The organism is Pseudomonas sp. efr-133-TYG-23, from assembly GCF_030209215.1.
GTDB classification, from domain to species: Bacteria; Pseudomonadota; Gammaproteobacteria; order Pseudomonadales; family Pseudomonadaceae; genus Aquipseudomonas; species Aquipseudomonas rhodesiae.
In genome coordinates, this window is sequence record NZ_JARVSL010000001.1 from 1 (window position 1) to 57,671 (window position 57,671).

A 57,671-nucleotide genomic window follows, 5' to 3' on the forward strand; every position below is an offset into this window, starting at 1 on the left:
GTGGGAGGGGGCTTGCCCCCGATGACGGCGCGTCAGTGACAGATGGGCAGGCAGATTGCTCCAGGGGGCAAGCCTTCACATTGGATCTGGTGTTATTTAGACAGGTAGCGCATGCCTTCTTCCAGCCCGCGCAGCGTCAGGGGGTACATCTGGTCTTCCACTAACTCCCGCACAATCCCGGTGGAGGCCGTAAACCCCCAAGTGTCCTTGGGGTATGGGTTTATCCAGATCAGCTTCTTGTACTTGGCCATGAAGCGCTGCATCCATACATACCCGGGCTCTTCGTTCCAGTGCTCGACGCTGCCGCCGGCCTGGGTGATTTCGTACGGCGCCATCGAAGCGTCGCCGATAAAAATCACTTTGTAGTCGGCACCGTACTTGTGCAGTAAGTCCTGGGTGGAGGTGCGCTCCGAGGTGCGGCGCTGGTTGTTTTTCCACACCGACTCGTACACGAAGTTATGGAAGTAGAAGTACTCCAGGTGCTTGAACTCGGTCTTGCACGCGGAGAACAGTTCTTCGCAGATCTTCACATGGGCATCCATCGAGCCGCCGATATCGAACAGCAATAGCAGCTTGATGGTGTTGCGCCGTTCCGGGCGCATCTGAATGTTCAGCAAGCCGGCATCGCGGGCGGTGTGGTCGATGGTGCCGTCGATATCCAACTCTTCCGCCGCCCCTTGGCGCGCGAATTTGCGCAGGCGGCGCAGGGCCACTTTGATGTTGCGCGTGCCCAGTTCCACCTGGTCGTCGAGGTTTTTGTATTCGCGCTGGTCCCAGACTTTGACGGCCTTGCCCTGGCGCTTGCCGGCGTCGCCGACGCGAATGCCTTCCGGGTTATAGCCGCCGGAACCAAACGGGCTGGTGCCGCCGGTGCCGATCCACTTGTTGCCGCCCGCGTGGCGTTCTTTCTGTTCTTCCAGGCGCTTCTTGAATTCCTCGATCAGCTTGTCGAGGCCGCCCAGGGACTGGATCTGCGCACGCTCTTCATCGCTGAGCGAACGCTCGAATTCCTTGCGCAGCCAGTCTTCGGGGATCAGCGCCTGTAGGTGATCATCGAGTTTTTCCAGGCCGTTGAAATACGCGCCGAAGGCCCGGTCGAACTTGTCGAAATGCCGCTCGTCCTTAACCAGGATCGCCCGGGCCAAGTAGTAAAACTCGTCCATGTCGGCGAAGGTCACGCGTTGTTTGAGCGCGTTGATCAGGTCGAGCAGTTCACGTACCGACACCGGCACCTTGGCTGCGCGCATTTCATTGAACAGGTTGAGCAACATCAGCGATTACCGCGACGGCTCATGAACGCCAGACGCTCCAGCAACTGCACGTCCTGCTCGTTCTTCACCAGGGCGCCGGCCAATGGCGGAATGGCCTTGGTCGGATCACGCTCGCGCAGCACCGCCTCGCCGATGTTGTCGGCCATCAGCAGCTTGAGCCAGTCCACCAGTTCGGAAGTGGAGGGTTTTTTCTTCAGGCCGGGGACTTTGCGCACGTCGAAGAACACGTCCAGCGCTTCGCTGACCAGGTCTTTCTTGATGTCGGGGTAGTGCACATCGACGATCTTTTGCAGGGTGGTGCGATCCGGAAAGGCGATGTAGTGGAAGAAGCAGCGGCGCAGGAACGCGTCCGGCAGTTCTTTTTCGTTGTTGGAAGTAATGATGATGATCGGGCGTTTTTTGGCCTTGATGGTCTCGTCGATTTCGTAGACGTAGAACTCCATCTTGTCGAGTTCTTGCAGCAGGTCGTTGGGGAACTCGATGTCGGCCTTGTCGATTTCATCGATCAGCAGAATCACGCGCTCCTCGGACTCGAACGCCTCCCAGAGCTTGCCTTTCTTCAGGTAGTTGCGCACGTCGTGCACCTTGTCCACGCCCAGCTGCGAGTCGCGCAGGCGGCTGACCGCGTCGTACTCGTACAAGCCTTGGTGGGCCTTGGTGGTCGACTTGATGTGCCAGGTAATCAGCTTGGCGCCGAAGGATTCGGCCAGTTGCTCGGCGAGCATGGTCTTGCCGGTGCCCGGCTCGCCCTTGACCAGCAGCGGACGCTCCAGGGTGATGGCAGCGTTGACGGCCAGTTTCAGGTCATCGGTGGCAACGTAGGCCTGGGTGCCTTCGAACTTCATCGGTGTTTCCTCGAATTCATCAATGCCCGGACTATACCGCGCGGCCCCGGCGACTGTGAACGCAGACGGGTTATTCAGTCTCTGAATGGCCGGTCACTCTGCGCGCTCAGTCGGCGCTCGGCTTGGGTTGTTCATAGCGCGCGTTGAACGCCTGGATAAAACCGTTGCGCAAAATCGCCACCACGGCCCAGAACGCGCTGACATCTTGCTGATGCACGCTGCCGCTCAGTTCCACGCGGGTGGCGAACTGGTTTTTGCGCTGGTTCTTCAGCACGGTCTCGCTGGCGCCCACCACGGCCTCCCAGATTGAGCGGAAGATGTTCTTGTCTTTGTTTTCCACGTCCTGCTGCCAGTCGAACACTTCCACATCCCGCAGCAACGGCTTGATGTACCCGGTCAGTTGGCCCTTTTCAGCCTGGGCCTCAATGACCAGATCGCCAGTGCCGGCCTTGAAATCGAACTTGCCGTAGGCCGAGGCAAAGTCGTTCATGCGCTTGAGCTGCAAGTCGCGGGCGCGGAAGCGGAATTCAAAGTCTTCGAAATTGCTCAAGGGGTCGAAGGTGGCACTGGCTTCTAGCGGGGCCTGGCCCAGCAGCAGTGCTTTACCGTCGAAGCGCGCATCGCGCCTGCCTTCGGTGTCGACCACATTGGTCAGGTTATAGAAGCTGGCATTGACCCCGGTGGCGTTGATGTTCACCGCCGGTTTGGAATTGAAGTTATGGAACGCGATCTTGCCGTCTTCGATGCGCACCTCGTTGAGGGTGATCGGCAGCAACTTGCCCAGTTGCTCGCGCCAGTCGGTGCCCTTACCGGTCTGGGACGCCTGCTTGTTGGCGCCGCCGTCGACAAAATTGATTTCCGGCCGCACAAAGTGGCCTTCGGCGACGACCGCATGGTCGTACCACAGCGAATGCCAGCTCACCGCGAACTCGATCAGTGGCGCCTTGACGAACGGCACCGGCACCTTGCCGTCCACCTTGACGATCTGCAAGCCGTTGATGCGGTGGGCGCCGCGCCACAGGGCCAGGTCCACGTCGGCGATTTCGCCGCGGTAGTCGCCCATATTGGCCAGCTTGTCATTCAGGTAATTGCGCACCAGGTAGGGCAGGGCGATGTTAAGGGCGATCAGCACCACCACCAACCCGGCGACGGTCCATAGCGGCCAACTGTAGCGACGTTTCATGGGGCAGTTCTCCTTGCTCGTAAGCAGATGGACTGTCGCGCTGGCCTCAACGTTCCTCCGACTGGACGCCTAGTACGACCCGGCATACCCTTGAAGCCTTTCGCACATCGCCCAATAGGACCCGCCATGAGCCGCATTTTTGCAGATAACGCGCACTCCATCGGTAATACGCCCCTGGTTCAGATCAACCGCATCGCCCCGCGCGGCGTGACCATTCTGGCCAAGATCGAAGGGCGCAACCCCGGTTACTCGGTGAAGTGCCGCATCGGTGCAAACATGATCTGGGACGCCGAAAGCAGCGGCAAACTCAAGCCGGGCATGACCATCGTCGAACCCACCTCCGGCAACACCGGCATCGGCCTGGCGTTCGTCGCCGCCGCCCGTGGCTACAAGTTGCTGCTGACCATGCCGGCCTCCATGAGCCTGGAACGGCGCAAGGTGCTCAAGGCCCTCGGCGCCGAGCTGGTACTGACCGAGCCGGCCAAAGGCATGAAAGGCGCGATCGAGAAGGCCGGCGAGATCGTCGCCAGCGACCCGGCCCAGTACTTTATGCCGGCCCAGTTCGAAAACCCGGCCAACCCCGCGATCCACGAAAAAACCACCGGTCCGGAAATCTGGAACGACACCGACGGCGCCGTGGATGTGCTGGTGGCGGGCGTGGGCACTGGTGGCACCATCACCGGCGTGTCGCGCTATATCAAAAATATCCAAGGCAAGCCGATTCTGTCGGTGGCGGTCGAGCCGATCGGTTCGCCGGTGATCACCCAGACCCTGGCCGGTGACGAGGTCAAGCCCAGCCCGCACAAGATCCAGGGGATCGGCGCCGGGTTCGTGCCGAAAAACCTCGACCTGTCGATGGTCGACCGCGTGGAACTGGTGAGCGACGAGGAATCCAAGGCCATGGCCCTGCGTTTGATGCAGGAAGAGGGGATCTTGTGCGGGATTTCCTGCGGCGCCGCGATGGCGGTGGCGGTGCGCCTGGCACAGAAACCGGAGATGCAGGGCAAGACTATCGTGGTGGTGCTGCCGGATTCCGGTGAGCGTTACCTGTCGAGCATGCTGTTCAGCGATCTGTTCACTGAGCAGGAAAACCAGGCTTGATGCAGGTCAGCTGGTCGGTGCGGGCCTTCTGCATAATGGCGCAACTGTTTATCATGGCCGGCTGTTACGTCTGGCATCCCTCCAAAGGGGTGCTGTCGGCCAGACGCTTATTTCCAGGAGTTGCTGCATGACCTTTTCTCTGACCGCCAAACTGTCGGTGCTGCTGTTGTTTATCGGCAGCACGCTGTACGTGCACCTGCGCGGTAAGGCGCGTTTGCCGATGTTGCGCCAGTTCGTCAACCATTCGGCGCTGTTCGCCCCGTATAACGCCTTGATGTACCTGTTTTCGGCGGTGCCGTCCAAGCCGTACCTGGACCGCAGCAAATTCCCGGAGCTGGATGTGCTCAAGGACAATTGGGAAGTGATCCGCGAAGAGGCCATGCACCTGTTCGACGAGGGTTACATCCGCGCCGCCGAAAAGAACAACGACGCCGGTTTCGGTTCGTTCTTCAAAAAGGGCTGGAAGCGTTTCTACCTCAAGTGGTACGACAAACCGCTGCCGTCGGCCGAGGCGCTGTGCCCGAAGACCGTGGCGCTGGTGAGTAGCATCCCCAACGTCAAGGGCGCGATGTTCGCGCTGTTGCCGGGCGGCAGCCACCTTAACCCGCACCGCGACCCGTTCGCCGGTTCCCTGCGCTATCACTTGGGCTTGTCCACGCCCAATTCCGACGACTGCCGCATCTTCGTCGACGGCCAGGTGTACGCCTGGCGCGACGGTGAAGACGTGATGTTCGACGAAACCTATGTGCATTGGGTCAAGAACGAGACCGAGCAGACCCGCGTGATCCTGTTCTGCGACATCGAGCGGCCCCTGAGCAACCGCCTGATGACCCGTATCAATCGCTGGGTCAGCAAGCAACTGGGCCGCGCCACCGCACCGCAGAACCTCGACGACGAGCGCGTCGGCGGCATCAACCAGGCGTATGCCTGGAGCAAGCGTTTCAGCGATAAGTTCAGTGGCATGGTCAAGCAATGGAAGCGTAAACACCCCAAGGCCTACCGCATTGCGCGGCCGGTGCTGGCGGTGGTTGTCTTGGTACTGCTGTGGAAGTGGTTGTTCGGCTGATCTGAAGCGTTAAACGCGGTCAAAATGTGGGAGGGGGCTTGCTCCCGATAGCGGTGGATCAGTCATGGATGTTTTGACTGACATACCGCCATCGGGGGCAAGCCCCCTCCCACATTTGATCTCCTGTGTTCTTAAGAGGCAATCAGCTGCCGCAGCACATAGTGCAGAATTCCCCCCGACTTGAAGTACTCCACTTCATTCAAGGTATCGATCCGGCACAGCACCTCGACCTTCTCGCTGCTGCCGTCCTCCCGGGTAATCACCAGCGTCAGGTTCATCCGCGGCACGATCTCTACTTCGGTCAGGCCGAGAATATCGATCTTCTCCTTGCCCGTAAGCTTCAGCGCCTTGCGGTTCTGGTCCAGCTTGAACTGCAACGGCAACACGCCCATGCCCACCAGATTGGAGCGGTGGATGCGCTCGAAACTCTCGGCAATCACCGCTTTGACCCCCAGCAGATTGGTGCCCTTGGCCGCCCAGTCGCGGCTGGAGCCGGTGCCGTATTCCTGCCCGGCGATCACTACCAGCGGCGTGCCTGTAGCCTGGTATTTCATCGCGGCGTCGTAGATCGCCATCTTCTCGCCAGTGGGGATATACAGCGTATTGCCACCTTCCTCGCCGCCGAGCATTTCGTTGCGGATGCGGATATTGGCAAAGGTGCCGCGCATCATCACCTCATGGTTGCCCCGACGTGAGCCGTAGGAGTTGAAGTCGCGCGGTTCCACGCCCTGTTCGCGCAGGTAGCGGCCGGCGGGGCTGTCGACTTTGATATTACCGGCGGGGGAGATGTGGTCGGTGGTCACCGAATCCCCCAGCAACGCCAGTACGTTCGCACCTTTGACGTCCTTGATGACCGGCAGCGGCCCGGCAATGTCGTCGAAGAACGGCGGGTGTTGGATGTAGGTCGAGTCTTTCTGCCACACGTAGGTGGCGGCTTGTGGCACCTCAATGGCCTGCCATTGCTCATCCCCGGCAAACACTTCGGCGTACTCCTTGTGGAACATGCCAGTGCTGACCTGGGCCACGGCGTCGGCGATTTCCTGGCTGCTGGGCCAAATGTCCTTGAGGTATACCGGGTTGCCCTGCTGGTCGTTACCCAACGGCTCGCTGCTGATATCGATGCGCACGGTGCCCGCCAGGGCGTAGGCCACCACCAGGGGCGGCGATGCCAGCCAGTTGGTTTTCACCAGCGGATGCACGCGGCCTTCGAAGTTGCGGTTGCCGGACAAAACCGATGCCACGGTGAGGTCGGCTTTCTGGATGGCTTTCTCGATCGGCTCGGGCAAGGGCCCGGAGTTGCCGATGCAGGTGGTGCAGCCATAACCCACCAGATCGAAACCGAGCTTGTCCAGGTATTGCGTGAGCCCCGCGGCCTTGTAGTAGTCGGTGACCACTTTGGAGCCGGGCGCCAGGGAGCTTTTCACCCAGGGTTTGCGCGTCAGGCCTTTTTCCACGGCCTTCTTGGCTACCAGGCCGGCGGCCATCATCACGCTGGGGTTAGAGGTGTTGGTGCAGGAGGTAATCGCAGCGATCACCACGGCGCCGTTTTTCAGGCGATAGGTCTGACCGTCAAAGTCGTAATCGGCTTCCCCCACCAGGTCGGCATTGCCCACGGCGACGCCGCCGCCGCCTTCGCTTTCCAGGCGACCTTCTTCTTTATTGGTGGGTTTGAATTGCAGGTCGAGAAAGTCGCTGAATGCCTGGCCGACATTCGGCAGCGCCACCCGGTCCTGGGGACGCTTCGGCCCGGCCAGGCTGGCTTCGACGCTGCCCATGTCCAGGGCCAGGCTGTCGGTGAACACCGGCTCCTGGCCCGCGTGACGCCACAGGCCTTGGGCCTTGGTGTACGCCTCGACCAGTTTGACGGTTTCTGTCGGACGGCCCGAGAGGCGTAGGTAGTCCAGGGTCACTTCATCGACCGGGAAAAAGCCGCAAGTGGCGCCGTATTCCGGGGCCATGTTGGCGATGGTGGCGCGGTCCGCCAGGGGCAGGTCGGCCAGGCCGTCGCCATAGAACTCGACGAACTTACCCACTACGCCTTTCTTGCGCAGCATCTGGGTCACCGTCAGCACCAGGTCGGTGGCGGTGATGCCTTCCTTGAGTTTGCCGGTGAGCTTGAAGCCGATCACTTCGGGGATCAGCATCGACACCGGCTGGCCGAGCATCGCCGCCTCTGCTTCGATACCACCCACGCCCCAGCCGAGCACGCCCAGGCCGTTGATCATGGTGGTGTGGGAGTCGGTCCCCACCAGAGTGTCGGGGAACGCATAAGTGCGGCCGTCTTCGTCTTTGGTCCACACCGTGCGGCCCAGGTATTCGAGGTTGACCTGATGACAGATACCGGTGCCCGGCGGCACTACGCTGAAATTGTCGAACGCGCTCTGGCCCCAACGCAGGAAGGCATAGCGTTCGCCGTTGCGCTGCATTTCGATGTCGACGTTCTGCTCGAAGGCGTCGGCATTGCCGAACTTGTCGACCATCACCGAGTGGTCGATCACCAAATCGACGGGAGAGAGCGGGTTGATGCGTTGCGGGTCGCCACCGGCCTTGGCCACGGCGGCGCGCATGGCGGCCAGGTCGACCACGGCGGGTACGCCGGTAAAGTCTTGCATCAGCACGCGGGCGGGGCGGTACTGGATCTCGCGGTCGGACTGGCGCTCTTTGAGCCAGGCGGCGATGGCCTTGAGGTCGGCGCCGGTGACCGTTTTGTTGTCTTCCCAGCGCAGCAGGTTCTCCAGCAGCACTTTGAGCGACATCGGCAGCTTATCCAGGTCGCCCAGGCTCTTGGCGGCTTCGGGCAGGCTGAAGTAGTGATAGGTCTTGCTGTCTATTTCGAGGGTTTTAAGGGTTCTCAGGCTATCAAGCGATGACATGACACGACTCCTTATGGTCCGCACGGCCACGGACCTGACGGGACGAACAGAGCTATCACGTTAGCCCTGTTTTGATTAGCAGGCTAATAACTGGACTCTATGGTGAAGTCCAAGGTTCCGAACTCGGCTATCATGCGCGCGTTTTCATGACAGACATTGCGATAGCGCAAGGTCCGTCGAGTCACCAGGAGAGTTGATGAACACCCTTTTTATGCACTGCCGCCCAGGGTTTGAAGGCGAAGTCTGTTCCGAGATCGCGGAACACGCCGCGCGCCTGAACGTGTCCGGCTACGCCAAGGCCAAGACCGGCAGCGCCTGCGCCGAATTTGTCTGCACCGAAGAAGACGGCGCCCAGCGCTTGATGCACGGCCAGCGCTTTGCCGAGCTGATCTTCCCGCGGCAGTGGGCGCGTGGGGTATTTATCGACTTGCCGGAAACCGACCGCATCAGTGTGATCCTTGCCCACCTGCGCGAATTTCCGGTGTGCGGCAGCCTGTGGTTGGAAATGGTCGACACCAACGATGGCAAAGAACTGTCCAACTTCTGCAAGAAGTTCGAAGTACACCTGCGCAAAGCCCTGCTCAATGCCGGCCGGCTGGTGGATGACCCGAGCAAACCGCGCCTGCTGTTGACCTTCAAGAGCGGCCGCGAAGTGTTTATGGGCCTGGCCGAGTCGAACAACTCGGCGATGTGGCCCATGGGCATCCCCCGTCTGAAATTCCCCCGCGAAGCCCCCAGCCGCTCAACCTTGAAGCTGGAAGAGGCCTGGCACCACTTTATCCCCCGCGACCAGTGGGACGAGCGCCTGCATGGCGACATGACCGGCGTCGACCTTGGCGCCGCGCCGGGTGGCTGGACCTGGCAGTTGGTCAACCGTGGCATGCTGGTGACCGCCATCGACAACGGCCCCATGGCCGAGAGCTTGATGGACACCGGCCTGGTGCAGCACCTGATGGCCGACGGTTTCACTTTCGTGCCCAAGCAGCCGGTGGACTGGATGGTCTGCGACATCGTCGAGAAACCCGCGCGTAACGCGGCGCTGCTGGAGACCTGGATCGGCGAAGGGTATTGCCGCGAGGCGGTGGTCAACCTCAAGTTGCCGATGAAACAGCGCTATGCCGAGGTCAAGCGCCTGCTGGAGCGCATCGAGGAAGGCTTCAAGGCGCGTGGCATTCGTGTGGAAATCGGCTGTAAGCAGCTGTACCACGACCGTGAAGAGGTGACCTGCCACCTGCGTCGGCTGGAAAGCGTAAAGAAACCCAAGGCCCGCTGATCCAGCGTTCAAAATGTGGGAGCGGGCTGGCCCGCGAAAGCGGTATAACTGTCGAAATTTATGTTGAATGTGCCCGCGTCATCGCGAGCAAGCTCGCTCCCGCAGGAAATCGAGCTGGTTTTAGGAGTGAAATATGAGTCTTGAATTGCCCGTCGACGCCACCCTCGACGCCACCGGCCTCAACTGCCCGGAACCGGTGATGATGCTGCACCAGCACATCCGCGACTTGCCGGCAGGCGGCTTGCTCAAGGTGATTGCGACCGACCCGTCGACCCGTCGCGATATCCCCAAGTTCTGTGTGTTTCTGGACCACGAACTGGTGGAGCAGCAGGAGCAGGCCGGCACCTACCTGTACTGGATTCGCAAAAAAGCCGATTAACCCCGTAGCTTGTCGGCCCGAATGCGCCGGCGCGCGCTACGCGCCAGGCGCACCAGCAACATCCCCGCCGCACAACTCAGACCCACGATCAACCCTTGCCACAAGCCGCTCGGGCCGCTGGGTTCGCCGAGCCAGTGGGTCAGCCCCAGGGCGTAGCCCACCGGTAATCCCACGCCCCAATAGGCAAACAGGGTCAGCACCATGGTCACCCGCGTATCTTGGTAGCCGCGCAGCGCACCGGCGGCGGTGACTTGGATCGAGTCTGAGAACTGGAACAGCGCCGAGAACACGATCAAGGTGGACGCCAGATGGATCACCACCGGGTCTGGGGTGTAAATGCTTGCGATCTGTTCGCGAAACAGCAGCATCAAACTGCAGGACAGGCACGCATACGCCAGCGCCGTGCCCATGCCGACCCCGGCGGCGAAGCGCGCTTCACGCGGCTCGCTACGCCCCAGGGCCTGGCCGACGCGCACGGTGACCGCCATGCTCAGGGAGTAGGGGATCATAAACACCAGGGAACTGACGTTCAGCGCGATCTGATGCCCCGACACCACCGTGGCGCCCAGGCTGCCGAGCAGCAGGGCGATTACCGCGAAGATGCTCGATTCGGCAAAGATCGCCACGCCAATCGGCAGGCCAATGCCCAGCACGCGTTTGATCACTGCCCATTGCGGCCAATCGAAGCGTTTGAACAACTCGCTGCTCTGGTAGGCGGCGCCCCAGCGCGTCCAGCCGGCCAGGCCGAGCATCATCACCCACATCGCAATGGCCGTGGCCCAGCCGCAGCCTACGCCGCCCATGGCCGGCACGCCAAAATGGCCGTAGATGAAGATGTAGTTCAGCGGAATATTCAGCGCCAGGCCGATCAGGCCCATGACCATGCTTGGCCGGGTGCGGCCCAGGCCGTCGCTGAAACAGCGCAACACGTAATACAACGCCACCGCCGGCATGCCCGCGGCGATGCCGTGCAGGTAACCCATGGATGGCGCGATCAGGTCGGGTTCCACCTTCATGGCATGCAAAATCGGTTCGGCGCACAGCAGCAATAATGCGCCGATGGCCCCGACGACCACCGCCAACCACAATGACTGACGGACCAACGGCCCGATCTCGCTGAACTGACCGGCGCCGTAACGCTGGGCGACTTTCGGCGTGGTGGCCAGCAGTGTGCCGGTCATCAGCAGGTACACCGGAATCCAGATCGAATTACCCAGGCCCACCGCCGCCAGATCCTGGGGGCTGACGCGTCCGGCCATCACCGCGTCGACAAAGCTCATGGCGGTGGTCGCCAGTTGGCCGATCATGATCGGCAGCGCGAGCGTCAACAGATCGCGCACCTCCCGGCTGATGCGGGCGGGGCGGGTGAGGGGAGCGGTGGCAGTGTTCACGTACGGGTGTCCAGTCGAAAGGTGCGCAAGGACGGCGGATTCTACGCCTTGACGCAATGGTCAGGAAAAAAGCTGTGTTAGGGATTTGTAAGCGAGGCCCGCGATCCCTGTACACTGCCTGTCCGCCAAAGGAGCCTGCCATGTTGATTGTTGCCGACGAAAATATCCCGCTGCTCGACGCGTTCTTCCAAGGGTTCGGCGAGATTCGCCGAGTGCCGGGCCGTTCCATCGACCGTGCGACCGTCGAGCAGGCCGACGTGCTGTTGGTGCGCTCGGTGACCAACGTCAACCGCGCCTTGCTTGAGGGCTCGTCGGTGCGTTTTGTCGGCACCTGCACCATCGGCACCGACCATTTGGACCTGGATTACTTCAAGCAGGCCGGTATCCAGTGGGCCAGCGCCCCCGGTTGCAACGCCCGCGGCGTGGTGGACTATGTGCTGGGTAGCCTGCAGACCCTGGCCGAGATCGAAGGGGTGGACCTCACCCGGCGCACCTATGGCGTGGTCGGCGCCGGTGAAGTGGGCGGGCGGTTGGTTCAGGTGCTCAAGGGCCTGGGCTGGAACGTGCTGGTGTGCGACCCGCCGCGCCAGGTCGCCGAAGACGGGGATTACGTCAGCCTGGGGCAGATCATCGAGCAGTGCGATGTGATCAGCTTGCACACGCCGTTGATCAAGTCCGGCAATGCCGCGACCTGGCACTTGTTCGACCGTCAGCGCCTCAACCAGCTCAAGCACGGCGCGTGGCTGATCAATGCCAGCCGCGGTCCGGTGGTGGATAACGCCGCGCTGCGCGAGGTGCTGCTGGAACGCGAAGATCTGCAAGCCGTGCTCGATGTGTGGGAGGGCGAGCCTGAGGTCGATGTGGCACTGGCCGATCTGTGCGTGCTGGCCACGCCGCATATCGCCGGTTACAGCCTGGACGGCAAACAGCGCGGCACGGCGCAGATCTATCAAGCGTTTTGCACCTATCTGGGGCTGGTGCCGAGTATCCAGCTGAGTGATCTACTGCCGCCGCCGTGGTTGGCCGAAGTGCATTTGAACGCCGCGACGGACCCGGCCTGGGCCCTGGCGACTGTGTGCCGCAGCGTGTACGACCCGCGCCGTGACGATGCGGATTTTCGCCGCAGCCTTGTCGGCACCGTGCAAGAGCAACGCCTGGCCTTTGACCGGCTGCGCAAGCACTACCCGGAGCGCCGTGAGATTGAGGGTTTGAAAGTGCGGATCAACGGGGAGTCGGCGGCGCTGGCCAAGTTGGTCACTGCCCTCGGTGCCGAAGCCTTGTAGGAACACCACGCATAAAAAACCCGGCCACCGGGGCCGGGTTTGAAAGAGCGTGGGCGCTTCAGCCTTGCTTGGCAGGCTTGACCAGTCGCTGTTCCAGCGCGCTGCAGGCTTGCTGGATCATCTCTTCGGTAATCTGCACATCGTTGCCATCGGCATCGACATACCAGCACGGCAGCTGCTGCGGCTGGCGGATTACTTCGATTTTGGCATCGCTGCTGTGTTGCAAGGTCATGGCCTGTCTCCTCATCAGGTTGTGTACCTACTCTAAATCCCCCGCGTGACCGAGCTATTACAACTCCTTACAAGATCACCGGTTCGAACGTCCACTCCAACAGAAACCGCCAAGGATTTCCAGCCGGGCGTTAGACCGATAGCCTCTAGTGGCCAGCATCGACGGGCATAATTAACTGGACTCATTGTTATTTGCCCAAGTTCCCCCAATGTTGAACTACAGATTCCTTACCGGTGATGCCTTCCATGCTCTCAGTCCGTCAACGCCGTGCGATTCGCCTGGCCAGCCGCTTCATCGCGCCCTACCGTTGGCAGGCGCTGGGTGCCCTGGTGGCGCTGATCGTCACCGCCGGCATCACCTTGTCTATGGGGCAGGGTATTCGCCTGCTGGTGGATCAGGGTTTCATGACCCAGTCGCCGCACCTGCTCAACCAGTCCATCGGCCTGTTTATGGTGTTGGTGCTGGGCCTGGCGGTCGGCACCTTTGCGCGCTTCTACCTGGTGTCGTGGATCGGCGAGCGGGTGGTGGCTGATATCCGGCGGCAGGTGTTCAACCACTTGATCTATCTGCACCCTGGGTTCTATGAAAACAACCGCAGCTCGGAAATCCAGTCGCGCCTGACCACCGACACCACTCTGTTGCAGTCGGTAATCGGTTCATCGCTGTCGCTGTTCCTGCGCAATGGGTTGATGGTGATCGGCGGCATCGTGCTGTTGTTTGTCACTAACCCCAAACTCACCAGCATTGTGGTGGTGGCGCTGCCGCTGGTGCTGGCGCCGATTCTGATCTTTGGCCGTCGGGTGCGCAGTTTGTCGCGCCAGAGCCAGGACCGCATTGCCGATGTGGGCAGCTATGTGGCCGAGACCCTTGGCCAGATCAAGACCGTGCAGGCCTACAACCATCAAGTGCAGGACGAGCAGCGCTTTGCCGTCACCGTCGAACAGGCGTTCAGTACTGCGCGTAAACGCATCGCCCAGCGAGCCTGGCTGATTACCCTGGTGATCATGCTGGTGCTCGGCGCGGTGGGGGTGATGCTGTGGGTGGGCGGCATGGACGTGATCAACGGGCGCATTTCCGGTGGTGAGCTGGCGGCATTCGTGTTCTACAGCCTGATCGTCGGCAGCGCCGTCGGCACGCTGAGCGAGGTGCTCGGCGAACTGCAGCGCGCCGCCGGTGCGGCGGAGCGCATCGCCGAGTTGTTACAGTCGACCAACCAGATCCAAGCGCCGGCTGCTGGCAGCGTGCCGCTGCCCGAGCGGGTCAGCGGCCGCATGGAACTGCAAGACCTGCGTTTTTCCTACCCGTCGCGGCCGGACAGCTACGCCATCGATGGCCTGACGCTGACGATCAATCCTGGCGAGACCTTGGCACTGGTCGGGCCGTCCGGCGCGGGCAAGTCGACGATTTTCGATCTATTGTTGCGCTTCTACGATCCCCAGCAAGGCCGCATCCTGCTCGAAGGCCAGCCGCTGACCGCCCTCGACCCCATGGACCTGCGCCGCCACTTCGCCCTGGTGTCCCAGAGCCCCGCGCTGTTTTTCGGCAGCGTCGAAGAGAACATCCGCTACGGCAACCCGAATGCCACACGCGAGCAAGTCGAAGCCGCTGCGCGCATTGCCCACGCCCACGACTTCATTCTGCAAATGCCCGACGGGTACCAGACGCACCTCGGTGATGGCGGTCAGGGCCTTTCCGGCGGCCAACGCCAACGCCTGGCCATCGCCCGCGCGCTCTTGGTGGACGCGCCGATCCTGCTGCTGGACGAAGCCACCAGCGCCCTCGATGCCCAGAGCGAACACCTGATCCAACAGGCCCTGCCGCAACTTATGCAAGGGCGCACTACCCTGGTCATCGCCCACCGGCTGGCCACGGTGAAGAACGCCGATCGAATTGCCGTGATGGATCAAGGAAAACTGATGGCGGTGGGCACCCATCAGCAGTTGATCGCGAGTAACCCGCTGTATGCGCGGTTGGCGGCGTTGCAGTTCAGCAATGGGGAAGAATCGGCCAGCTAGGCGATTGTTAGCGGTGATCAGCTCCCATTCCACAGGTGGAATCCACACTCCATAAAAAATGCCCGTATCTTCCAATACGGGCACTTATCTTTACGCTTGAGCGGGTAACTGCTTCAGCCTTCACTGATCATCAAAATACCGCTCATGCCAATCCACCAATGGCTGTGGTGAGTTGAGCTTCTGCCCGTAGATCACCGAATAAGACAGCACGTTCTGTACGTATTGTCGGGTTTCGTCGAACGGGATGCTCTCCACCCACACGTCGAAACTCAAGTGGTCGGCCCCGCGCAGCCACTGGCGTACGCGGCCGGGGCCGGCGTTGTAGGCGGCGGAGGCGAGCACGCGGTTGCCGTTGAACTGGCTGTGCACTTGGCTCAGGTAAGCGGCGCCCAGTTGGATATTCTTGTCCGGGTCCAGCACCTGAGACGGGGAGGCCAGCGGAATGCTGAATTTGCGCGCGGTGTCCTTGGCGGTGCCGGGCATCAGTTGCATCAGGCCGCTGGCTCCGACGCCGGAACGGGCGTCGTCCATAAAGGCGCTTTCCTGGCGGGTAATAGCGAACACCCAGCTTGAATGCAGCCCGCGTACCTTGGCTTCGCGCACCAGGGTGTCGCGGTGGGCCATCGGGAAACGAATATCCAAGTCATCCCAGTACTGGGCTTGGCTGATGGTGCGGATGGCCGGGAAGTACCATTTCATGTCGTAGGCCAGTTTGGCTTGGGCGACCATCTCGTCACGGTTGAAGTGACGGCTGACGTGATACCACTCGCGGCGGCCGTCGACGATTTGCCCGCGCGCGTAGAACTCCAGGGCACGGCGCACGCCAGGCGTATTGCGCACCTTGTTAACCAGCGCCTGGCTCATCAGCAGCGGCTTGTTTTTCAACTGATAAGGCGCTTTGGAACGGTCGGCGGCCAGGAAGCCATAAAAGTCCCGTTCCTGGGCGAGGTTTTTGTACAGCACCAACGCTTGCGGGTTTTTCGGCTCGGCCAATTCCAGACTGCGGGCCTGCCAGTAGCGCCAGCGGTTGCTGGTGGCCAGGTCTTGCGGAAGTTTGCGGGTCAGCTGGTAGGCATCTTCCCAGCGCGCCAGGCGCAACAGTAGGCGCAGGCGCCATTCGGAGACCGTATTGTCGCGCAGTTCCGGGTCGTATTTGGTCATCACCTCAAGGGCGCGCGGGTCGAAGCGTTTGGCCAGGGTCAGGCCTATTTCGCGGGCGATCGCCACTTTTTCGTCACGGGAGAAGTGCATGCTGCTGGCATAGCCATCGAGCAGCGCCATGGCCTTGTCCGGGTCCTGGCGGGCCAGGCGACGCAGGCCCAAGCCCACGGCGTCGGACATCGCCTCGGTGGCCGGCAGGAAGCGCGACGGGTCACTGAGCATGTCGGGCTTCTGTGCCACGTCCACCATCAAACGGCCTTGGGCGCCCAGGGTCGGCAGGGTTTTTACCAGGCTGTTGGCCAGCGCGTAATTGCGCGCTTCGGCGGCGAGCTTGGCGCGGTCCCAGATTTTCTGTTCGGTGAGTTGGCCGTCGGCGGCCCACTGGCCAAAGGTGGCATCACACGCGGCCGGTTGGGATTTGCCGGTCATCCAGAGTTTTTCGGCGGTTTTGTAGCCTTCCGCTTTCAGGTTGTGAGTGAGTTGGTATTGGCCGTGCAGGCAGTCCAGCTCGACGAAATTGAGCTTGGGGTCGTAGTACTTTTCAAAGGTCTGCCAGTCACCACGCTCGGCCAGCCAGCGCAACCAGCGCAGTTTCATCCAGTTGGCCTGGGGCAGGTCGCCGTTCTTGGCGAGGAATTGTTCGATTTCTTCGTTGCTGGCGCTCTTCAGGCGTGCGGTCAGCTCGTCGTAGGCCAGGTACGGCGTCAGTGGATAATCGGCCAGGGCCTGGCTGTATTGCATGTACGGGCCGGTATCGCCCTTGGCCAGAGCGCGCTTGGCCTCATCGTAATATTGACGTTGAGTGGTGAGGTCCACAGCCTGGGCGGATTGAACGGCGGTGGCGGAAAGAAGCAGACAGGATAAAAAGTTGAAAAGGCGACTGCGCATGAGACGTCCGTGCAGAGAAATCACGACTAGCACCGGCACCGCCGACGCTGATTGCCCCTAGCTTAGCCTTTTGCCAGCGGCCCGTGAAAGCTTTGCAGGATGGTTCCTGCAAGTTCGCTGCAAATGTCCTACAGAACGTGTCAACAACGAAAATGCCAGCCGCATCCCACCCTCAACTCAGGTAGAATGCGCGCCCAGTTTTTGGAGAAGCGTATGACCCTGCTCAAATTCAGCGATGTGTCCCTTGCTTTCGGCGCTATGCCGTTGTTGGACAAGGTGTCCTGGCAGATCGCCCGTGGTGAGCGGGTGTGCATCATCGGCCGCAACGGCACCGGCAAGTCCAGCATGATGAAGCTGGTCAAAGGCGATCAGAAGCCCGACGACGGCTCCGTGTGGCGCGCCCCGGGCCTGAAGATCGGCGAATTGCCCCAGGAATTGCCGGTGGCCGACGGACGGACAGTGTTCGACGTGGTTGCCGAAGGCCTGGACGGCGTCGGCGCACTGCTCGCCGAGTACCATCATCTGGCGCAGAACTGCGTCACCGAGGAAGACCTGGACAAGCTGATGCACGTCCAGCAAGACCTCGAAGCCCGTGATGGCTGGCGCTTGCAGCAGCTGGTGGACAGCACCCTGAGCCGCCTGCAACTGCCGGCCGACAAGACCCTCGCCGAATTATCCGGCGGCTGGCGTCGCCGGGTGTTGCTGGCCCAGGCGCTGGTGTCCGAACCGGATCTGCTGCTGCTCGACGAACCGACCAACCACTTGGACATCGGCGCCATTGCCTGGTTGGAAGAGGCCCTGAAGGATTTCCAGGGCGCCGTGCTGTTTATCACCCACGACCGTTCTTTCCTGCAAAACCTGGCAACCCGCATCCTCGAACTGGACCGTGGTGGCCTGATCGACTGGAACGGCGACTACGCCAGCTTCCTGGTACACAAGGAAGCCGCACTGGCCGCCGAAGAAACCGCCAACGCCTTGTTCGACAAGAAACTGGCCCAGGAAGAAGTCTGGATCCGCCAGGGCATCAAGGCGCGTCGCACCCGTAACGAAGGTCGCGTACGGGCGCTGAAAGCCTTGCGCGTGGAGCGCAGCGAACGTCGCGAGCGCACCGGCAAAGCCAATATCCAGCTGGATACCGCCGACAAGTCGGGCAAGCAAGTGATGGTGCTGGAGAACGTCAGCTTCCATCACCCGGACGGCCCGTTCCTGATCAAGGACTTCTCCATGGTCCTGCAGCGCGGCGACCGGATCGGCCTGCTCGGCGCCAACGGTACGGGCAAAACCACGCTGCTCAAGCTGATGCTCAGCGGTCTGCAACCGACCAGCGGTACTGTGGCCGAAGGCACGCGTATCGATGTGGCTTATTTCGACCAACTGCGCCACCAGCTGGACCTGGAAAAGACCGTGATCGATAACGTGGCCGAAGGCCGTGACTTTATCGATATCGACGGCCAGAGCCGCCACGTACTCAGCTACCTCGGCGATTTCCTGTTCAGCCCGCAGCGTGCGCGTACGCCGGTAAAAGCCTTGTCCGGTGGTGAGCGTGCGCGTCTGCTGCTGGCCAAATTGTTCAGCAAACCGGCGAACCTGCTGGTGCTCGACGAACCGACCAACGACCTGGACGTGGAAACCCTCGAACTGCTGGAGGAGGTGCTGCTGACCTTCAACGGCACCGTGCTGATGGTCAGCCACGACCGGGCATTCCTCGACAACGTGGTGACCAGTACCCTGGTCTTCGAAGGCGAAGGCAAGGTGCGCGAATATGTCGGTGGCTATCAGGACTGGCTACGCCAGGGCGGCTCGCCGCGTCTGCTGGGCGTGACCGAAAGCAAATCCGGCAAGGCCGACTTGAACTCGGCGGTGGTTACGCCGGTGGCCGCGCCAGCACCCGCGCAGGAAGCCGCACCAGCGGCCAAGAAAAAGCTCAGCTACAAATTGCAGCGCGAGTTGGAAGCCTTGCCGGGGGATATCGAGGCCAAGGAGCAGCAGATCGCTACAGTAGAGGCGCAAATGGCTGACGCAGGTTTCTACCTGCGTCCTGCGGCAGAAACCGCCAAGGTCATTGCTTCTCTGGAGACGTTGAATCAGGAGCTGGAAACGCTGCTCGAACGTTGGGCCGAGCTGGATGCCTGAGTGACCTTGGTGCAGTAAAAAGCCCGGCGCCTTCATGGGGGCGCCGGGCTTTTTTCATATGAAATGCGGTTCAAATGGGGAAGGGCTTGCACCCTCCCAAATTAGATCTGCACCGGTCCTAGGCGCTTTTTACCAGCTTCACCGCCAGCACATCGCACGGCGCGCCGTGCAGCACATCATTGGCGGTGGAGCCCAGCAGCAGCGCCAGGCCGTGACGGCCATGGCTGCCGACCACGATCAGATCGCAATGCTGTTCCTTGGCAAGGTGATGGATTTCCTGGCGCGGCTGGCCGTAGGTCAGGTGTGAGTTTTCTTTGGTCACTTCCGGGTATTTGGCTATCAGGCGGTCGAGACGTTCTTTGGCCTGGTCGAACTGTTGTTGCTGCAGTTGGGACAGGTCCATCGGAACATCGCCGCCGAAGGCCATGGCCATGGGTTCGACGATATGCACGAGGGACAGTTTGGCGCCGCTGGCGACCGCGAAAGCCCGGGCGCGCTTGATCACTGGATCGCACTCTTCGGTCAGATCTACGGCGACCAGAATATGTTCGTATGACATGAGGCGTTCCTCCAGAGGACTGCAATAAATTAAGTATGGCTGGTTTCAAGCGGATGGGGTTGCGTCAGGTCAAATCCGCTCATCAGAAAAATCGGGAGTACACATATGACGGTCTGGATAGTGGTGTCAATCCTTGTGGTGGTATTGAGCCCCCTGGCATGGCTGCGCCCGTCGCGTCACCAGAGCGGGCGCATGGCCTTGCGCATGGAGGCTCGCCGCATGGGGTTGGCCATGCAATTGGCGCCCCAGGAATGGCCGCACTGGCTCAAACAAGAGCCGCCCAGCCCTTGCGCCCAGTACTGCCGGCCACGACGCGGCGCCACGCCGGCCATTTGGAGCTACTGGCAACTGGAGCCGGGGGTGTGGGTTAACCAATGGCGAGAAAACTGCGTGGATGAGAAGTTGTTGCCGCATTTTTCAACGCTGCCAGCCAACGTCTACAAAGTCGAAGCCGACAAGCAAATGATTGCCTTGTATTGGGGCGAGAAGGGCGATGCCAGTGTCTTGAAGGACATCGACGCGTTGCTCAAGGCGCTGGCCTGAACCCAGGCGGCCCAGACTCAAACAGGCATTAAAAAGCCCGACATCATCATCGGGCTGGAGTTGGCCAGGCAGGCCGGTGAATCTTGCGCCGGGTGTTGTCTTCTGGCGCTGTACGGTTGGCGCTAGCGTAGCCGTATCTCTCAATCTGTACAGCCCTTTCCCAAATAACTGAAATTATTGATTTCGTGAATAGTTGAATATTGACGAAGCGCGGGCCTATGGTTGAGGTTCTGAAATGACTGGAAAGTCGCGTTTTTCCTAGCCTTTGGAGCGATTGACAATTGCTCGGAATTGGATGAAGGTGGCGTACCCAAATCAAACGGGCGTATGAATTGAGCGTTTGTCTGTCAGACCGTTCATACATAATCCCGACTATCGCATTGGCGGGTGTGCCTGGCGGATTGGCATGAGCATTGACCTAACCATCAGTGTCCAACCATAGGCCAGCGTCCGATGTGTACTGTTCAGCTTCCATATCGTGGAGATCAGTTGATGATTTACGAAGGTAAAGCCATCACGGTTAAGGCTCTTGAAAGTGGCATCGTCGAATTGAAATTCGACCTCAAGGGTGAGTCCGTCAACAAGTTCAACCGTCTAACCCTGAACGAACTGCGTCAGGCCGTAGACACCATCAAAGCAGATGCTTCGGTCAAGGGCGTGATCGTCTCCAGCGGCAAGGACGTGTTCATCGTCGGCGCTGACATCACCGAATTCGTCGACAACTTCAAGCTGCCCGATGCCGAGCTGGTGGCTGGCAACCTCGAAGCCAACAAGATTTTCAGCGATTTCGAAGACCTCAACGTCCCGACCGTTGCCGCGATCAACGGCATCGCCCTCGGCGGTGGTCTGGAAATGTGCCTGGCCGCTGACTTCCGCGTGATGTCGGCCACCGCAAAAATCGGCCTGCCGGAAGTGAAACTGGGCATCTACCCAGGCTTCGGCGGCACCGTGCGTTTGCCGCGCCTGATCGGTGCGGACAACGCCATCGAGTGGATCGCCGCCGGTAAGGAAAACAAAGCCGAAGACGCCCTGAAAGTCGGCGCTGTCGACGCAGTGGTTGCCCCGGAAAAACTGGCCGAGGCCGCGCTGAACCTGATCAAAGGTGCCATCAGCGGCGAGTTCGACTACAAGGCCAAGCGTCAGCCCAAGCTGGAAAAGCTCAAGCTCAACGCCATCGAACAAATGATGTCGTTCGAAACCGCCAAAGGTTTCGTGGCTGGCCAGGCCGGCCCGAACTACCCGGCGCCGGTTGAAGCGATCAAGACCATCCAGAAAGCCGCGAACTTCGGTCGCGACAAAGCCCTGGAAGTGGAAGCGGCCGGTTTCGTCAAACTGGCGAAAACCTCGGCGGCCCAGAGCCTGATCGGCCTGTTCCTGAACGATCAGGAACTGAAGAAAAAGGCCAAGGCCTACGATGAAATCGCCAGCGACGTGAAACAGGCTGCCGTACTCGGCGCCGGTATCATGGGCGGCGGCATCGCCTATCAGTCGGCGTCCAAAGGCACGCCGATCCTGATGAAAGACATCAACGAACACGGTATCGAGCAGGGTCTGGCGGAAGCCGCCAAGCTGCTGGTAGGTCGTGTGGATAAAGGTCGCATGACCGCCGCGAAAATGGCTGAAGTGCTTAACGGCATTCGTCCTACGCTGTCCTACGGCGATTTCGGTCACGTCGACCTGGTGGTCGAAGCGGTTGTCGAGAACCCGAAGGTCAAGCAGGCCGTGTTGGCTGAAGTGGAAGCGCAGGTCAAGGAAGGCACCATTCTGGCGTCCAACACCTCGACCATTTCCATCTCGCTGCTGGCCAAGGCCCTCAAGCGGCCGGAAAATTTCGTCGGCATGCACTTCTTCAACCCGGTACATATGATGCCGCTGGTGGAAGTGATCCGTGGCGAGAAGTCCAGCGAACATGCGGTGGCCACCACCGTTGCCTACGCCAAGAAAATGGGCAAGAACCCGATCGTGGTCAACGACTGCCCGGGCTTCCTGGTCAACCGCGTGCTGTTCCCTTACTTCGGTGGTTTCGCCAAGTTGGTCAGCGCCGGCGTGGACTTCGTGCGCATCGACAAAGTCATGGAAAAATTCGGCTGGCCAATGGGCCCGGCGTACCTGATGGACGTGGTCGGCATCGACACCGGCCACCATGGCCGCGATGTGATGGCTGAAGGCTTCCCGGACCGCATGAAAGACGACCGCCGTTCGGCTGTCGACGCCCTGTACGACGCTAAGCGCCTGGGCCAGAAAAACGGTAAGGGCTTCTACGCCTACGAGGCGGACAAGAAAGGCAAGCAGAAGAAAGTGGCCGATCCGTCGGTGCACGAAGTGCTGGCACCGATTGTGTACGAGCAGCGTGAAGTGTCCGACGAGGACATCATCAACTGGATGATGATCGCCCTGTGCCTGGAAACCGTACGTTGCCTGGAAGATGGCATCGTCGAGACCGCCGCCGAAGCCGATATGGGCTTGGTGTACGGTATTGGTTTCCCTCCATTCCGTGGTGGTGCGCTGCGTTACATCGACTCGATCGGTGTGGCCGAGTTCGTTGCCCTGGCTGATCAATACGCTGAGCTGGGCCCGCTGTACCACCCGACCGCGAAGCTGCGTGAAATGGCCAAGAACGGCCAGAGCTTCTTCGGTTAAGCGCCCAGACGACTAGAGCGAGAATATTTATGAGCTTGAATCCAAGAGACGTCGTGATTGTCGACTTCGGTCGCACGCCGATGGGCCGCTCCAAGGGCGGCATGCACCGCAACACCCGCGCCGAAGACATGTCGGCGCACCTGATCAGCAAAGTGCTGGAACGTAACACCAAGGTCGACCCGAACGAAGTTGAGGACGTGATCTGGGGCTGCGTCAACCAGACCCTGGAGCAGGGCTGGAACATCGCGCGCATGGCGTCGCTGATGACTCAGATCCCCCACACTGCGGCCGGCCAGACCGTCAGCCGCCTGTGCGGTTCGTCCATGAGCGCGTTGCACACCGCCGCCCAGGCGATCATGACCGGTAACGGTGATGTGTTCGTGGTTGGTGGCGTGGAGCACATGGGTCACGTCAGCATGATGCACGGCGTCGATCCGAACCCGCACATGTCGCTGTACGCGGCAAAAGCCTCGGGCATGATGGGCCTGACGGCGGAGATGCTCGGCAAGATGCACGGCATTACCCGTGAAGCCCAGGACGCATTCGGCCTGCGCTCCCACCAACTCGCCCATAAGGCGACGGTGGAAGGCAAGTTCAAGGATGAAATCATCCCGATGAACGGCTATGACGAGAACGGTTTCCTTAAACTGTTCGACTACGACGAAACCATTCGTCCGGATACCACCCTGGAAAGCCTGGCGGCCTTGAAGCCGGCATTCAATCCCAAGGGCGGCACCGTGACGGCGGGTACTTCGTCGCAAATCACCGACGGCGCATCGTGCATGATCGTGATGTCGGCGCAACGCGCCCAAGACCTCGGGATCCAGCCTTTGGCCGTGATCCGTTCGATGGCGGTGGCCGGCGTGGACCCGGCTATCATGGGCTACGGTCCGGTACCGGCCACGCAAAAAGCCTTGAAGCGCGCGGGCCTTTCCATCACCGATATCGACTTCTTCGAACTCAACGAAGCTTTCGCTGCACAGGCCCTGCCGGTGTTGAAAGATTTGAAAGTGCTCGACAAGATGAACGAGAAGGTTAACCTGCACGGCGGCGCGATTGCCCTGGGCCACCCATTCGGTTGCTCCGGTGCGCGGATCTCTGGCACGCTGCTTAACGTGATGAAGCAAAATGGCGGCAACCTCGGGGTAGCCACCATGTGCATTGGTCTCGGCCAAGGCATTTCCACCGTCTTCGAACGCGTCTAAGCGTTGGGTTGACGGAAGCCGGGGCCCAGTGCCCCGGTTTTTGTTTTTTGGATTTTTTAATATTTTTTTTAATAAATTTTGTAAGGGGGCCAGAGCATGAATGTCACACCAGGGCTCTATCAGCATTACAAGGGGCCGCAGTACCGGGTTTTCAGCGTGGCGCGCCATTCCGAGACCGAAGAGCAAGTAGTGTTTTACCAAGCACTGTATGGAGATTACGGCTTTTGGGTGCGCCCCTTGAGCATGTTCCTGGAGAGCGTCGAGGTTGACGGCGAGCAGGTCCCACGCTTTGCTTTGGTCCAGGCCGAACACGGTCTTCTTAAAGGGCAATAACCGCAGGCCGCGCAGAATGCTGCGCTTGACCTCACCCGGTTGCCACTATATATAGCGTTGCCGCGTCAGGCGCCAACTGCCTTTCACTTCTCGAATTCAGGAATTTTCCGATCCATGGGCAAATCGCTGGTCATTGTGGAATCCCCGGCTAAGGCCAAGACCATCAACAAGTACTTGGGCAACGAGTACGTGGTGAAGTCGAGTATCGGCCATATCCGAGACCTGCCCACCAGCGGTTCGGCTAGCGCCAGCAAGGAGCCAGCCGCTAAGCGCGGCAAGGCCGCTGCGGGCGAAGGTCCGGTGCTCACGCCCAAGGAGAAAGCGCGCAAGCAACTGGTCTCGCGCATGGGTGTGGACCCGGACCATGGCTGGAAGGCCAAGTACGAGATCCTTCCTGGCAAGGAAAAGGTCATCGAAGAGCTGCGCCGGCTCGCCAAGGATGCTGACACCATCTATCTCGCGACGGACTTGGACCGCGAAGGGGAGGCCATTGCCTGGCACTTGCGGGAAGCCATCGGCGGTGACGACAGCCGCTACAAGCGCGTCGTGTTCAACGAAATCACCAAGAAAGCCATCCAGGAAGCCTTCTCCAAGCCGGGCGAGTTGGATATCGACCGCGTCAATGCCCAGCAGGCACGGCGTTTCCTCGATCGCGTGGTGGGTTATATGGTCTCGCCGCTGCTGTGGGCCAAGATCGCCCGTGGCCTGTCCGCCGGCCGTGTGCAGTCGGTTGCGGTGAAGCTGGTGGTGGAGCGTGAGCGTGAGATTCGTGCGTTCATCCCTGAAGAGTACTGGGAAGTCCACGCCGACCTGGGTACCGCCAAGGGCGCCAATGTGCGCTTTGAAGTGGCCCGCGAGAAAGGCGAAGCCTTCAAGCCGCTGAACGAAGCCCAGGCCATGGCCGCGCTGGAAAAGCTCAAGGCATCTAGCTACAGCATCGTCAAGCGTGAAGACAAACCGACCAGCAGTAAGCCGTCGGCACCGTTCATCACCTCCACCCTGCAACAGGCCGCGAGCAACCGCCTGGGCTTCGGTGTGAAGAAAACCATGATGATGGCCCAGCGTCTGTACGAAGCCGGTTACATCACTTATATGCGTACCGACTCCACCAACCTGTCGGTGGACGCGGTCGCCATGGCGCGAACCTATATCGAAAGCGAGTTCGGCAAGAAGTACCTGCCGGAGAAGCCTAACGTCTATAGCAGCAAGGAAGGCGCACAGGAGGCTCACGAAGCGATTCGTCCTTCCGACGCCAATACCGAGCCAAGCAAGCTGAGCGGCATGGAGCGCGACGCTGAGCGCCTCTACGAGCTGATCTGGCGCCAGTTCCTGGCCTGCCAGATGCTGCCGGCGCAGTACCTGTCCACCACGGTTACCGTGGCGGCCTCCGACTTCGAGCTGCGTGCCAAGGGCCGCATTCTCAAATTCGACGGTTATACCCGCGTGATGCCGCAGATCGCCAAGCCTGGTGACGACGATGTGCTGCCGGACATGGCTCAGGGCGATACATTGAAGCTGATCAAGCTCGATCCGTCCCAGCACTTCACCAAGCCGCCGGCGCGTTATTCGGAAGCCAGCCTGGTCAAGGAGATGGAAAAGCGCGGTATCGGTCGCCCTTCGACCTACGCGGCGATCATTTCCACCATTCAGGACCGTGGCTATGTGGCGCTGCATAACCGTCGTTTCTATTCGGAAAAGATGGGTGACATCGTTACCGAGCGTCTCTCCGAGAGCTTCTCCAACCTGATGGATTACGGTTTCACTGCCGGCATGGAAGAGAATCTCGACGACGTGGCCCAGGGCGAGCGCGACTGGAAAAACGTGCTGGACGAGTTCTACGGAGACTTCAAGAAGAAGCTCGAGGTGGCCGAGAGCCCCGAGAACGGCATGCGCGCCAACCAGCCGGTGATGACGGATATCCCGTGCCAGACCTGCGGTCGGCCGATGCAGATTCGCACGGCGTCCACCGGTGTGTTCCTTGGTTGCTCGGGCTACAGCCTGCCGCCGAAAGAGCGCTGCAAGGCCACGGTCAACCTGGTGCCGGGCGATGAAATCGCGGCTGACGACGAGGGTGAATCCGAGTCGTTGGTGCTGCGCGGCAAGCACCGCTGCCCGATCTGCAGCACGGCGATGGATGCCTACCTGTTGGATGAGAAGCACAAGCTGCATATCTGCGGTAACAACCCGGATTGCAACGGCTACGAGATCGAAGAGGGCACATACCGCATCAAGGGCTACGAAGGTCCGAGCCTGGAATGCGACAAGTGCGGCAGCGAGATGCAGCTCAAGACCGGCCGCTTCGGCAAGTTCTTTGGCTGCACAAACCCGACGTGCAAGAACACCCGCAAACTGCTCAAGAGCGGCGATGCGGCGCCGCCGAAGATGGACCCGGTGAAAATGCCGGAGCTCAAGTGCGAAAAGGTCAACGACACCTACATTCTGCGTGACGGTGCCTCTGGCTTGTTCCTGGCAGCCAGCCAGTTCCCGAAAAACCGCGAGACCCGTGCGCCGTTAGTGATGGAAATCGTGCCGCATAAGGACGAGATCGATCCTAAGTACCACTTCCTGTGTGAAGCGCCGAAGAAGGATCCGGATGGTCGCCCAGCCGTGATTCGCTACAGCCGCAAGACCAAGGAGCAGTACGTGCAGTCCGAGGTCGACGGTAAGCCGACCGGCTGGAAAGCCTTCTATGAAGGTGGCAAGTGGAAGGTCGAGGACAAGCGTCAGGGCGCCTGATCTGTCGGATGCGCTGAAGATCCAAATAGCGGAGGGGAAAGCCCCTCCCATATTTGGATCTTTTAGATCCTGAAGTAGCGTGTTGATCTGCATAAGCAGCGCTTGATTGCGCTTGCAGTCGATTCGGCTGATCCGTGACACTATTCAGCCAGCATCACGCCTAATTCGTTGTGGAGACTGCCGTTATGGCCCACGAACTCTATACCCGTACCAATCAGAAAATTTACTTCGCGGGTTTATCCCTGGAAGCCCTTGGCCGCGCCGAGGAAGGGAAGGAGATGAACGCGATCGCGCTGGTGCAGGCAGGGCGTGAAGCGGCGTTATTCCACCTGTACGGCGCTTTGCTGGGCCTGTGCCATGAAATAGCAGGGTTCTATCGCCTGCCGCAGGCGGGTTCTCCGCGGGCAGAGATGATCATGAGCCGCGAAGTATTGGACGCCATGGCCATTCCCGAGTTGGCCGAGCTGGTAGAAATGGCCCAAAGCCCTGAAAGCTGGTTGGCGCGCTTGCTCAAGGCCCATGCCGATATGTTCCAGCCGCCGCGCATTCCTCATGTGCCCAAGGGCGATGTGACCCAGCCGCTGATTGTTGCGGTTGCAGTGGAAGACGAGGAGCCCGAACCTTTGAGCCGGCAAGAGCTGGAGAGCTGGCGCCAGGAACTGAAAAAACTTGCACTGCGTTTTCGGGAAGGGTTGAGCGAGTGCTAGAACGCAGGTCAATGGCGTGGCGCTAAACTACGCCGTTCATCAAGACGTAAAGAAACCTGCTGAGATCCGCACCGAGGCTTGGCGGATGACTGATATAATCCTGGCCTTTCGTGGAGAACAGACTTTTATGCCGACGTCCTTTCTGGAAATTGTTGAACTGCCTGACGGCCGAATTGAGCTGCGCCGGGCGGAGGACGAAGGTTCTCTGGTTATCTTGGATTTTTCCGAGGATGCCAAAGCATTTCTGCAAGGTCAGCATGTGGAAGTGGCGAAAGCCATGTTGAGCGTCGGCGTGCAGATGGCTGGTCGCCTGGCCGAGGGCGAGCCGGAGAAAGAAGACGGGCCGCGGGTCCTTCACTGATTTTTCAGGCTGTTCGATATTGTTGTGGTCGGCGGGCTTGTCCCACGTCCGGCTGCGAAGCAGCGCTCCAATACGGGACACGCTCGCTGACCACAAAGAGCATCTTCACCCCAGCGAGCCCTGCTGAGGCCCCCCGCGTAGCGAAACCTTCATCCCAGCCGAATATTCAAGCTCTGTGCATCCCCAACACGCGCAGCGCTCACCAGTTGTTGCTTGGCGGCCGCGTTCAATGGGTTGAGCCAACTGACCACGGTGTGGCTTCGGCCCAAGCGTAAGGCCTCGCAAGTCAGCTGTTGTGCGCTTTGTGCGCCGCGCGGTTGAAGCAACAGGATGCGTTCGCGGTTGAGGCCGGCGTCCCGCAGCCAAGCCTGGGTAAGGCTGGCAGGCGGAGCGATCAGCGTTAGCCAGCGAGCGTCCTGTTCCTCGCTCAATTCGCGAAGAATTGGCGCCAGCAGGCTCAGGCAGCTCCCGGCAGCACCGCGCAACGACAGCTCACTGAACACCTCGGGTTCGGCGCTCCAGGGCGCTTCGACCGTTTCCTTGAGGATAGGCGCGAGAGGATGGGCCATAAAGGCCTCGAACAGCGACAGTTGGGTGTGTTGTGGGGTGTGTACGAGCTGCATGGTGCCTCCTCTAGCGGCGAATGACGCCGACGCTCAAGCCTTCGATCACCAGATCCTGATCTTTCAGGTTCACTTCAATCGGGGCGAACTCAGGGTTCTCGGCCAGTAGCCAGACCTTGCTGCCTTCGCGCTTGAAGCGTTTGACGGTGACTTCATCGCCGATACGGGCCACTACGATCTGACCGTTACGGGCTTCGCGGGTGGTATGGACGGCCAGCAGATCACCGTCGAAGATACCGACGTCCTTCATGCTCATGCCGTGTACCCGCAAGAGGTAATCAGCGCGAGGGTGGAAGAAGGTCGGATTAATGTTGCAGGATTCCTCGACGTGCTGCTGCGCCAGGATCGGCGCACCGGCGGCGACACGGCCGATGATGGGCAGCGTCGACTCGTCGGCCTTGGCCTCGAAGCCAGGGATGCGAATGCCCCGCGAAGCACCGGGGGTCATCTCGATAGCGCCTTTGCGTGCGAGGGCCTTGAGGTGTTCTTCGGCGGCGTTAGGGGACTTGAACCCCAGTTCCAGCGCAATTTCGGCTCGCGTCGGCGGGTAGCCGTTGTCGTCGAGGCAGCGCTTGATAAAAGCCAGAATCTCAGCTTGGCGTGGCGTCAGTTTTAGCATGTTGATCGCTCTGTCTTTTTATACAGTGACTGGGATTATATACAGTGAACTGCGCTTGGCAATCATCCTTTTTCGGCACTCCGCTGGACGGTCATTCGGTATCCGTCCTACAAGCCACGGATAGCGCTACCTACAGACCGATACGGATGTGATTAAATAGCACGCACACAGATGACTGCCCGGCCGGAAAACGGCTCCTCAGGCTTGACAAGACACACCTTGAAACGTATGTTTCAAACAAGTGTTTGTCAGGCGGAGTAGCCATGGCCCAGTCGGAAACCGTTGAGCGCATTCTCGATGCTGCTGAGCAATTGTTCGCGGAAAAAGGATTTGCTGAAACTTCATTGCGGCTGATTACCAGCAAGGCCGGGGTCAACCTCGCGGCGGTGAATTACCATTTCGGCTCGAAGAAAGCCCTGATCCAGGCCGTGTTTTCGCGCTTTCTGGGGCCTTTCTGCGCCAGCCTCGACCGCGAGCTTGAACGTCGCCAGGCCAAGGCCGACAACAAGCCAAGTCTTGAAGAGCTGCTGGAGATTCTCGTCGAGCAAGCGTTGGTGGTGCAACCGCGTAGCGGTAACGACCTGTCGATCTTTATGCGTTTGCTCGGCCTGGCGTTCAGTCAGAGTCAAGGCCACCTGCGGCGTTACCTGGAAGACATGTACGGCAAGGTATTTCGTCGCTATATGTTGCTGGTCAACGAAGCTGCCCCACGTATTCCACCGATCGAACTGTTCTGGCGCGTCCACTTTATGCTCGGCGCGGCGGCGTTCAGTATGTCCGGGATCAAGGCGTTGCGCGCGATTGCCGAGACCGACTTCGGCGTTAACACTTCCATTGAGCAAGTGATGCGCTTGATGGTGCCGTTCCTCGCTGCCGGTATGCGTGCCGAAACCGGCGTGACCGACCCAACCATGGCCGCCGCGCAACTGCGCCCACGCAGCAAAACAGTGCCCGTTCCCGCCAAGGTTTGATTGCCCCGGGTGTGCGCGGCCATTGGCATCCGCTAAGCTAGCCGCCATGCCGATTTCAGCTATTTATTCGCAACCCGTTGTGCTCGCCGTGCCCTTCGCGCGCCGTGAGCGCAACGGGTTGTGTGCGTTATATAAGGAAGGTTTATGACTGCTGCCCTGCAAGGTTCTTTGATGGTCGACGTGGCCGGTACCTGGCTCACGGCTGAGGATCGCCACTTGTTGCGCCAGCCTGAAGTGGGTGGGCTGATTATTTTCGCGCGCAATATCGAACATCCGCGCCAGGTGCGTGAACTGAGCGCGGCCATTCGCGCGGTGCGCCCCGACCTGTTGCTGGCCGTCGACCAAGAGGGCGGCCGCGTGCAGCGCCTGCGCCAGGGCTTTGTGCGCCTGCCGGCCATGCGAGCGCTCGCGGACAACCCCAACGCTGAATACCTCGCCGAGCAATGCGGCTGGATCATGGCTACGGAAGTGCTGGCAGTTGGCCTTGACCTCAGTTTTGCCCCGGTACTGGACCTGGATTACCAACGCAGCGCTGTGGTCGGCACCCGATCCTTCGAGGGCGACCCCGAGCGTGCCGCCTTACTCGCCGGTGCCTTTATCCGTGGCATGAACAGCGCCGGTATGGCCGCCACCGGTAAACATTTCCCAGGCCACGGCTGGGCTGAGGCCGATTCCCACGTCGCAATTCCTAATGACGAGCGCAGCCTGGAGCAGATTCGCGCCAATGATCTGGTGCCTTTCGCACGTCTGAGCCAGCAGTTGGCGGCGGTAATGCCGGCCCACGTGATCTACCCGCAGGTGGACGCCCAGCCTGCCGGTTTTTCGCGTCGCTGGTTGCAAGACATTCTGCGCGGCGAGTTGCAATTCGATGGGGTGATTTTCAGTGACGACTTGTCCATGGCCGGTGCACATGTGGTCGGTGACGCGGCCAGCCGTATCGAGGCCGCGTTGACTGCCGGTTGTGACATGGGCTTGGTGTGCAATGATCGTGCGGCGGCGGAGTTGGCGTTAAGTGCTGCGCAGCGTATGAAGGTCACGCCATCGCCTCGCATCGCGCGCATGCGCGGTCAGGCAATGGCTTCAACGGAGTACAAGCAAGACCCGCGCTGGTTGGCGGCGCTTACGGCGTTACGCGAAGCCCAGTTGATCGACTGATACCTCGCTCCGTCAACGCTTCTCCTGTTTATTGGGCAACGGCGCGAATAACGCCTCAATATCCTCGTTGCCCAACTGCCAATCACCCGTGGTTCGTCCATCCAGCACCCCCGCCGCCAGATCGGATTTTTCCTTTTGCAGGTGCTGGATTTTCTCTTCCACCGTGCCGCGCGCAATCATCTTGTAGACGAATACCGGTTTCTCCTGGCCGATGCGATAGGCACGGTCAGTGGCCTGGTTTTCCGTGGCCGGGTTCCACCAGGGATCGTAGTGGATCACGGTGTCGGCTTCTGTCAGGTTCAGGCCCACACCGCCGGCCTTCAGGCTGATCAGAAATATCTGCAGCTTGCCGCTCTGGAAGTCCTTGACCGGCGTGCGCCGATCACGTGTCTGCCCGGTCAGTAGTGCGTAGGCAATGCCGCGTTTTTTCAGCTCGGCTTCGATCAGGCTCAGCATCGAGGTGAATTGGGAAAACAACAGGATCCGCCGACCTTCGGCAAACAGCTCGTCGAGCATGTCCATCAAACTGTCGAGCTTGCCCGAGCTGCTGCCGCGAGCGGGCAGGGTGGCATCGTTGATCAGGCGCAGGTCGCAGCACACTTGGCGCAGCTTGAGCAGCGCCTCAAGGATGATGATCTGGCTGCGTGCCACGCCTTTGCGGGTGATCTCGTCGCGGACCTTCTTGTCCATGGCCAGGCGCATGGTCTCGTACACGTCGCGCTGGGCTTCGTTGAGGTCGACCCAGTGGATGATCTCGGTCTTCGGCGGCAGTTCGGTAGCCACCTGTTCCTTGGTGCGACGCAGTAGAAACGGCTTGATCCGACCGTTCAGGTGCTGCAATCGCACATCGCTGGCGCGCTTTTCGATGGGCACGCGGTAGTCGCGGTTAAAGCTTTTCACATCGCCCAGCCAGCCCGGCAGCAGAAAGTGAAACAGCGACCACAGCTCGCCCAAGTGGTTTTCCAGCGGCGTGCCGCTCAGGCACAGGCGCTGCCGTGCGTTCAGTTCGCGTGCCGCCTGGGCGGCCTTGCTGGTCGGGTTCTTGATGTACTGCGCTTCGTCGAGGATCAGCACATGCAAGGGCAGGGTGGCCAGATGCTCGATGTCCTTGGGCAGCAGCGCATAGGTGGTGAGCAGCAGGTCATAGTCCCGCAAATTTGGGAGATGTTTCTTACGTCCGGCACCGTACAGTGCCAGTACTTTCAGTTGCGGGGTGAAGTGCGCTGCTTCATCGAGCCAGTTAGGGATCAGACTGGTGGGCATCACCACCATGCAGGGCCGGTCCAGGCGCCCGGCGTTTTTTTCGCTGAGAATATGCGCCAGGGTTTGTAGGGTTTTGCCCAGGCCCATGTCATCCGCCAGAATGCCGCCCACCTCTAATTGCCGCAGCGATTGCATCCAGCTCAAGCCTTCCAACTGGTAAGGGCGCAACGTCGCGTTCAAGCCTTCGGGGGCCGCGCAGGTGAAGTCCTTGATGTCCCGCAGGCGTTGGGCGAAGTTGCGGATTTTGTCACCGCCCTCCCATTGCAGAGGCAGGTCTTCCAGCGGGTTGAGTCGGACCGCATCGGCCTTGGCCAAGCGCAGCGCAGTACTGCCCGGTTCCTGCAGGTAGAACTCACCAAGGGTGGCCAGCACCGGTTTCAAGCGACCGTAGGGCAGCGCCACCTGCACGGGGCCATGGTCGCCGTTGGGCGCGGCGGGGATGTTCACCAGGATCAGTTCATCGTCGCGGCGCCGTGCGAGCTTCTCCGGGTTGAGGATTTCGGTGTGAGAGCGCATCAGGTTCAGCAGGATCGGCAACAGGCTCAGTCGCTGGCCATTGACGATAATCCCCAACTCAAGGTCGAACCAATCACGTTCCGGGCCTTCATCGACGGTGGCGTACCAGTCGTCCACCGCGCTGAGGTCGAAGCCGAAATCGTCGTCGAGCAGCAATTCCCAGCCCTCGGCGCGTAGGGTCGGCGAGTCGTTGAGGGTGAAATTCAGCCAGGCGCTGTCGTTGACCATCTCGAACAGCTCGCCGGCGCTTTCCGGCAAGGCTTTGCTCTGGCGCGTGGCGATTTTGAAACCCAGCAGGCGCAGCTGTTCGCGGTAGGCCTGTTCCACCTCCGGGTGCCGCTTGATCCGCAGGCTCTGGGTTTCTTGACGCACGATGATGTCAGCGTGTTTTTGCCCGCTGACGTAGTTACCCAGGTAGTTGAACGCCAGTGCCGCGCGGTGCTGGATATAGCGTTGCATCTTGCCGTTGCGGGGTTCGAATGCGCTGAACTCGGCGCTGGCCAGCCACAGGCGCGGCACCGGTTGCACGTCCTCCATCAGCACTTGCGGCAGGACCACGCGGTTATCCAGCACGGCCTGGAGTTTTTCCAGCAACTCGGCGTCTTGAGCTGCCGCCGGGTAGGCCAGGGTTTCCTGAACCTTGAGCAGCACAGCCGCGATATGTTTGCAGTTGCTGTGTACGGGGCAGGTGCAGCGGCTGTCCACCAGGAGCAGCGCGCCTTTGGCCGACTCGCGCAGCGAAATGGTCTGCCGGTACACATTACCGCCCGAGCCTTCGCAACTGGCGATGATGGTGCTGTCGCCGGACTCGACAATCCGCACGCGGTTTTCCAACGCATAACGCCGCCCACGCTCCAGGCTTTGTTCTTTGAAGCGATTGGCCCACGAAGGGGCCAGGGGCTTGGTCAACGGCGGGGTGAGGGGCATGGCGCTGGATCAGTCCTGCAGGTCGGGCGGTGGTGCGCTGGGCGGTTTGGCGGTCAGTGAGGTGATCTTGATCAGCAGCGCCAAATGGCCGCCATCCAGGTAATTAAGCTGGTTGTTCTTGGTGCGCACGTCTTTCTGCGCCAGGTGTTCGCTGGCGACCACGCTGCCGTTGCTGTCGAACTGGTTGATCCAGAAATCCGCATCGATATCGGTGAAGCGGCCCAGTTGCAGGTTCAGCACGCCCTCGATGGGGAATTGGCCGAACTGCTCCTGACCCTCGGCGATGGCGATTTTCACCGGTTGTTCGCCGAGGTTCTGCTCCCAGGCCTTATGGGCCAATACCGTGTAGTTGGCGTCGCCACGCAGTTTGTCGACGATAGCGCTCAGGCGCGGCGGGCTCATTTTGTCGCCCAGGCGCTCAGCGCCATCATCCCAGTTTTCCGGCGCGGCGCGACTGTAGATCACCGGTTCGGCGTTCTGACGCACCAGGATCATTTCTACCTGGTACGGGCTGTCGGCAAACGCCGGGGGCGCAAGTATCACTAACAACAGGCTCAGAATGCGGAACAGGCGCATTGGGGCGTCCTTCAAACAGATTTCGGGATAAGGCGCTCGAACAGCGCCTCCAGGGTATTGAAGCGTTCGTCGGCGCGTTCCATCGGCACCATGAATTTGAACAGCGTAGCCCCTTCGAACTTGTAGCGGTTGGGCTGGCCCTGGATCAGTTTGATCAGTACCAGCGGGTCGACCGGCGTCTGCGCTTCGAATTCGATACGCCCGCCCTGGGGCCCGGCGTCGACCTTCTTGATCCCCAGTTGCTCGGCCTGCAATTTGAGTAGGGTCAGGCGTACCAGGTTCTTGGTGGGCTCCGGCAGCAGGCCGAAGCGGTCGATCATCTCCACTTGCAGGTCCTTGAGCCCCTCTTCATCGGTGGCCGAGGCGATGCGTTTGTACAGGATGAGTCGCGCGTGCACATCCGGCAGGTAGTCCTCGGGAATCAACGCCGGCAGGCGCAGGTTGATTTCCGGACCGCCACCCAAGGGTTGATCGAGGTTCGGCTGTTCGCCCTTGCGGATGGCTTTGACCGCCCGCTCGAGCATTTCCATATATAAGGTGAAACCCACGGCCTGGATCTGCCCGCTCTGGCCGTCACCCAGCAGTTCGCCGGCGCCACGGATTTCCAGGTCGTTGGTGGCCAGCACAAAGCCGGCGCCGAGGTCCTGGGTGTTGGCGATGGCTTCCAGGCGTTTCTCCGCGTCGCCGGTGATCTGCTGGCGTGGCGGGGTGAGCAAGTACGCGTAGGCCTGGTGATGGCTGCGTCCGACCCGGCCGCGCAACTGGTGCAGTTGCGCCAGGCCGAACTTGTCGGCGCGCTCGATGATGATGGTGTTGGCGCTCGGCACGTCGATGCCGGTCTCGATGATGGTCGAGGCGATCAGCACGTTGAAGCGCTTGTGGTAGAAGTCGCTCATTACCTGTTCGAGTTCGCGCTCGCGCATCTGGCCGTGGCCGATGGCGATCCGCGCTTCGGGCACCAGTTCGGCGAGGTCGGCAGCGCATTTCTCGATAGTCTTGACGTCGTTGTGCAGGTAATACACCTGGCCGCCGCGCAGCAACTCGCGCAGCAGCGCTTCCTTGACCGTGCTTTTGTTCTGCTCCATCACGAACGTGCGCACTGACAGGCGCCGCGCCGGTGGCGTGGCGATGATGGACAGATCACGCATGCCCGACACCGCCATGTTCAGCGTGCGCGGAATCGGCGTGGCGGTCAGGGTGAGGATATCGACTTCGCTGCGCAGGGCCTTGAGCTGCTCTTTCTGGCGCACGCCGAAACGGTGTTCTTCGTCGATGATCACCAGGCCCAGGTTTTTGATCTTCACATCGTCCGACAGCAGCTTGTGAGTGCCGATCACGATATCGATCTTGCCTTCGGCCAGGTCGGCGACGGCGGCGTTCACTTCTTTGGCGGACTTGAAGCGGCTCATCACTTCCACGGTCACCGGCCAGTCGGCAAAGCGATCGCGAAAGCTGTTGTAGTGCTGCTGGGCGAGCAGGGTGGTGGGCACCAGAATTGCCACTTGCTTGCCGCCGTGCACCGCGATGAAGGCGGCGCGCATGGCCACTTCGGTCTTGCCGAAGCCCACGTCGCCACACACCAGGCGGTCCATCGGCTTGGGCGCGAGCATGTCGGCGCGCACGGCTTCGATGGTGGTCTGCTGATCCGGGGTTTCTTCAAAGGCGAAACCGGCGCTGAAGGTGGCGTAGTCGGCTTTCGGGTCGGCGAATGCATAACCTTCGCGCGCCGCGCGCCGGGCGTAGATGTCCAGCAGCTCGGCGGCCACATCGCGCACCTGCTCGGCGGCCTTGCGCTTGGCTTTTTGCCAGGTCTCGGAACCCAGACGATGCAGCGGCGCCAGGGCGTCGTCGCTGCCGGTGTAACGCGCAATCAGGTGCAGGTTGGCCACCGGCACATAGAGCTTGGCGCCCTCGGCGTATTCCATGGTGAGGAATTCGGCGGCCTGGTTGTCGATCTCCAGGGTCTGCAGGCCCAGGTAGCGGCCGACACCGTGATCGATATGCACCACCGGCGCGCCTTCGCGCAGTTCGGTGAGGTTTTTGATCACCGCATCGTTGTTGGCGTCCGCGCGTTTTTCCCGGCGCCGACGCTGCATCACGCGTTGACCGAACAATGGGCTCTCGGCGATCAACGCCAGGGCTGGGTCATTCAGCAGCAAGCCTTCGTCCAGGGGGGCGATGGTGATCGCCAGGCGATCCTTGCTCGCGACGAAGTCGGGCCAACTGTCGACGTTCTTCGGACGCAGTTTGAGGCGTTCGAGCAGCTCCAGCAGCACCTCGCGGCGCCCGGCGGATTCGGCGGTAAACAACACGCGGCCCGGGAAGTCGCCAAGGAAGGTGGACAGCGCTTCCAGCGGCTGGTTGGCCTTGGCTTCAATCGCCAAGTCAGGCAGCGCTTGCGCGGGGAAGCGCTCGCGGCCACTGCCGGCGTCCACGTCCTGCTGGCTGGCGACGACCCGCGGCCAGTTTTTCAGGCGCGCGAAACAATCCTCCACCGGCAGGAACAGCTCGGCGGGCGGTAATAAAGGACGGGAAGGGTCGACGCGGCGCTCTTCATAGCGGTTGCGCACGTCGTTCCAGAAGTTTTCCGCGGCCTGCTCGATGCCCGGCAGCGAGAACACTTGGGTGTCCTGGGGCAGGTAGTCGAACAGGGTGGAGGTTTCGTCGAAAAACAGCGGCAGGTAGTACTCGATACCGGCGGGCGTAATCCCGCTGCTCAGGTCTTGGAAGATCGGGCAGCGGCGGAAGTCGACGTCGAAGCGTTCACGGAAACGCGCTTTGAAGCGGGTCACCGCATCTTTTTGCAACGGAAATTCCCGCGCCGGCAGCAGCTTGATCGATTCGACTTTGTCGATGGAGCGCTGGTTTTCCGGATCAAAGGTGCGCAGGGTTTCGATTTCGTCGTCGAACAGATCGATGCGATAAGGCAACTTGCTGCCCATCGGGAACAGGTCGATCAGCGCGCCGCGCACCGCGAACTCGCCGTGCTCGTACACGGTGTCCACACAGCGGTAGCCGCTGGCTTCCAGGCGCGTGCGCATCTGTTCGACATCGAGCTTCTGGCCGACATCCAGCACCAGACTGCTGCCCAGCAGGAACTTGGTCGGCGCCAGGCGGTGCAGCGCCGTGGTGATCGGCACCACGAGCACGCCGTGGGCCAGTTCCGGCAGACGGTACAGGCTGGCGATGCGCTGGGAAATGATGTCCTGATGCGGTGAGAACAGGTCGTAAGGCAGGGTTTCCCAATCGGGAAAATGCAGCACCGGCAAATCGGGGGCGAAGAAGCTCAGCTCCTGCTCCAACCGTTCGGCGCTTTGGCTATCGGCGGTAAGCAGCAGGGTAAAGCGCTTGGCTGCGCTGGCAGCCTCGGCGATGGCCAGGCTCAGGGCGGCACCGGGCAGGTTGCCCCAGTGCTGTTTACCTGCCGCGGCAGGGAGTTGCGGTAGACGCAGAACGGGCACGGAAGGTTGAGCTCCAAGCGTTGCGACAAAGTCGGTAATTGTAACGGCCCCAGGTGCCGCCTGTCAGTTGCTGACTGAGCCTATTACGGTTTGTAGGAAATGTAGTGGCTAAGACAAACAAAGCGGTGTTTTGACTCAATATGTAGTGCCAAAACGCGTGGGGTTTTCGGAGAGTTACGGACAAGTCGCCCGAGACGTTCCAATGGTGGCCTTCTGAAAGCCGCGTATTTACTGGGCTGCAGCGGGGTCGCTTTTTTTCGCAAGGCCTTTTTGTTGTGGTCGGCGCATTGCTCCGAGGGCGGTCGGGCGTCATAATGTAGCCCCTTTTTTCAGCCCCTACATGTGGAAGGTTCCCGTGACTCAGAAGCCCGACCAGTGTCTTGGTGAATGGATCGACCGTGAAGCACTCGCAGAAGCGATGATCCCGCTCATCGGTCAGCTCTACCGCAATAACAATGTGGTGAGTTCGATCTATGGCCGCAGCCTGATCAACCAGTCAGTCATCGCGATTCTCAAGGCGCATCGCTTTGCTCGCCATCGTTCTGCCGACGACAGCGAACTCTCCGTCCACGAAACATTCCCCCTGCTCAAGGCCATGAGCGAGCTCAAGCTCGGCGCGGCTTCGGTAGATCTGGGCAAATTGGCCTACAAATTCCGTACCGAAGCCAACGGCCGTAGCGCCGAGCAGTTCGTGCGTGAGGAAATGGCCGATGTGGTTGGCCAGCAAAACGCCGCCGCTCGCAGGGGCACCGACGTCGTGCTGTATGGCTTTGGCCGTATCGGCCGCCTGCTGGCGCGCATCCTGATCGAAAAAACCGGTGGCGGCGACGGCCTGCGTCTGCGTGCCATCGTGGTGCGCAAAGGCGCCGAGAATGACCTGACCAAGCGCGCCAGCCTGCTGCGTCGCGATTCGGTCCACGGCCCGTTCAACGGCACCATCGTCATCGACGAAGAAAACAACACCATTACCGCCAACGGTAACCTGATCCAGGTGATCTACGCGAAGAACCCGACCGAGGTGGACTACACCCAGTACGGCATCAAGGACGCCCTGCTGGTGGATAACACCGGTGTATGGCGTGATGCCGAGGGCCTGGGCCAGCACTTGCAGTGCCCGGGTATCGCTCGCGTTGTTCTGACCGCGCCTGGCAAGGGCAAGCTCAAGAACATCGTGCACGGCATCAACCACGCTGAAATCACCGCTGACGATAAGATCGTGTCTGCCGCGTCCTGCACCACCAACGCCATCGTGCCGGTGCTCAAGGCCGTCAACGACAAGTTCGGCATCGTGAATGGTCACGTTGAAACCGTTCACTCGTACACCAACGACCAGAACCTGATCGACAACTTCCACAAAGGCGATCGCCGTGGTCGTAGCGCCGCGTTGAACATGGTGATCACCGAGACCGGTGCCGCCACCGCCGCTGCCAAGGCCCTGCCTGAATTGGCCGGCAAGCTGACCGGCAACGCGATCCGTGTTCCGACGCCTAACGTGTCGATGGCCATTCTCAACCTGAACCTTGAGAAAGCCGCTACCCGCGAAGAGATGAACGAGTACCTGCGCTACATGGCGCTGCACTCCGATCTGCACAAGCAAATCGACTTCGTCAATTCTCAGGAAGTGGTGTCCACCGACTTCGTCGGCTCGCGCCACGCCGGTGTGGTGGACGCAGAAGCGACCATCACCCAGGACAACCGCGTTGTGCTGTACGTGTGGTACGACAACGAGTTCGGTTACAGCTGCCAGGTGGTGCGTGTGATGGAAGACATGGCCGGGGTCAACCCGCCTGCGTTTCCGCGCTAAGCCTCTGCGCTGAATGAAAAAGCCCCGACTGGTTCGGGGCTTTTTTGTGGCTGGGTTTTGTGTGGCCTGGGGTGCCTGATCGGGGGCAAGCCCCCTCCCACAGTTTGATTTGTGAATATATTCAAAGGTGGGAGGGGGCAGCCCCCGATGGTGGTGGTGCAGCCGACACATCAATTCAGCAATCGATCCCGCAAACTGTCCGACAACCCCCCAGGCGCGAGCCAGATGCCTAGGTAGGCCCTCGCCAGTTCATCATCAACACTGCTGAACACCACCTGCCCATTGATCTCCAGCTTCAAACCGCGACCGGGATGAAAATCCAGGGCATAACGATCACCGTTGCGGATGTCACGAAAACTGCCGTGCAATTTATCCAGTTCCGGCTTTAATCGAGCGTTGGCGTGTTGGCGCGCCAGGGTGGTCGTGGCGGCCTTGATCACGTCACTGCGGTCGATGTCGCGAAAGTAATACAGCGTCAGGCGCAGGGCTTTCTGCTGGTCCCAGGCGTGCCTTGCGCTGAGCCCTGCCGGGGCATACAGCGCTGCGGCATACACGTCTGCCCACAGATAGTTGAGCACCGCCTGGTTTTTTCGCGTCAGTCCCTCGACCTGTGCCGGGAAGCCAGCTTGCTTGAGGCGCTGCGCATCGCTGGCGTGCGCCGTGATCGACACCATCAGCATTAAACAAAACAATAGTTGTCGCATAATGGGCTCATCCTGAAATCGGCGCTGATTTGCGTCCTGTAGTATGGCAAGACTGGCCTATGACGCGACCAAGGGTTAATGTGCGCGGCGTTGAGCCTTATATAGACTGTGCCCCGGTTCACACACTTGAGCCAAATTGTCCTTCATGACCGCTGGCCGCGGCATGATTTAGCCCGGCGTCCTACCGTACGCCTGGCCTGTTCTGAGGAGTACGCATGGCTGTCTACAACTACGACGTGGTGGTACTGGGTTCCGGCCCAGCTGGAGAAGGTGCGGCGATGAACGCCGCGAAGGCAGGGCGCAAGGTGGCGATGGTCGATAGCCGTCGCCAAGTCGGCGGTAACTGCACCCACCTGGGTACCATCCCGTCCAAGGCCTTGCGTCACTCGGTGCGCCAGATCATGCAGTTCAACACCAACCCGATGTTCCGGGCTATTGGTGAGCCGCGTTGGTTTTCGTTCCCGGATGTGTTGAAAAGCGCCGAGAAAGTCATCTCCAAGCAGGTGGCCTCGCGCACCGGTTACTACGCCCGTAACCGTGTCGACCTGTTCTTCGGCACCGGCAGCTTCGCCGACGAGCAGACCATTGAAGTGGTGTGTTCCAACGGCGTGGTCGAGAAACTGGTGGCCAAGCACATCATCATCGCCACCGGGTCGCGCCCGTATCGCCCGGCGGATATCGATTTCCATCACCCGCGTATCTACGATAGCGACACCATCCTGAGCCTGGGCCACACCCCGCGCAAACTGATCATCTACGGTGCCGGCGTGATCGGCTGTGAGTATGCGTCGATCTTCAGTGGCCTGGGTGTTCTGGTGGAGCTGGTGGACAACCGCGATCAGTTGCTGAGTTTCCTCGACTCGGAAATTTCCCAGGCGTTGAGTTACCACTTCAGCAACAACAACATCACCGTGCGCCATAACGAAGAGTACGAGCGGGTCGAAGGCCTGGACAACGGGGTGATCCTGCACCTCAAGTCCGGCAAGAAGATCAAGGCCGACGCCTTGCTGTGGTGCAACGGGCGTACCGGCAACACCGATAAGCTGGGCATGGAAAACATCGGGGTCAAGGTCAACAACCGTGGCCAGATCGAAGTGGACGAGAATTACCGTACCTGCGTGGCCAACATCTATGGCGCCGGTGACGTGATCGGCTGGCCGAGCCTGGCCAGTGCCGCCCATGACCAGGGCCGTTCGGCCGCCGGCAGCATCGTCGATAACGGCAGCTGGCGCTATGTGAACGACGTGCCCACCGGCATCTACACGATTCCGGAAATCAGCTCCATCGGTAAGAACGAGCACGAGCTGACCAAAGCCAAGGTGCCCTACGAAGTGGGCAAGGCGTTCTTCAAGAGCATGGCGCGTGCGCAGATCGCCGGTGAGCCGCAAGGCATGCTGAAGATTCTGTTCCACCGTGAAACCCTGGAAGTCCTCGGCGTGCATTGCTTCGGCTATCAGGCGTCGGAGATCGTGCACATCGGCCAGGCCATCATGAACCAGCCGGGTGAGCAAAATACCCTCAAGTATTTTGTGAACACCACCTTCAACTACCCGACCATGGCCGAAGCCTATCGGGTAGCGGCCTACGACGGCCTCAACCGGCTTTTTTGAGCGGCTCCGGCCGGTGGCCTGAGCCGGCCGGGGAGACCGATTTCAGTAATTCCCGAGGGTGGCAGTGGCCAAACCGGGAAAGTCTGTAATCAGGCTATCTACGCCGAAGTCGGCGAGCCTGCGCATCAGCGCGGGTTCGTTGACCGTCCACACGGATACGTGCAAACCCTGGCGCTGGGCTTTGGCCAGGCGCTCGGGGGTGCACAACGTCCAATTCAATGCCAAGTACTCACAGCCATAGTTCTGCGCGACCTTCAGCGGGTCGAGCCAGGCGTATTCGGCCACCAGCCCGCGCGACAGGTCCGGGGTGAGTTCCACCGCCGCCTTGAGCACTTCCCTTGAGCTGGACGTAACGGTGACCTTGTCCATCAGGCCGAAGCGCACCGCCATCTCGCGGATCGCCAACACAGTGGTCGCGGCGCGGGTGCGCGAAGCGCTTTTGACTTCCAGTTGCCAGTGATCGAAATCGCATTGTTCGAACAGTTCTTCCAGGCGCGGGATAGGGCAGGGCGAGACCCAGCCCGGGCCGCCCTTGCGCGCGTCCATTTTCACCAGGTCGGCCGCCGAATACTCGACCACCTTGCCGCGCCGGTCGGCGGTGCGCTTGAGGGTCGGGTCGTGGATGACCATCAGTTCGCCATCCATGGAGAGGTGCAGGTCCAGTTCGCAGCGGCGTACACCGTGCTTGAGGCATTGCTGAAAGCTGGTCAGGGTGTTTTCCGGTGCTTCGCCTTTGGCGCCGCGATGGCCGTAAATCAGGGTCACAGTTGCTCCTTTTCGCCAGATCGTCCGGCGGGGTGTATACGAATTCAGGTGGCCTGGGCGTCGCTTTTTTCCCGCGCCAGGCGCCGCTCCTGGGCTTGTTTTTGCAGGATGTAGCGCGCCAGCAACTGGCGTTGGGCATCGGTCATGGATTCGAATTCCGTGCCGACGTCGAAGCCATCGCCTTTGGCGTCGCAATGGGTGACCTTGGCGCGCAGCAACAGGCCCAGCGCCTGGGGCATCAGCACCAGCTTGACCGCCAGGTGGGCACCCACAGGCAAGGATGAGGGGTATTGGAAGTCGATGCCGCCTTCGGAGATGATCACGGGCTGCGGCGCGCCCACTTCGTCCAGCAGGCCGAGCGCCATGACTTGGCTGAGCAGGTCCAGGCGTTTGTTCTGGACTTTGAGGAAGGCCGCCAGGCTTCGATCTTTCTCGCTGATCTGGCGCAACAGGTGCTGGGCTTCGAATTCGCTCAGGTGCAATTCACTGAGCAGGTTGAACAGCGGTGAATCATCCAGCAACACTTCCTTGCCCGCTGCTTCAGGGGCAGACAGGCTTTTGATTTGAAGTGCGATCATGTCGTCGATACGGTAGTATTCGCGGCGCTCTTCTTCATCTAATGTCGTCATGGCGAACCCCTGCTGGCGGTAATGGTCTGAGTGTAAAGCTGCTTACCAGACCCCGCCACCGGGACGTCTTCTTTTCCTCCGAACAAGCCCCGACATGTTCAGACCTCTCTTCGTATTTATCGGCACGCGTTATACCCGTGCAAAGCGTCGCAATCATTTTGTGTCGTTCATTTCCTTGACCTCGATGATCGGGCTCGCCTTGGGCGTGGTCGTGATGATTGTGGTGCTGTCGGTGATGAACGGTTTCGATCATGAGATGCGCACCCGCGTGCTGGGCATGGTGCCCCACGCGACCATCGAAGCCAGTGAGCCCATCAGTGATTGGCAAAGCCTGGCCGATAAGGTCAAGCAGAACCCCAAGGTCGTGGCGGTTGCGCCGTTCACCCAGATGCAGGGGCTGCTGACCAACGACGGCAAGGTGCAGAAGATCCTGCTTAACGCCATCGACCCGGCCCAGGAACGCAAGGTCTCGATCATCGACCAGTTCATGTTGCAGGGCCGGCTCGACGACCTGGCCCCGGGCAGTTTTGGCATCGTTATCGGTGACAAGGCCGCGGCCAAGCTCGGCGTGGGTATCGGTGACAAGCTCACCTTCGTCGCCCCGGAAGTCACGGTGACCCCGGCCGGCATGTTTCCGCGCATGAAGCGTTTTACCGTGGTCGGCACCTTCCACGTCGGCGCTGGCGAGATCGACGGCTACCTCGGTCTGACCAACCTCACCGACCTGGCGCGCCTGCATCGCTGGCAGCCGGACCAGGTGCAGGGCCTGCGCCTGAAATTCAGTGACTTGTTCGACGCCCCGCGCGGCGCCTGGGAAATTGCCCAGCACCTGGGCGAGTCCGAGTATTACGCCCGCGACTGGACCCGCACCCACGGCAACCTGTACCAGGCCATCCGCATGGAAAAAGCCATGATCGGTCTGCTGTTGCTGCTGATCGTTGCCGTGGCGGCGTTCAACATCATCTCCACCCTGGTGATGGTGGTGAACGACAAAAAAGGCGACATCGCCATCCTGCGCACCCTCGGCGCCACGCCGGGTCAGATCATGGCGATCTTTATGGTGCAGGGCACCGTGATCGGTGTGGTCGGTACCTTGATCGGCACTGCCGTCGGGATCCTTGCTGCGTTGAACGTCAGCGCGGCCATCGCCGCTCTGGAAACCCTGATCGGCCACAAGTTTCTCAACGCCGACGTCTACTTCATCGACTATCTGCCGTCCCAGGTCCAGACCCAGGACGTGTTGATGGTAGGCGGCGCGGCGTTGGTCCTGAGTTTCCTTGCCACCCTGTATCCAGCCTGGCGCGCGGCACGTACCCAGCCAGCACAGGCCTTACGTTATGAGTGAATCGGGCATGAGTGAAAAAGCAATCCTGAGCTGCCGCAACCTGGGCAAATCCTACGAGGAAGGCCCGGAGTCCGTGGTGGTGCTGTCCAACCTGCAGCTTGAACTGCATCCGGGCGAGCGCGTGGCGATCGTCGGCAGTTCCGGTTCCGGCAAAAGTACCTTGCTCAACCTGTTGGGCGGCCTCGATACACCGTCCCAGGGCAGCGTCTGGTTGGCCGGTGAAGAGTTGTCGGCCCTGGGCGAGAAAGCCCGTGGCCAGTTGCGCAACCGCTCGCTGGGCTTTGTGTATCAGTTTCACCACCTGTTGCCGGAGTTCACTGCTCTGGAAAACGTATGCATGCCATTGCTGATCGGCAAAACCGCGATCCCCGAGGCCCGTCAACGTGCGACGGCGCTGCTGGAGCGTGTCGGCCTCGGCCATCGCCTGGAGCACAAACCCGCGGAGTTGTCCGGCGGCGAGCGTCAGCGTGTGGCCATTGCCCGTGCCCTGGTGAACAACCCGGGCCTGGTGATGCTCGACGAGCCCACCGGCAACCTCGATTCGCACACCGCCCAGGGCATCAAGGACCTGATGCTGGAACTGAGCACCCAGATGCGCACCGCGTTCCTGGTGGTGACCCATGACATGAGCATGGCTCGGCAGATGGACCGCGTGTTGCACTTGCAGGAAGGTCATCTGGTCGCCATCTGACCTGTTTCAAGCCCGGCGCATGATGCCGGGTTTTCTATTTTTCCAACGGTGCCCGCGAATGTTCAGACCGTTATCGATTTTTATCGGCACGCGCTATACCCGCGCCAAGCGCCGCAACCGTTTTGTCTCGTTTATCTCGATGACCTCGATGATCGGCCTCGCCCTCGGCGTACTGGCGATGATCGTGGTGCTGTCGGTGATGAACGGCTTCCAGCGCGAAATGAGTTCGCGCATTCTCGGCATGGTGCCCCATGCGACCATTGTCGGCGTGAAGCCCATTGACGATTGGCAGCCAGTGGCCGCCGCGGCGATGAAGAACCCGCAGGTCACCGCTGCGGTGCCTTTCACGCAAATGGACGGCATGTTTTCCTATAAGGGTGCCATGCAGCCGATTGAAATCAGCGGCGTCGACCCGGCCCAGGAAGGCAAGGTGTCGATCGTGGCCCAGCATATCGTGCGCGGCAAACTGGAAGACTTGAGGCCCGGCGAGTTCGGCGTGGTGGTCGGTGAGATCACCGCGCGGCGTTTCCGCCTCAATGTGGGCGACAAGCTGACCCTGATCGTGCCGGAACTCAGCAGCGCGCCGGGCGGCATCACCCCGCGCATGCAGCGGTTGAATGTGGTGGGGATCTTCAAGGTCGGCGCCGAGCTGGATGGCTCCATGGCCTTGATCAACATGGCCGACGCCGCCGAGATTCAGCATTGGCAGCCGAACCAGGTGCAAAGCGTGCGTCTGGCGGTGAAAGACTTGTACGCGGCACCCAAGGTTTCGGCGGATATCGCCGCCAGCCTGGGCGCGGGCTACAAGGCCGATGACTGGACCCACACCCAGGGCAGCCTGTTCAGCGCCATGAAAATGGAAAAAACCATGATCGGCCTGTTGCTGCTGATGATTGTCGCCGTGGCCGCGTTCAACATCATCGCCACGTTGATCATGGTGGTGAACGACAAGGGCGCGGACATCGCGATCCTGCGCACCATCGGCGCCACGCCGCGGCAGATCATGGCGATTTTCATGGTGCAGGGCACCGTGATCGGCATCGTCGGTACCTTGATCGGCGGCGTACTCGGCGTAATCGCGGCACTGAACGTGAGCGAACTGGTGGGCTGGCTGGAGCGCGTGACCGGGCAGCATATCTTCAGTTCGGATGTGTATTTTGTCAGTAACCTGCCCTCCGAGCTGCAGGGCGGCGACGTGCTGCTGATCTGCTCGGCCGGTTTTGTGCTGAGCTTTCTGGCGACGATCTACCCGGCGTATCGCGCAGCGAAGATCGAGCCGGCCCATGCGCTGAGATATTCGTAATTATTTGGACCGCTATCGGGGGCAAGCCCTCTCCCACATAAGAACGGCATTCAAGGTGTGGGAGGGGGCTTGCCCCCGATAGGGCCGGCCCATCTTGCATCAATTTACCCTGGGCAACTCAATCACAAACCTTGTCACTCCAGCCGCGGATTCACAAAAAATCCGCCCCCCATGGGCTCGCACGATCGACTGGGTAATCGCCAAGCCCAAGCCGGCATGCTCGCTGCTGCCTTCGCGCCGCGCTGGATCTGCCCGGTAGAAGCGGTCGAACAACCTCGGCAGCAACGGCGCCGGGATGCCATCGCCAGTGTTTTCCACCGCCAACCTCACCCCGTGCGCATCCTCAAGCATCGTCACCCGCACTTCGCCCCCGGCCGGGGTGAAGCGCAGCGCGTTGTCCAGCAGGTTCGACAACGCCCGGCGCAACATGCCGCGATCGCCGCGCGTTTGGGCAGCGCCCTCACGCACCAGGCGCACATTGGCGTCTTCGGCCAGCAGCGCAAAAAACTCCAGCAGCGCCTCCACTTCATCCGCCAGCGCCAGGGGCTCGCGCTTGGGCGTGAGCAACCCATGGTCGGCCTTGGCCAGGTACAACATGTCGTTGACCAACTGCGCCATCCATTGCAGTTCTTCCAGGTTGCTGTGCAGCGCCTCGCGATAATCTTCCAGCGGGCGCGGCTGGGTGAGGATGACTTGGGTGTGGGTCAGCAGGTTCGACAGCGGCGTGCGCAGTTCATGGGCGATGTCGGCGGAGAACGCCGAGAGGCGCTGGAATGCGTCATCCAGGCGACCGAGCATGGCATTGAAGGCCTGGGCCAGCTCCGCCAGTTCGGCGGGCATATGTTGCTGGGGCAGGCGCTGGGTTAGGGAATTGGCCGACACACTGGCCGCGACTTCGCCCATGCGCCGCAGAGGCCGCAACCCGCTGCGCGCAGCCCAGGCGCCGAGCAGGGCGGTGGCCAGTGCCGAGAGGCCGACGGTAAGCCAGATCAAATGCTGCATGCGTTGCAGGAAATGCTGATGGTGGGTGATATCGAGCAGCAGGCTCAGTTGCGGCGAACCGGCCTGGCCCGCAATCAGCGGTGCGTTGAGCACCCGATAGTCCGTGCCGGCCTGTCGCAGGCTATGCAATCCGGGCGATTCCGGCAGGGTGAGGCTCGCTGTGCTGTCAAACCAGCGCTGGCCGGCAGCCGTGACACGCAGCGTCAGGTCCGGTTGGCGGCTGAGTTCGGCGTGCAAAGGGGCTTGGTGTTGAGCGAACGCCTGCGGGGAATCGACGCCTTGCAGGGCGCCGCGTAGCGCCATCAGTTTGCTGTCCAGCAGTTGCTGATCCAACTCCAGGAAATGCGCCTCGCTGGCTCGATTGAACAGCACGCCGGCCAACAGCGAGACCACCGCAGTACAGGCGGCAAACAACAGCGCCAGGCGGCTTGCCAGGGACAGGCGGCGGATCAATTGCACCGCTCCTCCAGCACATAGCCCATGCCGCGCACGGTGTGGATCAGTTTATTGGGGAAGTTGTCATCGACTTTCAGGCGCAGACGGCGGATCGCCACTTCGATGATGTTGGTATCGCTGTCGAAATTCATGTCCCACACCTGGGAGGCAATCAGCGACTTGGGCAACACTTCGCCCTGGCGCCGCAGCAGCAATTCGAGCAGGGAGAATTCCTTGGCCGTGAGGTCGATACGTTGGCCGTCGCGTTCGACGCGGCGGCGGATCAGGTCCAGGCGCAGGTCGGCCAACTGCAGCGCAGTCTCCTGGGGCGCACTGCTACCGCGTCGTAACAGGCTGCGCACGCGGGCCAGCAGTTCGGAAAAGGCGAACGGTTTGACCAGATAATCATCGGCGCCCAGTTCCAGGCCATGCACGCGGTCTTCCACGGCGTCACGCGCGGTGAGGAACAGTACCGGCACATCCAGCCCGGCGGCACGCACCGCTTGCAGGATTTGCCAGCCGTCGCGGTCCGGTAGCATGACGTCGAGGATCAACAGGTCGTAGTCACCGGACAATGCCAGGTGCTGCCCGGTAGTACCATCGATCGCCAATTCGGTGGTGAAACCTGCCTCGGCCAGGCCCTGGCGCAGGTAGTGGCCGGTTTTTGGTTGGTCTTCGACGATCAGCAGTTTCATGGGCGGCTCTAGGCAACGGGTAACGAAGGGCTTTATACCGTGGGCGCCAGGGCAAAGGCGCAACCTGACAAAGTTGTAATCTAGCAGTCAGCTGGCTGGCAGCGGCGCCATCTTAGAGTGCGTCTCAAGCGGATTACATTTTTTTGGAGAATAGCGATGGCATTGCGTACACCCCTGCTATTGGCGGGCTGCCTGTTGGCGTTGAGCTTCGATGCGCTGGCCGATGGGGCTTCCACCTATGCGTTCGGCCAGCCGGCGCCGGCCGACAAAGCCACGCGTACCGTGGAAGTGACGATGCAGGACATTGCCTACTCGCCAGCATCCATCGATGTAAAGGCCGGAGAGACAGTGCGTTTCGTAGTGGTCAACAAAGGCAACCTGCTGCACGAATTCAACCTGGGCGACGCGGCGATGCATGCGCAGCACCAGAAGGAAATGTTCCAGATGCAGGCCAGCGGCATGCTCACCGCCACCGGCATGGGAAAAATGGACCACAGCGCCATGGGGCACGGTGGGATGATGAAACATGACGATCCCAACAGCGTGCTGGTGGAGCCGGGCAAGACGGCTGAACTGACGTGGACCTTCAAGCAAGCCACTGGCCTGGAGTTCGCGTGTAACCTACCGGGCCACTATCAGGCCGGCATGGTGGGTAAGGTCAACGTCAGCCAGTAAGCGGCTGAGGCGCAAAGGCGGGGGCAAGGCTGTTAGACTGGCGCGGTTTATTTAGCCAGGTTTCCGCCATGCATCCCGCAGCCGAACATTCGCCGCTGGGCAAGTCCAGTGAATACATCTCCACTTACACTCCGTCGTTGCTGTTCCCGATTCCCCGCGCCGCCAAGTGGGCCGAGCTGGGCCTTAGCGCCGAAACCCTGCCGTACCAAGGCGTGGATTTCTGGAACTGCTTCGAGCTGTCGTGGCTGTTGCCATCGGGCAAACCGGTGGTGGCCATCGGTGAATTCAGTATCCCCGCCGATTCGCCGAACATCATCGAATCCAAGTCTTTCAAGCTGTACCTCAACTCGTTGAACCAGAGTGCTTTTGCCGATAGCCAGAGCCTGGAAGCGACCCTGCGCGCCGACCTCAGCGCGGCGGCCGGCAAACCGGTGGGCGTGCGCATCCGCAGCCTGGCCGACGTGGAAGCCGAAGGCGTACAGGCGCTTCCGGGTGTCTGCATTGACGATCTGGATATCAAGGTCAGCAGTTACGAGCATCCGCGCCCAGAGCTGCTGCGCTGTGATGCATCGCGCATCGTCGAGGAGAGCGTGCATAGCCATTTGCTCAAGTCCAATTGCCCGGTCACCAGTCAGCCGGACTGGGGCAGCGTGGTGGTGGAGTACCGGGGGGCGGCGCTGGATCACGCCAGTTTGCTGGAATACTTGGTGAGCTTCCGCCAGCACTCGGACTTCCATGAGCAGTGCGTGGAGCGGATTTTCCTGGATGTGCAGCGTTTGCTGAAGCCGGAGAAGCTAACGGTATATGCACGGTATGTGCGGCGGGGTGGGTTGGACATCAACCCATATCGAAGCACCGAGAATACTCAGTTCTTAAATATGAGGCTCGCGCGTCAGTAAGCCTTTACCCAAAAATACTGTGGGAGCTGGCTTGCCTGCGATTGCGATCTTTCAGTCATTTATCCAGTGACTGATACGTCGGTATCGCAGGCAAGCCAGCTCCCACACTTGGTTTTGGGTTCGGCTTGGGCTCGGGTTAGATGCCCATGCTGCCCAGGGTAGTGACTATATTGCGAAACGTTCCAGCCAGCCCGGGATGACTGGATTCAAACTCGATCGCCGCTTTGTTGAAATCGTCGGCAATGCTGGGTGACTGGGCGCCCGGTTCCATTTGAAGTTGAAAATTCAAATCGGCAACCAGTTTTTCCAGTGCTTGGCGCTTTTCGAGGGGCAAATCTGGATGCTCTTCCAGTTGTTTGCTCACTATATCGGCCTGCTGTTTTAACTTCTCGCGATCAGGCATCACATTCTTCCTTTTATCGATAGGCACTGGCATAGACCGCGCCACGCCGGGAAAGGTCTACGGACTTACTCGTAGATTAATTCACTGGAGGCGACTGTGCATGATCTCGATCAGGGCTTCTCGCCTTTGAGTTGGCGCAGGCTGATGTCCGCCAGGCAGGTGCCGAGTTCGCCGAGGTGATCGATCACCGAGTGCACGCCCAGCCCATACAACGCCACGGTGGCTTTACCGCGCTTGTACTCGCGTTCCTGTTCGCTGAGCGCTTGCCATTGCTCGGGTGCCAGGCCGCACAGCGAGCCGCAGGAGGCCAGGCCAATGGTCCACAGTCCGGCATTCAAGCCTGACTGCAACAGGCGTGGCTCGCCGCTGACCAGTACGCAGCCTTCCAAGCGCTCGATATTCAACTCCATCAAGGCTTGCCAGCAGGCATGGGGCGCCGGCCAGCGGATCGAAGAGGGCGTCGCGGCCTTCAGCCAGTGCGGCAGTACGGCTGCCAATGGCGTGGTCACGGTAGGCGGCAGCTCATCCAACCAGGCGCACGGTACGCCTTGTTCCTTCAGGCTGCGTAGGACGTTCAGAGCGCCTGGGGTGGCTTGGGAGTGTGGCGACGATGAGTCGGTGCGCGCCTGGGAACCAAAGTCCACCAGGCAGCCACTCAGGCCGAACAACACGGCAGTCAGGGTAGGAGCGCTGGCGTTGGCAATTTCGGCGTGTGGCATGTCGACGTCCCTGAAATAGCTCAAACGCTATCGAGACGGGATGACAAGGCGATGACAGCTTTATTTAATTGTAGGAATTTTGTCCATTTTGCGTATGTCGTTTCCTAGCGGCTGCCTAATTGGATACTTCCGTCATATACTAACGGCCTTATTCAGGGCATAGCGCCCATGACAGACTATTCAAGGAGCTAAAGCTATGCGCTGGAGCCATTATTTCGCTCAGCTGTCGGTGTGTGCCACTGTGATGCTGGCGCCGTTCGCCGTACAGGCTGCATCGGAAGACGATCCATGGGAAAGCATCAACCGCCCGATCTTCACATTCAACGACACGGTTGATACCTACGCCCTCAAGCCTTTGGCTCAAGGCTATCAGTGGATCACCCCGCAATTTGTCGAAGACGGCATCCATAACTTCTTCCGCAATATCGGCGATGTCGGCAACCTGGCCAACAACGTGCTGCAACTCAAGCCCCATAACGCAGGTGTGGATACGGCCCGTTTGCTGGTCAACACCACATTTGGCGTGCTCGGCTTTATTGATGTCGGCACCAAAATGGGGCTGCAACGCAGTGATGAAGACTTCGGCCAAACCTTGGGTTACTGGGGCGTGGGTAGCGGTCCGTACGTGATGCTGCCGCTGTTGGGGCCTAGTACGCTGCGTGATGCACCGTCCAAGTATGTCGATAGCTACACCCAGCCGTATCGCTATATGAACGATATCGACTGGCGCAACAGCACCATGGGCCTGAACATCATCGACACCCGTGCCAGCTTGCTCGACAGCGAGAAGCTGATCACCGGTGACAAGTACACCTTCATCCGCAATGCTTACCTGCAGAACCGCGAGTTCAAGGTTCGAGATGGCAAGGTGGTTGACGACTTTTAAGCTGTGACATATTGAAATGAAAAAGGCGACCTCTGTAGGGTCGCCTTTTTTGTGCGCGCTTTTCAGCTCATTTTCAAGATTTTGAGCCCCAGCTTCTGTTGCTCGTCTTGCGCGTTGACCCAAACCACCTCGGTATCGGCTTCAAGGCCCTTGAGTGCTGCGTGCTCGGAGTCAATGCGCACGCTTAGCAGGTCACCGACGCTGAATTGACGAGGCGCCTGCACCTGCATACCGGAGCTGGAAAGGTCCAGGCACACACCTTCAATTTCCTGGCCTGCGTGGATCAAAGACACATTGGTACCCACCCGCATGCGGATGAAATCGCGTTTTTCGGCGTAGTCGCGCTCTCGGTCGCTCATCGGTTTCATCCTTACTTTGTGTTGTGGTCTTGGCTGTTCTTATAACTCCCGGTGATTTGCGGTGTAAAGACGCCCGGCGACCATCGGCATGAGCTTGAAACACCTGGCGGATGGGAGTACCGTCTGCGCCTTAGAAGGGCACCTCTGCTTTACAGTTGTGCGTGGGCAAAAGGCCTATGCTTTGTAGGACAGAGAGGCTAGAAAGCGAATCCAGTAGTATGAGCCCGGCCATTGCCGCGCCGCCTACGCCAACCTAATTCTGGCGCCGTTTGCCCACATGCAAAAAACCAGTGCCACGCTGCTGATAATCGATGACGACGAAGTAGTGCGCGCGAGCCTCGCGGCCTATTTGGAAGACAGTGGCTTCAGCGTCCTGCAGGCCAGTAATGGCCAACAGGGTCTCCAGGTGTTCGAGCGCGATAAGCCCGACCTCGTGATCTGCGACCTGCGCATGCCCCAGATGGGTGGCCTTGAGCTGATTCGCCAAGTCGCCGAGCTGGCGCCGCAGACGCCGGTGATTGTGGTGTCCGGCGCTGGCGTGATGAATGATGCCGTCGAAGCCTTGCGCCTGGGCGCCGCCGATTACCTGATCAAACCCCTGGAAGACCTGGCGGTGCTGGAGCACTCGGTACGCCGTGCCCTGGACCGTGCGCGTCTGCTGCTGGAAAACCAGCGCTACCGTGAAAAGCTCGAAACCGCCAACCGCGAGTTGGAAGCCAGCCTGAATCTGCTGCAGGAAGACCAGAACGCCGGTCGTCAGGTACAGATGAACATGCTGCCGGTAAGCCCGTGGACGATCGATGAGTTCCGGTTTGCCCACCAGATCATCCCGTCGCTGTACCTGTCGGGAGATTTTGTCGACTATTTCCGCGTCGATGAGCGTCGCGTTGCGTTCTACCTGGCGGACGTGTCCGGCCACGGTGCTTCATCCGCCTTTGTGACCGTGCTGTTGAAATTCATGACCACACGGCTGTTGTTTGAATCCAAGCGCAATGGCACCTTGCCGGAGTTCACTCCTTCACAGGTACTGGGCCACATCAATCGAGGCCTGATCAGCTGCAAGCTGGGCAAGCATGTGACGATGGTTGGCGGCGTGATTGACGAAGAAACCGGTCTTTTGACCTACAGTATCGGCGGTCACCTGCCGATGCCTGTTTTATACACTCCCGACAGTGTGCGTTACCTGGAAGGCCGTGGCCTGCCCGTAGGCTTGTTCAATGAAGCCACCTACGAAGACCATATTCTGGAACTGCCGCCGACGTTCAGTCTTACGCTGATGTCCGACGGCATTTTGGATCTTCTTCCAGAGCCTACACTCAAAGAGAAAGAAGCTGCCTTGCCCCAACGGGTCAAGTCGGCGGGCGGCAGCCTGGATGGCTTGCGGCAGGTTTTTGGATTGGCCACGCTGGGGGAGATGCCGGATGATATCGCCCTACTGGTGTTGAGCAGGAATCTTTGATGAGTACCGGAAGAATCCAATTCGCCGAGCAAGACGGGACGTTTGTCCTGAAGTTTGTCGGTGAAGTGCGCCTGACCTTGTGTTCGGCGCTGGATGCGACGATTGAGCGGATCTTCACTGCGCTGAACTTCTCGGCGATCGTGATCGATCTGACCGAAACCCGCAGTATCGATAGCACCACGCTGGGGCTGCTGGCCAAGCTGTCCATTCTGTCGCGCCAGAAAGTCGGCCTGTTGCCGACGGTGGTGACGACCCACGAGGACATCACCCGTCTATTGCAATCCATGGGCTTCGATCAGGTGTTCAACATCGTCGATCGCCCGATACCTTGCCCGGAATGCCTGACTGACCTGCCCTCCCAGGACCAGTCCGAGGAAGTAGTGCGGGTCAAGGTGTTGGAGGCGCACAAGATCCTCATGGGCCTCAACGAATCCAACCGCGAAGCCTTCCACGATCTGGTCAACGCCCTCGAGCGCCACTGAGCCTCTGCCTAACATTCGCCCCATTGTGGGAGGGGGCTTGCCCCCGATAACGCAGTGTCAGTCAATGTATCTTCCCCTGTTGAAATGACATCGGCCTGAGACATCGACACAAAAAAGGGCGGTACCCTCACAGGTCCCGCCCTTTTTGTCGCCTCCGCCGTTTACAGCTTAGCGGACAGCAGTGCCTCCAGCTTCTCCTGGTCCCGCGCAAACTGGCGAATACCCTCGGCCAGTTTCTCGGTTGCCATCGCATCCTCGTTGGACTCCCAACGGAACTGCGCTTCAGTCATATGCACGCGCGCCTCGCCCGCATGGCCTGGCGACAACTTACGCTCCAACTTGCCTTCATCCGCCGCCAACTTTTCCAACAAGTCCGGGCTGATGGTCAGGCGATCACAGCCGGCCAGTTCTTCGATCTGGCTAAGGTTGCGGAAGCTCGCGCCCATGACCACGGTTTTGTAGCCATTGGCCTTGTAGTAGTTGTAGATGCGCGTCACCGACTGCACACCTGGATCGTCGGCGCCGGTGTAGTCATTGCCATTGGCTTTCTTGTACCAGTCGTAGATGCGGCCCACGAACGGCGAAATCAGGAACACACCGGCTTCGGCACAGGCCACGGCTTGGGCGAAGGAGAACAGCAGCGTCAGGTTGGTCTGGATGCCTTCTTTTTCCAGCTTTTCCGCAGCGCGAATACCTTCCCAGGTGGAGGCGATTTTGATCAGTACACGGTCACGGCCAACGCCGGCTTTTTCGTACAGGTCGATCAGGCGATGCGCACGCTTGAGTATCGCGCCTTCGTCGAACGACAAACGGGCGTCCACCTCGGTGGAAATACGGCCCGGTACCACTTTGAGAATCTCTTGACCCACCGCCACCGCAAACCGGTCGCTGGCCAGGCCTACATCGCCGTTGCAGTCCTGCACGCATTCATCCAACAGCTTGGCATAACCTGGAATCGATGCGGCCTTGAGCAGCAGGGAAGGATTGGTGGTGGCATCCTGCGGCTTGAGCTTGGCGAGCGTGGAAAAATCGCCGGTATCGGCTACGACGGTGGTGAACTGCTTGAGTTGTTCCAGCTTGGAAGTCATGGGCGTGCTCTGTCCTATGGGTCTGATGACATTACCCGAGCGCCAACAAGCGCTCAAGGGCGCAAATGCGTTCGATCGTTTGCGAGGGCAACAACCTGAAAACAGCCGTTTGAATTACCGGCCGTGGTGATCAATAGGAGGACAAAAGCGCCCGCAGGTTCAACCCAACTGCCCGAATACCTGCTGACGAAACCAGGTCAAAATGTGGGAGGAACTTGCCCCCGATAGCAGCGCCAGCCAATCCACGCTTGGCTGCCCCCTGCAAGCAATCCCATCAACGCCCTTCCAGCAAAGCCCCAGCCTGATCCAGCAACGCCAGCGGATCCGCCGCCTTATGAATATCCACCGACAACAACTGCCTGAACTTGCGCGCCCCAGGGAAACCAGTGCCCAAGCCCAACACATGCCGAGTAATGTGATGCATCGTCCCACCACTCGCCAGATGCTCAGCAATATAGGGGCGCAACTGCGCCAGCGCCTGGGCACGACTGATCACCGGCGCCTCGCTGCCAAACAATTGCTGATCCACCTCCGCGAGCAGATAGGGGTTGTGATATGCCTCACGTCCGAGCATCACCCCATCAAACGTCTGCAAATGCTCCTGGCACTGCTCAAGCGTCTTGATCCCACCATTGAGCACGATCTCCAACGCCGGAAAGTCCTGCTTCAACTGCGCCGCCACGTCATAGCGCAACGGCGGAATGTCGCGGTTTTCCTTCGGCGACAAGCCTTCAAGAATCGCAATACGCGCATGCACCGTAAAACTGGTGCAGCCTGCCTCGTTGACTGTCCCGACGAAATCACACAACTGGGCATAGCTGTCGCGGCCGTTGATACCGATGCGATGCTTGACCGTCACTGGAATCGACACCGCATCACGCATCGCCTTCACACAATCGGCCACCAGCGCCGGATGCGCCATCAGGATCGCGCCGATCATATTGTTCTGCACACGATCGCTGGGGCAGCCGACGTTCAGATTCACCTCATCGTACCCAGCCGCCTCGGCCATGCGCGCACAGGCCGCCAAATCGGCGGGAACACTGCCGCCCAGTTGAAGCGCCAGCGGGTGCTCGGCTTCGTTGTGACGCAGGAAGCGCTCGTGATCGCCATGCAGGATCGCACCGGTGGTGACCATCTCGGTGTAGAGCAAGGCGTGCTTGGAGAGCAGGCGCAGGAAGAACCGGCAGTGGCGGTCGGTCCAATCCATCATCGGGGCGACGGAGAAGCGGCGGGAGAGTGGAGCGGGTTGTAAGAGCATGGGGGGATCTGAGTCAGCGAGGCGAATGGGGCGCAGTTTATCAGGGATGCATCCGAAACGTTGCGCGTTCAAGAGCCTCGTCTCCGTCCGGCAGGAGCCTGAACCCACCCTGTCGCGCATTAAAGTTTCATCATCGTTTCTGCCCGGTAGGTCTACGATCTGCTCAAG

At 60.4% G+C, this 57,671-nt stretch carries 49 protein-coding genes; 26 read left to right on the forward strand and 23 right to left on the reverse strand.

The features are described 5' to 3' along the window. Positions 1-92: 92 nt before the first annotated feature. The 3 genes from QRN41_RS00005 to QRN41_RS00015 form a co-directional block, all read right to left on the reverse strand. The gene (locus QRN41_RS00005; RefSeq protein ID WP_034096457.1) at positions 93-1,271 is read right to left on the reverse strand and encodes a vWA domain-containing protein; all 1,179 of its coding nucleotides are present in this window, start codon (positions 1,269-1,271) and stop codon (positions 93-95) included. After that, the gene (locus QRN41_RS00010; protein WP_003210690.1) at positions 1,271-2,116 is read right to left on the reverse strand and encodes an AAA family ATPase; all 846 of its coding nucleotides are present in this window, start codon (positions 2,114-2,116) and stop codon (positions 1,271-1,273) included. Before QRN41_RS00010 ends, QRN41_RS00005 begins: the two co-directional genes overlap by 1 nt. A 106-nt stretch (positions 2,117-2,222) precedes the next feature. After that, positions 2,223-3,299 (reverse strand): DUF748 domain-containing protein, encoded by a 1,077-nt coding sequence (locus QRN41_RS00015; protein ID WP_285421019.1) that lies wholly within the window; start codon positions 3,297-3,299, stop codon positions 2,223-2,225. Between the two features lie 126 nt (positions 3,300-3,425). Between QRN41_RS00015 and cysK the strand changes: the two genes are divergently transcribed. After that, entirely contained in the window at positions 3,426-4,400 is a 975-nt protein-coding gene (gene cysK / locus QRN41_RS00020) for a cysteine synthase A (protein WP_285421020.1), read from the forward strand. A gap of 127 nt (positions 4,401-4,527) precedes the next feature. Further along, the gene (locus QRN41_RS00025) at positions 4,528-5,466 is read left to right on the forward strand and encodes an aspartyl/asparaginyl beta-hydroxylase domain-containing protein (RefSeq protein WP_285421021.1); all 939 of its coding nucleotides are present in this window, start codon (positions 4,528-4,530) and stop codon (positions 5,464-5,466) included. Positions 5,467-5,597: 131 nt separating this feature from the next. Here QRN41_RS00025 and acnA read toward each other — a convergent pair whose 3' ends face one another. Further along, positions 5,598-8,339 carry an aconitate hydratase AcnA gene (gene acnA / locus QRN41_RS00030; RefSeq protein WP_285421022.1) on the reverse strand — a complete coding sequence of 914 codons (2,742 nt, stop codon included), beginning with the start codon at positions 8,337-8,339 and terminating at the stop codon, positions 5,598-5,600. 196 nt (positions 8,340-8,535) lie between these two features. On the opposite strand from acnA, the gene rlmM reads away from it, so the two are divergent. Both rlmM and tusA read left to right on the forward strand, forming a co-directional pair. Beyond that, complete coding sequence (gene rlmM, locus QRN41_RS00035; protein ID WP_285421023.1) at positions 8,536-9,612, forward strand: 23S rRNA (cytidine(2498)-2'-O)-methyltransferase RlmM; 1,077 nt, start codon at positions 8,536-8,538, stop codon at positions 9,610-9,612. A 133-nt stretch (positions 9,613-9,745) separates the two neighbouring features. Beyond that, entirely contained in the window at positions 9,746-9,991 is a 246-nt protein-coding gene (tusA, locus tag QRN41_RS00040) for a sulfurtransferase TusA (protein ID WP_034096464.1), read from the forward strand. On the opposite strand, the gene QRN41_RS00045 is transcribed toward tusA, so the two are convergent. Continuing rightward, positions 9,988-11,382 (reverse strand): MATE family efflux transporter, encoded by a 1,395-nt coding sequence (locus QRN41_RS00045; RefSeq protein ID WP_285421024.1) that lies wholly within the window; start codon positions 11,380-11,382, stop codon positions 9,988-9,990. The genes tusA and QRN41_RS00045 overlap by 4 nt on opposite strands. Before the next feature lie 140 nt (positions 11,383-11,522). Here QRN41_RS00045 and pdxB point away from each other — a divergent pair, with 140 nt between their 5' ends. Next, the gene (pdxB, locus tag QRN41_RS00050) at positions 11,523-12,665 is read left to right on the forward strand and encodes a 4-phosphoerythronate dehydrogenase PdxB (protein ID WP_285421025.1); all 1,143 of its coding nucleotides are present in this window, start codon (positions 11,523-11,525) and stop codon (positions 12,663-12,665) included. Between the two features lie 58 nt (positions 12,666-12,723). On the opposite strand, the gene QRN41_RS00055 is transcribed toward pdxB, so the two are convergent. Beyond that, a complete protein-coding gene (locus tag QRN41_RS00055) occupies positions 12,724-12,897 on the reverse strand; it encodes a PA1571 family protein (protein WP_034096467.1) in 174 nt (57 codons plus the stop codon). A gap of 236 nt (positions 12,898-13,133) precedes the next feature. On the opposite strand from QRN41_RS00055, the gene QRN41_RS00060 reads away from it, so the two are divergent. Then, positions 13,134-14,912, forward strand: a complete 1,779-nt coding sequence (locus QRN41_RS00060; RefSeq protein WP_285421026.1) for an ABC transporter transmembrane domain-containing protein — start codon at positions 13,134-13,136, stop codon at positions 14,910-14,912. A 120-nt stretch (positions 14,913-15,032) separates the two neighbouring features. On the opposite strand, the gene QRN41_RS00065 is transcribed toward QRN41_RS00060, so the two are convergent. Then, positions 15,033-16,961 carry a transglycosylase SLT domain-containing protein gene (locus tag QRN41_RS00065; protein ID WP_285421027.1) on the reverse strand — a complete coding sequence of 643 codons (1,929 nt, stop codon included), beginning with the start codon at positions 16,959-16,961 and terminating at the stop codon, positions 15,033-15,035. 213 nt (positions 16,962-17,174) lie between these two features. On the opposite strand from QRN41_RS00065, the gene QRN41_RS00070 reads away from it, so the two are divergent. After that, positions 17,175-19,094, forward strand: coding sequence for an ATP-binding cassette domain-containing protein (locus tag QRN41_RS00070; protein WP_285421028.1), 1,920 nt, complete (start codon positions 17,175-17,177; stop codon positions 19,092-19,094). A gap of 118 nt (positions 19,095-19,212) precedes the next feature. Here the strand turns inward: QRN41_RS00070 and QRN41_RS00075 are convergent, their stop codons facing one another. Next, entirely contained in the window at positions 19,213-19,653 is a 441-nt protein-coding gene (locus tag QRN41_RS00075; RefSeq protein ID WP_213633462.1) for a universal stress protein, read from the reverse strand. Positions 19,654-19,758: 105 nt separating this feature from the next. Here QRN41_RS00075 and QRN41_RS00080 point away from each other — a divergent pair, with 105 nt between their 5' ends. The 7 genes from QRN41_RS00080 (at position 19,759) to QRN41_RS00110 (ending at position 28,178) form a co-directional block, all read left to right on the forward strand. Beyond that, positions 19,759-20,196 (forward strand): hypothetical protein, encoded by a 438-nt coding sequence (locus tag QRN41_RS00080; protein ID WP_034096472.1) that lies wholly within the window; start codon positions 19,759-19,761, stop codon positions 20,194-20,196. Positions 20,197-20,688: 492 nt separating this feature from the next. Continuing rightward, positions 20,689-22,836, forward strand: coding sequence for a fatty acid oxidation complex subunit alpha FadB (gene fadB, locus QRN41_RS00085; RefSeq protein WP_034096473.1), 2,148 nt, complete (start codon positions 20,689-20,691; stop codon positions 22,834-22,836). Positions 22,837-22,865: 29 nt separating this feature from the next. Continuing rightward, entirely contained in the window at positions 22,866-24,041 is a 1,176-nt protein-coding gene (gene fadA / locus QRN41_RS00090; RefSeq protein ID WP_034096474.1) for an acetyl-CoA C-acyltransferase FadA, read from the forward strand. 96 nt (positions 24,042-24,137) lie between these two features. Further along, positions 24,138-24,374, forward strand: a complete 237-nt coding sequence (locus QRN41_RS00095; protein WP_034137402.1) for a DUF1653 domain-containing protein — start codon at positions 24,138-24,140, stop codon at positions 24,372-24,374. A gap of 114 nt (positions 24,375-24,488) precedes the next feature. Beyond that, the gene (gene topA, locus QRN41_RS00100; protein WP_034096476.1) at positions 24,489-27,110 is read left to right on the forward strand and encodes a type I DNA topoisomerase; all 2,622 of its coding nucleotides are present in this window, start codon (positions 24,489-24,491) and stop codon (positions 27,108-27,110) included. Positions 27,111-27,295: 185 nt separating this feature from the next. Then, entirely contained in the window at positions 27,296-27,817 is a 522-nt protein-coding gene (locus tag QRN41_RS00105; RefSeq protein ID WP_034137403.1) for a DUF6586 family protein, read from the forward strand. 127 nt (positions 27,818-27,944) lie between these two features. Continuing rightward, positions 27,945-28,178, forward strand: coding sequence for a hypothetical protein (locus QRN41_RS00110; protein WP_017254451.1), 234 nt, complete (start codon positions 27,945-27,947; stop codon positions 28,176-28,178). A 149-nt stretch (positions 28,179-28,327) separates the two neighbouring features. Here QRN41_RS00110 and sulA read toward each other — a convergent pair whose 3' ends face one another. After that, positions 28,328-28,801, reverse strand: a complete 474-nt coding sequence (gene sulA / locus QRN41_RS00115; RefSeq protein WP_034137404.1) for an SOS-induced cell division inhibitor SulA — start codon at positions 28,799-28,801, stop codon at positions 28,328-28,330. A gap of 10 nt (positions 28,802-28,811) precedes the next feature. Continuing rightward, the gene (lexA, locus tag QRN41_RS00120; RefSeq protein WP_003172575.1) at positions 28,812-29,420 is read right to left on the reverse strand and encodes a transcriptional repressor LexA; all 609 of its coding nucleotides are present in this window, start codon (positions 29,418-29,420) and stop codon (positions 28,812-28,814) included. Positions 29,421-29,683: 263 nt separating this feature from the next. Here lexA and QRN41_RS00125 point away from each other — a divergent pair, with 263 nt between their 5' ends. Further along, the gene (locus tag QRN41_RS00125; protein ID WP_034137405.1) at positions 29,684-30,391 is read left to right on the forward strand and encodes a TetR/AcrR family transcriptional regulator; all 708 of its coding nucleotides are present in this window, start codon (positions 29,684-29,686) and stop codon (positions 30,389-30,391) included. A gap of 144 nt (positions 30,392-30,535) precedes the next feature. Continuing rightward, positions 30,536-31,546: a beta-N-acetylhexosaminidase gene (nagZ, locus tag QRN41_RS00130; RefSeq protein WP_034112459.1), complete on the forward strand. Its 1,011-nt coding sequence runs from the start codon at positions 30,536-30,538 to the stop codon at positions 31,544-31,546. Positions 31,547-31,558: 12 nt separating this feature from the next. Here nagZ and QRN41_RS00135 read toward each other — a convergent pair whose 3' ends face one another. From QRN41_RS00135 to mfd, 3 genes are read right to left on the reverse strand one after another with little or no spacing between them, the layout of a single operon-like run. After that, a complete protein-coding gene (locus QRN41_RS00135) occupies positions 31,559-34,252 on the reverse strand; it encodes a DEAD/DEAH box helicase (protein WP_285421029.1) in 2,694 nt (897 codons plus the stop codon). A gap of 9 nt (positions 34,253-34,261) precedes the next feature. Next, entirely contained in the window at positions 34,262-34,828 is a 567-nt protein-coding gene (locus QRN41_RS00140) for a CsiV family protein (protein WP_285421030.1), read from the reverse strand. Positions 34,829-34,839: 11 nt separating this feature from the next. Beyond that, positions 34,840-38,289: a transcription-repair coupling factor gene (gene mfd / locus QRN41_RS00145; RefSeq protein ID WP_034137408.1), complete on the reverse strand. Its 3,450-nt coding sequence runs from the start codon at positions 38,287-38,289 to the stop codon at positions 34,840-34,842. A 340-nt stretch (positions 38,290-38,629) separates the two neighbouring features. Between mfd and QRN41_RS00150 the strand changes: the two genes are divergently transcribed. After that, the gene (locus QRN41_RS00150; RefSeq protein ID WP_213633476.1) at positions 38,630-40,093 is read left to right on the forward strand and encodes a glyceraldehyde-3-phosphate dehydrogenase; all 1,464 of its coding nucleotides are present in this window, start codon (positions 38,630-38,632) and stop codon (positions 40,091-40,093) included. 170 nt (positions 40,094-40,263) lie between these two features. Here QRN41_RS00150 and QRN41_RS00155 read toward each other — a convergent pair whose 3' ends face one another. Continuing rightward, the gene (locus QRN41_RS00155; protein WP_094064620.1) at positions 40,264-40,797 is read right to left on the reverse strand and encodes a chalcone isomerase family protein; all 534 of its coding nucleotides are present in this window, start codon (positions 40,795-40,797) and stop codon (positions 40,264-40,266) included. 215 nt (positions 40,798-41,012) lie between these two features. On the opposite strand from QRN41_RS00155, the gene sthA reads away from it, so the two are divergent. After that, positions 41,013-42,407, forward strand: a complete 1,395-nt coding sequence (gene sthA / locus QRN41_RS00160) for a Si-specific NAD(P)(+) transhydrogenase (protein WP_034096486.1) — start codon at positions 41,013-41,015, stop codon at positions 42,405-42,407. 42 nt (positions 42,408-42,449) lie between these two features. On the opposite strand, the gene QRN41_RS00165 is transcribed toward sthA, so the two are convergent. Then, entirely contained in the window at positions 42,450-43,172 is a 723-nt protein-coding gene (locus QRN41_RS00165; protein ID WP_034096487.1) for a glycerophosphodiester phosphodiesterase, read from the reverse strand. Between the two features lie 44 nt (positions 43,173-43,216). Beyond that, complete coding sequence (locus QRN41_RS00170; protein ID WP_285421031.1) at positions 43,217-43,801, reverse strand: PilZ domain-containing protein; 585 nt, start codon at positions 43,799-43,801, stop codon at positions 43,217-43,219. A 94-nt stretch (positions 43,802-43,895) separates the two neighbouring features. Here QRN41_RS00170 and QRN41_RS00175 point away from each other — a divergent pair, with 94 nt between their 5' ends. From QRN41_RS00175 to QRN41_RS00185, 3 genes are read left to right on the forward strand one after another with little or no spacing between them, the layout of a single operon-like run. Beyond that, a complete protein-coding gene (locus QRN41_RS00175; RefSeq protein WP_034096489.1) occupies positions 43,896-45,146 on the forward strand; it encodes a lipoprotein-releasing ABC transporter permease subunit in 1,251 nt (416 codons plus the stop codon). Positions 45,147-45,153: 7 nt separating this feature from the next. After that, complete coding sequence (lolD, locus tag QRN41_RS00180) at positions 45,154-45,837, forward strand: lipoprotein-releasing ABC transporter ATP-binding protein LolD (protein WP_162830773.1); 684 nt, start codon at positions 45,154-45,156, stop codon at positions 45,835-45,837. Between the two features lie 58 nt (positions 45,838-45,895). Beyond that, on the forward strand, positions 45,896-47,140 hold the full coding sequence (locus tag QRN41_RS00185) for a lipoprotein-releasing ABC transporter permease subunit (RefSeq protein WP_167416529.1): 1,245 nt from the start codon (positions 45,896-45,898) through the stop codon (positions 47,138-47,140). Positions 47,141-47,239: 99 nt separating this feature from the next. Here the strand turns inward: QRN41_RS00185 and QRN41_RS00190 are convergent, their stop codons facing one another. Beyond that, positions 47,240-48,595: a heavy metal sensor histidine kinase gene (locus tag QRN41_RS00190; protein ID WP_285421067.1), complete on the reverse strand. Its 1,356-nt coding sequence runs from the start codon at positions 48,593-48,595 to the stop codon at positions 47,240-47,242. Further along, positions 48,592-49,272 carry a heavy metal response regulator transcription factor gene (locus QRN41_RS00195; RefSeq protein ID WP_094064618.1) on the reverse strand — a complete coding sequence of 227 codons (681 nt, stop codon included), beginning with the start codon at positions 49,270-49,272 and terminating at the stop codon, positions 48,592-48,594. Before QRN41_RS00195 ends, QRN41_RS00190 begins: the two co-directional genes overlap by 4 nt. Positions 49,273-49,428: 156 nt before the next feature. On the opposite strand from QRN41_RS00195, the gene copI reads away from it, so the two are divergent. Next, the gene (gene copI / locus QRN41_RS00200; RefSeq protein WP_285421032.1) at positions 49,429-49,947 is read left to right on the forward strand and encodes a copper-resistant cuproprotein CopI; all 519 of its coding nucleotides are present in this window, start codon (positions 49,429-49,431) and stop codon (positions 49,945-49,947) included. A gap of 68 nt (positions 49,948-50,015) precedes the next feature. After that, on the forward strand, positions 50,016-50,846 hold the full coding sequence (gene queF, locus QRN41_RS00205; protein WP_034096494.1) for an NADPH-dependent 7-cyano-7-deazaguanine reductase QueF: 831 nt from the start codon (positions 50,016-50,018) through the stop codon (positions 50,844-50,846). A gap of 136 nt (positions 50,847-50,982) precedes the next feature. Here queF and QRN41_RS00210 read toward each other — a convergent pair whose 3' ends face one another. Then, entirely contained in the window at positions 50,983-51,249 is a 267-nt protein-coding gene (locus QRN41_RS00210) for a DUF4404 family protein (RefSeq protein ID WP_094064616.1), read from the reverse strand. Between the two features lie 110 nt (positions 51,250-51,359). Next, on the reverse strand, positions 51,360-51,968 hold the full coding sequence (pcrP, locus tag QRN41_RS00215; protein ID WP_094064615.1) for an HAD superfamily inactivated hydrolase PcrP: 609 nt from the start codon (positions 51,966-51,968) through the stop codon (positions 51,360-51,362). A 196-nt stretch (positions 51,969-52,164) separates the two neighbouring features. Here pcrP and QRN41_RS00220 point away from each other — a divergent pair, with 196 nt between their 5' ends. Continuing rightward, a complete protein-coding gene (locus tag QRN41_RS00220) occupies positions 52,165-52,854 on the forward strand; it encodes an MlaA family lipoprotein (protein WP_034096497.1) in 690 nt (229 codons plus the stop codon). 62 nt (positions 52,855-52,916) lie between these two features. Here QRN41_RS00220 and QRN41_RS00225 read toward each other — a convergent pair whose 3' ends face one another. Further along, complete coding sequence (locus QRN41_RS00225; RefSeq protein ID WP_285421033.1) at positions 52,917-53,213, reverse strand: PilZ domain-containing protein; 297 nt, start codon at positions 53,211-53,213, stop codon at positions 52,917-52,919. 277 nt (positions 53,214-53,490) lie between these two features. Here QRN41_RS00225 and rssB point away from each other — a divergent pair, with 277 nt between their 5' ends. Both rssB and rssC read left to right on the forward strand, forming a co-directional pair. Continuing rightward, the gene (gene rssB, locus QRN41_RS00230) at positions 53,491-54,672 is read left to right on the forward strand and encodes a two-component system response regulator RssB (RefSeq protein ID WP_034137416.1); all 1,182 of its coding nucleotides are present in this window, start codon (positions 53,491-53,493) and stop codon (positions 54,670-54,672) included. Next, the gene (rssC, locus tag QRN41_RS00235; protein ID WP_003172602.1) at positions 54,672-55,154 is read left to right on the forward strand and encodes an anti-sigma factor antagonist RssC; all 483 of its coding nucleotides are present in this window, start codon (positions 54,672-54,674) and stop codon (positions 55,152-55,154) included. The genes rssB and rssC overlap by 1 nt, the downstream gene beginning before the upstream one ends. A 161-nt stretch (positions 55,155-55,315) precedes the next feature. Here the strand turns inward: rssC and tal are convergent, their stop codons facing one another. Next, entirely contained in the window at positions 55,316-56,242 is a 927-nt protein-coding gene (tal, locus tag QRN41_RS00240; RefSeq protein ID WP_034096500.1) for a transaldolase, read from the reverse strand. A 274-nt stretch (positions 56,243-56,516) separates the two neighbouring features. Then, positions 56,517-57,503, reverse strand: a complete 987-nt coding sequence (gene dusA / locus QRN41_RS00245; protein ID WP_034137417.1) for a tRNA dihydrouridine(20/20a) synthase DusA — start codon at positions 57,501-57,503, stop codon at positions 56,517-56,519. Between the last annotated feature and the right edge of the window lie 168 nt (positions 57,504-57,671).

Coding starts and splice junctions, on each gene's coding strand:
- QRN41_RS00005 (WP_034096457.1), bottom strand. CDS start 1,271: ATGTTGCTCAACCTGTTCAATGAAATGCGCGCAGCCAAGGTGCCGGTG.
- QRN41_RS00010 (WP_003210690.1), bottom strand. CDS start 2,116: ATGAAGTTCGAAGGCACCCAGGCCTACGTTGCCACCGATGACCTGAAA.
- QRN41_RS00015 (WP_285421019.1), bottom strand. CDS start 3,299: ATGAAACGTCGCTACAGTTGGCCGCTATGGACCGTCGCCGGGTTGGTG.
- cysK (WP_285421020.1), top strand. CDS start 3,426: ATGAGCCGCATTTTTGCAGATAACGCGCACTCCATCGGTAATACGCCC.
- QRN41_RS00025 (WP_285421021.1), top strand. CDS start 4,528: ATGACCTTTTCTCTGACCGCCAAACTGTCGGTGCTGCTGTTGTTTATC.
- acnA (WP_285421022.1), bottom strand. CDS start 8,339: ATGTCATCGCTTGATAGCCTGAGAACCCTTAAAACCCTCGAAATAGAC.
- rlmM (WP_285421023.1), top strand. CDS start 8,536: ATGAACACCCTTTTTATGCACTGCCGCCCAGGGTTTGAAGGCGAAGTC.
- tusA (WP_034096464.1), top strand. CDS start 9,746: ATGAGTCTTGAATTGCCCGTCGACGCCACCCTCGACGCCACCGGCCTC.
- pdxB (WP_285421025.1), top strand. CDS start 11,523: ATGTTGATTGTTGCCGACGAAAATATCCCGCTGCTCGACGCGTTCTTC.
- QRN41_RS00055 (WP_034096467.1), bottom strand. CDS start 12,897: ATGACCTTGCAACACAGCAGCGATGCCAAAATCGAAGTAATCCGCCAG.
- QRN41_RS00060 (WP_285421026.1), top strand. CDS start 13,134: ATGCCTTCCATGCTCTCAGTCCGTCAACGCCGTGCGATTCGCCTGGCC.
- QRN41_RS00065 (WP_285421027.1), bottom strand. CDS start 16,961: ATGCGCAGTCGCCTTTTCAACTTTTTATCCTGTCTGCTTCTTTCCGCC.
- QRN41_RS00070 (WP_285421028.1), top strand. CDS start 17,175: ATGACCCTGCTCAAATTCAGCGATGTGTCCCTTGCTTTCGGCGCTATG.
- QRN41_RS00075 (WP_213633462.1), bottom strand. CDS start 19,653: ATGTCATACGAACATATTCTGGTCGCCGTAGATCTGACCGAAGAGTGC.
- QRN41_RS00080 (WP_034096472.1), top strand. CDS start 19,759: ATGACGGTCTGGATAGTGGTGTCAATCCTTGTGGTGGTATTGAGCCCC.
- fadB (WP_034096473.1), top strand. CDS start 20,689: ATGATTTACGAAGGTAAAGCCATCACGGTTAAGGCTCTTGAAAGTGGC.
- fadA (WP_034096474.1), top strand. CDS start 22,866: ATGAGCTTGAATCCAAGAGACGTCGTGATTGTCGACTTCGGTCGCACG.
- QRN41_RS00095 (WP_034137402.1), top strand. CDS start 24,138: ATGAATGTCACACCAGGGCTCTATCAGCATTACAAGGGGCCGCAGTAC.
- topA (WP_034096476.1), top strand. CDS start 24,489: ATGGGCAAATCGCTGGTCATTGTGGAATCCCCGGCTAAGGCCAAGACC.
- QRN41_RS00105 (WP_034137403.1), top strand. CDS start 27,296: ATGGCCCACGAACTCTATACCCGTACCAATCAGAAAATTTACTTCGCG.
- QRN41_RS00110 (WP_017254451.1), top strand. CDS start 27,945: ATGCCGACGTCCTTTCTGGAAATTGTTGAACTGCCTGACGGCCGAATT.
- sulA (WP_034137404.1), bottom strand. CDS start 28,801: ATGCAGCTCGTACACACCCCACAACACACCCAACTGTCGCTGTTCGAG.
- lexA (WP_003172575.1), bottom strand. CDS start 29,420: ATGCTAAAACTGACGCCACGCCAAGCTGAGATTCTGGCTTTTATCAAG.
- QRN41_RS00125 (WP_034137405.1), top strand. CDS start 29,684: ATGGCCCAGTCGGAAACCGTTGAGCGCATTCTCGATGCTGCTGAGCAA.
- nagZ (WP_034112459.1), top strand. CDS start 30,536: ATGACTGCTGCCCTGCAAGGTTCTTTGATGGTCGACGTGGCCGGTACC.
- QRN41_RS00135 (WP_285421029.1), bottom strand. CDS start 34,252: ATGCCCCTCACCCCGCCGTTGACCAAGCCCCTGGCCCCTTCGTGGGCC.
- QRN41_RS00140 (WP_285421030.1), bottom strand. CDS start 34,828: ATGCGCCTGTTCCGCATTCTGAGCCTGTTGTTAGTGATACTTGCGCCC.
- QRN41_RS00150 (WP_213633476.1), top strand. CDS start 38,630: ATGTGGAAGGTTCCCGTGACTCAGAAGCCCGACCAGTGTCTTGGTGAA.
- QRN41_RS00155 (WP_094064620.1), bottom strand. CDS start 40,797: ATGCGACAACTATTGTTTTGTTTAATGCTGATGGTGTCGATCACGGCG.
- sthA (WP_034096486.1), top strand. CDS start 41,013: ATGGCTGTCTACAACTACGACGTGGTGGTACTGGGTTCCGGCCCAGCT.
- QRN41_RS00170 (WP_285421031.1), bottom strand. CDS start 43,801: ATGACGACATTAGATGAAGAAGAGCGCCGCGAATACTACCGTATCGAC.
- QRN41_RS00175 (WP_034096489.1), top strand. CDS start 43,896: ATGTTCAGACCTCTCTTCGTATTTATCGGCACGCGTTATACCCGTGCA.
- lolD (WP_162830773.1), top strand. CDS start 45,154: ATGAGTGAAAAAGCAATCCTGAGCTGCCGCAACCTGGGCAAATCCTAC.
- QRN41_RS00185 (WP_167416529.1), top strand. CDS start 45,896: ATGTTCAGACCGTTATCGATTTTTATCGGCACGCGCTATACCCGCGCC.
- QRN41_RS00195 (WP_094064618.1), bottom strand. CDS start 49,272: ATGAAACTGCTGATCGTCGAAGACCAACCAAAAACCGGCCACTACCTG.
- copI (WP_285421032.1), top strand. CDS start 49,429: ATGGCATTGCGTACACCCCTGCTATTGGCGGGCTGCCTGTTGGCGTTG.
- queF (WP_034096494.1), top strand. CDS start 50,016: ATGCATCCCGCAGCCGAACATTCGCCGCTGGGCAAGTCCAGTGAATAC.
- QRN41_RS00210 (WP_094064616.1), bottom strand. CDS start 51,249: ATGCCTGATCGCGAGAAGTTAAAACAGCAGGCCGATATAGTGAGCAAA.
- pcrP (WP_094064615.1), bottom strand. CDS start 51,968: ATGCCACACGCCGAAATTGCCAACGCCAGCGCTCCTACCCTGACTGCC.
- QRN41_RS00220 (WP_034096497.1), top strand. CDS start 52,165: ATGCGCTGGAGCCATTATTTCGCTCAGCTGTCGGTGTGTGCCACTGTG.
- QRN41_RS00225 (WP_285421033.1), bottom strand. CDS start 53,213: ATGAGCGACCGAGAGCGCGACTACGCCGAAAAACGCGATTTCATCCGC.
- rssB (WP_034137416.1), top strand. CDS start 53,491: ATGCAAAAAACCAGTGCCACGCTGCTGATAATCGATGACGACGAAGTA.
- rssC (WP_003172602.1), top strand. CDS start 54,672: ATGAGTACCGGAAGAATCCAATTCGCCGAGCAAGACGGGACGTTTGTC.
- tal (WP_034096500.1), bottom strand. CDS start 56,242: ATGACTTCCAAGCTGGAACAACTCAAGCAGTTCACCACCGTCGTAGCC.
- dusA (WP_034137417.1), bottom strand. CDS start 57,503: ATGCTCTTACAACCCGCTCCACTCTCCCGCCGCTTCTCCGTCGCCCCG.